The organism is Pseudomonas sp. S1_E05 (assembly GCF_056337105.1).
Genome location: NZ_JBFRHM010000001.1, coordinates 2,162,603 through 2,219,410, shown reverse-complemented (window position 1 = coordinate 2,219,410; position 56,808 = coordinate 2,162,603). Strand labels below are relative to the sequence as shown.

The window sequence follows — 56,808 nt, the reverse complement described above, 5'->3', positions numbered from 1 at the left end:
AGCCTCGGTGCTTGGATCGTGGCGGGCTGCGGGAAGTAGATCAGCGCACGCTGGAACACCAGCAGCGCGACACAGAGTGCCAAGTACAAACCCGCGAGGATGGCGACGAGAATTATCAGGGTGCGTGACATTCGGCTAACGTTAGTGCGTGGCATTGATTGCTCGGGGTTCTGAAATACGAATTGCCGGTACCTGTCCCTGCTCCTACAGGAATCGAGTGTAGTTGAACGTAGGGGCAAACCATGGACCACACGAATGGACTCACGCGCAGACGACTGCTCACGCTGACGGCCGGAGCCACGGCGGTGCTCACTCTCGATCCGACCTTCGCGATCACCGCGTCGTTCGAGGAAACTGGAGGCAAGAACATGCTGACCCGCGCCATTCCTTCCAGCAACGAACCCTTGCCGATGGTTGGCGTGGGCACCTATCGCGGTTTTGATGTGGCGCCTGCCGATCCCGCCTACAGACAGTTGCCTGGCGTGCTCAGTGCATTGTTCGAGAAAGGTGGCACGGTGATCGACAGCTCACCCATGTACGGCCGCGCCGAGCAGACCACGGGTGAACTGTTGTCGATTCATGAGCCGCGCTCGCCGGCCTTCCTGGCCACCAAGGTATGGACCCGGGGACGTGAGGAGGGCATCGCTCAGATGGAACAATCCTTCCGGCTACTGCAAACCGATCGCATCGACCTGATGCAAATCCACAACCTGCTGGACTGGAAAACCCACCTGCCGACCCTGCGCCAGTGGAAGGAAGAAGGGCGTATTCGCTACATCGGCATCACCCATTACACCGCTTCGGCTTACGACGAAGTTGAAGCTGTGCTCAAGGCCGAGGCGCTGGATTTTTTGCAGATCAACTACGCGCTGGACGACCGTGGAGTGGAAAAACGCATTCTGCCGCTGTGCCGGGAGCGCGGCGTTGCGGTGATCTGCAATCGGCCCTTTGGCGGCGGTAATCTGCTCGCACGTTTCAAGGGTAAACCGCTGCCGGGCTGGGCCGCCCAGGTCGGCGCCACCAGTTGGGCGCAACTGGCGCTGAAATACCTGCTGGCGCACTCGGCGGTGACCTGCGTGATTCCCGGCACCGGCAACCCGCGCTACATGGCCGACAACGCTGGCGCCGGCTTTGGCCCGATGCTGACCGGCGCGCAGCGCGAGCAGTTGATCGATATGGTGAGTTGAGCCCTGTGGGCGCGGGCTTGTCGAATCGTCGCACCGCCGCGATGGTCGTCAACGATAACGCGATAAGCCTGACGCCCCGCGACGGCCTTGAGTCCATCGCGAGCAAGCTCGCTCCTACAAGCGAGCCTGCTCGCGATGATTCCCGGTTAAACGAGATACCGCCGAAACCACGCCAACGTCCGATCCCAGGCCAGTTTTGCCGCCGCTTCGTCGTAGCGCGGGGTGGAGTCGTTGTGGAAGCCGTGGTTGGCGCCGGCGTAGATGTGCGCTTCGTAGGTCTTGTCCGCCGCTTTCAACGCCTGTTCATACGCCGGCGCACTGCGCCCCGGTCCTGGCCACCTGTGCATCCTGTTCGGCCTTGACGCCGGATACGCCGACCGCGCCTATCACCTGGCCGTCAACGACAACCGGCACGCCACCTTCCAGCGGGGTGAGCACAGGCGCCGACAGAAAGGCAAAGCGGCCGCCATTGACCATGTCTTCGAAACCCTTGGACTCGCGTCGGCCCAGCGCCGAGGTGCGGGCCTTTTCCGTGGCGATGTAGGCGCTGCTCGGCGTGGCGCCATCCAGGCGTTCCAGGGCCAGGGGATGACCGCCGTCATCGACGATCGCGATACTGACCGCCCATCCGTTGCTCTGGGCTTCATTGCGGGCGGCGGCGAGGATCTGGCTGACTTCGGCCTGTCCGAGGATGGCTTTGCTTTTCATCGTGATTCTCCATTGAACGGTGAGGGCAGGGCTGCGTCGACCAGTTCGATCCAATGCCGCACCGGCGTGCGGTTGGCGCCGTCCAGGTGCGACTGGCAGCCGATGTTGGCGGTGACAATCACGTCCGGCTGACCGCTTTCCAGGGCGTTGAGTTTGTTGTCGCGCAACTGCCGGGCCAGCACGGGTTGCGTGATTGAATAAGTGCCTGCCGAACCACAGCACAGGTGAGCATCCGGCACTTGTGTGAGGTTGAAACCCAGGCGCACCAGCGTCGCTTCCACCGCGCCGCCGAGCTTTTGCGCGTGCTGCAAGGTACAGGGACAATGGAAGGCCAAGCGCTGATCGCTGGAGACGCCGAGCGTTTCCAGCGGTTCGTCCCGCAGCACTTCCACCAGGTCGCGGGCCAGCGCGCTGATCTTTTTCGCCTTGGCCCCGTAGGCCGGGTCGTGTTCGAGCAGATGGCCGTAGTCCTTGATGAACGCGCCACAGCCACTGGCAGTTTGCACAATCGCCTCGGCGCCATTTTCGAGGTGCGGCCACCAGGCGTCGATGTTGTGCCGGGCGCGGTCCAGCCCCGCCTCCTGGGCGTCGAGGTGGTAATCCACTGCGCCGCAGCAGCCTGCCTCGCGGCAGGCAATGACGCTGATCCCCAGATTATCCAGCACGCGCGCGGTCGCCGCATTGGTGTTGGGCGACAGCCCCGGTTGCACGCAGCCCTCAAGTAACAGCACCTGTCGTGCGTGACGGTTGTGGGGTAGGGCCTTCATCGGCGCCGAACTGCGCGGCAATTTCGCCTGCAGCGTATCGGGCAACCAGGTCCGGAACACTTGGCCACTGCTGACCAGTCGCCTGAACAGCCCGGGATTGGGCACCACCCTGCGCAAGCCTTCACGCAACAACCGCTGGCCGAGCGGACGCGGCACAGCGGCATCCACCACCGCACGCCCAATGTCGAGCAAGTTGTGATAATCGACGCCGGAGGGGCAGGTGGTTTCGCAATTGCGGCACGACAGGCAACGGTCCAGATGCTCCTGGGTCTTGTGCGTGACTTCATGGCCTTCCAGCACTTGCTTGATCAGGTAGATACGCCCCCGTGGCCCATCGAGCTCGTCGCCGAGCAGTTGATAGGTCGGACAGGTGGCGTTACAGAACCCGCAATGCACGCAGGTGCGCAAGATGCTTTCGGCTTCGTCGGCGCGGGGCAGGCGGCGGGCGGTGTCGCTCAGGGTGGTCTGCATGGCTCAGAGTTCCGCGTACAGGCGTGCGGGGTTGAAGATGCCCCGTGGGTCCAGTTGCTGTTTGAGACGGCGGTGGTAGCGCAGAAGTGCCGCCGACAAAGGCTGGAAAGGACTGTCGATCAGGCCGTGGCTGTAGCAGGTGACGTGGCCGCCGACTTCTGCGACGACCTTGCGAATGAACTCCGCTTCGGCGTCCGACTTCAGCCAGCGCTGGGCGCCGCCCCAGTCGATCAATTGTCGGCCTGGAAGGGACAGTCGCGGCGTATTGTGCGGCACGGACAAACGCCACAACGGCTGAGTCTCGTCGAAGAAACGCAGCCGATGCTCATTCAGATCGGCCCAGAAAGCGGAGTCCAACCGTTCGCCGCCCAGGCGATCATGGGCTGCCGATACCGAACCTTCGCCGCCTTCAAGGCGCAGGTGCAGGCGCTGCCCGTCGTGGCAGGCAGCGCTGATGGGCAGCGGTTGCTGGCCCCATTCAGCCAGGCGCAACAAGGCGCGGTCGCTGTCCATTTCCAGGCTGATGCTCAGGGTTTGCCGAGGTTTGGGCAGGACCTTGAGCGACACTTCGGTGATCACCCCCAGGCTGCCGAAACTGCCGGCCATCAGGCGCGACAGGTCATAGCCGGCGACGTTTTTCATCACTTCGCCACCAAACCGCAGATGCTTGCCGTGCCCGGTGATCACCCGCGTACCGAGCACGAAATCGCGCACCGAACCGGCCCAGGGTCGCCGTGGCCCCGACAGCCCGCTGGCAATCATCCCGCCGACTGTGGCGTCGTCGCCAAAAGCAGGCGGTTCGCACGCGAGCATCTGCTGCGAGCCGTCCAGGATGTAGGTCAACTCGGACAGCGGTGTGCCGCAGCGGGCGGTGATCACTAATTCGGTCGGGTCATAGCTGACGACCCCGCGATGGGTGCGGGTGTCGAGCACTTCCCCGGGCACGATGCGACCCAGGAAGGCCTTGCTGTTGGAGCCCTGAATGCGCAGTGGCGTGGCGTTTTCCAGCGCCTGGTTGACTTGTTCCAGCAACGCGGCGCTGTCATCGAAAGCCTGTTCACGGTACATCAGAAACGCTCCAGCTCGGGAAAGGGCAACTGTCCGGCGTGCACATGCATGGCGCCAAACTCGGCGCAGCGGTGCAGGGTGGGAATGTTCTTGCCGGGATTGAGCAGGCCGCTGGGGTCGAACGCAGCTTTGACGCCATGGAACAGCGTCAACTCGTCGCTGTTGAACTGCGCGCACATCTGATTGATTTTCTCGCGGCCCACCCCGTGTTCACCGGTGATGCTGCCACCGACGCTCACGCACAACTCAAGGATCTTGCCGCCCAGGGCTTCTGCACGCTCCAGCTCACCCGGTTGATTGGCATCGAACAGGATCAGCGGGTGCATGTTGCCGTCGCCGGCATGGAAGACGTTGGCCACACGCAGGTCGTATTCGGCGGACAACGCCTCGATCGCCTGCAACACGCCTGGCAGTTCCCGACGCGGAATGGTGCCATCCATGCAGTAATAGTCGGGCGAGAGGCGACCCACCGCCGGGAAGGCGTTCTTGCGCCCGGCCCAGAAACGAACGCGTTCGGCCTCATCTTTGGCCTGGCGCACTTCGGTGGCGCCAGCCAACTCCAGCACCTTGCGCACACGGTCGCAATCGTCGTGGACATCGGCTTCGACGCCATCGAGTTCGCACAGTAAAATGGCCTCGGCGTCCACCGGGTAACCCGCGTGAATGAAGTCTTCGGCGGCCCGAATCGCCAGGTTGTCCATCATCTCCAGCCCACCCGGAATGATGCCGGCGGCGATGATGTCGGCCACGGCGCGGCCAGCCTTTTCCACGGAGTCGAACGCCGCCAGCAGCACCTTGGCGGTCTGCGGCTTGGGCAGCAGCTTGACCGTGACCTCGGTGATCACCCCGAGCATGCCTTCGGAACCGGTGAACAATGCCAGCAAGTCGAAACCCGGGGTGTCGAGGGCGTCAGAGCCCAGCGTCAGGTGCTCGCCTTCAACGGTAAGAATTTCGACCTTGAGCAGGTTGTGCACGGTCAGGCCGTATTTCAGGCAGTGCACGCCGCCGGCGTTTTCCGCGACGTTGCCGCCAATCGAACAGGCGATTTGCGAGGAGGGGTCCGGCGCGTAGTACAGGCCGAATGGTGCGGCCGCCTGGGAAATCGCCAGGTTGCGTACGCCCGGTTGCACCCGTGCGGTGCGCGCGGCAGGGTCGATATGCAGGATATGGTTGAAGCGCGCCATCACCAGGAGCACGCCTTTTTCCAGGGGCAGGGCACCGCCCGATAAACCCGTGCCGGCACCACGGGCGACCACCGGGACGCGCATCTCGTGGCACAGGCGCAGCACGCCTTGTACTTCATCGAGCTGGCGCGGTAGCACCACCAGCAGCGGCGTGGTGCGATAGGCCGAAAGGCCGTCGCACTCGTACGGCTTGAGCTCTTCCTGCTGATGCAACACCTGCAGCTTCGGCAGGCGGGTCTGCAGGGCCTGCAACAGGGCGGCCCTGTCGACGTCGGGCAGCGCGCCGTCGACGGCTTCATCATAGAGAATGTTCATGGCCGTTTTACTTTACTCCATTCAAATTGCCGCGAGGTCTCTGTAGGAGCGAGCACGTCGAGGCGTCGAACCGTCGCGATGGTAGTTCAGACGCCGCGGATATCCTGGCAGCCAGCGTCATCGTTGACGACCATCGCGAGCTTGCTCGCTCCTACAGGGGTTGAAGGCTCAATGCCCGCCCACCACCATCTGCGTGAACGGCGCCACATAAGCCTGCAACGTCACCAACCCACCCACCAGGATCGCCAGCACAATGGAATGGAAGAACACATAGCGCAGGATTTCCCCCTCATGGCCGTACCAGCGCGTGGCAGTGGACGCCACCACAATTGACTGGGCGTCGACCATCTTGCCCATGACCCCGCCGGAACTGTTGGCGGCGGCCATCAGCACCGGACTGAGATTCAGTTGCTCGGCAGTGACACGCTGCAAACCGCCGAACAGCACGTTGGACGCGGTGTCCGAGCCGGTCAGCGCCACCCCGAGCCAGCCCAGTAGCGTGCCGAACATGGGGTAGAAAATCCCCGTCGCCGCAAACGCCAGGCCCATGGTCGCATCCAGCCCGGAGTACCGCGTGAGGAAGCCCAGAGCGAGCATTGCCGCAATGGTGATCAACGAGTAGCGCACTACCCAGATTGTGCGCAGGTACTGACGGATCAGTTGCGGGATCGAATAGCCCATCAGCAATCCGCCAACGATGGCGGCCAGGAGAATTCCGCTGCCGGTGCTGGTGAACCAGGTGAACTTGTAGATGGCTTCTTCGGTTTTCGGTGTCGGCACCACCGGCGGCACTTTTTCGATCTGCTGGTGCAAAGTGGTGAAGGTGACGACCGGGGCGAAGATCGGGTTGGCTTCGCGCACGGGTTTGCCCTGTGGGTCGAGCTTGGCCGATTGAGTGACCGGATCGATGGCAGGGCGGGTATCGAACAGGTTCTTGAAGCCCTGGGTGCCCCAGGCGAACACGAATACCGTGAGGATGATCCACGGCATCCAGGCGCGCATCACCGCAGGTTTGGCGTCACTGGCGAAGGTCGCGGAAGGTTCAGGTTTCGCCGCGTGCTCCTCATCGATTTTCGAATTGTCCACGCGACCGGTCAGCGCCGCAGAAGTGTGCACGGTCGCCGGCTTCCAGACCTTGAGGAAGCCGGTCAGGCAGGCCATGGAAATCAGCGCGGCGATCACATCCACCAGCATCGGCCCGTGATAGTTGGACACGATGAATTGCGGCACGGCAAAACTGACCCCGGTCACCACGATGGCCGGCCAGATTTCCATCATCTTGCGCCAGCCGGCGAATGCCCAGATCAACCAGAACGGCACCAGAACCGAGAAAAACGGTAACTGACGACCGACCATCATCGACAGCTCCATCTCATCCAGGCCGGTGACCTTGGCCAAGGTAATGATCGGCGTGCCGAGGGCGCCGAACGCCACCGGTGCGGTGTTGGCGATCAACGCCAGGCCGGAGGCGGCCAGTGGCGAGAAGCCGAGGCCAATCAGAATCGCACCGGTTACCGCTACCGGCGTGCCGAACCCGGCCGCGCCTTCAAAGAACGCGCCGAAGCAGAACGCGATCAACAGCAATTGCAGCCGTCGGTCGTCGGTGATCCGGGCGAGCGAATCCTGCAGCACCTTGAACGAGCCGTTCTCGGTGGTCAGTCGATGCAGGAAAATGATATTCAGCACGATCCAGCCAATCGGCAGCAAGCCATTGGCCGCCCCGTACAGCGCTGCCGAACCCGCCATGTTGGCCGGCATGCCGAAGGCGAAGATGGCGATGACCAGTGCTGACGCGAGGGCGAGCAACGCCGCGATATGTGCTTTGATATGAAAGAAGGCAAGGGCCGCCAACATCACCACGACGGGTACGGCTGCCATGAGGGTTGAGATGACCGGGTTGCCGAACGGATCGTAAATTTGCTGCCAGACCATGTTCACCTCTGCTTTTTATTGTTGGGATTGCAGACCCCCAAAAGGGGCGGTGGCTTGTAGTATAGGTGGCATTGCGTCGCTGTCCTGTGCGCGGTAAATCGCGGATTACAGCGGTTTTTTCAAGATCAGTAGCACAGTTTTCGCGGAGGAACGCAGTGATGACCGAGCGCCATTTGCTTCACACCGAAACGCTGTCCAACGGTTGCAGCATCAAAGTCAAGACCGAAATCCTGCGCGACGGTTCACTGGGGATGTTCATCGGCGTCTACCGCCCCGATGGCGCGGCCATCGAGGAAAACGATCATCCCGCGGTGCACTTCCTCGACATGGAAGCGGCGATGGCGTGGGGGATCGAACAGGCCAAGGGCATCGGGAATGGCCAAAGAACCCTTTAAAACATTGCACGCCCCCTTGTAGGAGCAAGCTCGCTCCTACAGGTATGAAGGCAACTTCAGGCCTTGCTCGCCGCCAGATACGCCCCGAGCCGCTGCCCCATCTCTTCGCCCAACGCCTGCAAACCGCTCATCGGCCGCACCATCACTTCGAACTCGACAATCTTTCCCTGCTCGTCGAAGCGGATCATGTCGATGCCCTTGAGCGCCTTGCCGCCCACCGTGGCGCTGAACTCCAGCACCACATTCAACCCATCCGCCGTCACCAGTTCCCGGTGGTAGGCGAAATCCTGGAAGACCTTGCACACCGTGTTCAGGATCATCGAAACCACCGGCGCGCCAGGATAGGGCGAGTGCGCCATCGGCGAGCGGAACACCACCTCGGGCGCAAGCAGCGCCGGCAGGGCCTGCAAGTCACCCTGGCGGATCATCTCGTGCCATTGGCTCAACGATTGCGCGGCGTTGGGGTGCAGCTTCAGCTCGGACATCTTCAACTCCTGTTTTTGTTGTTCTGGCCGAAGACTGTAGCGCAACGCCTGCGAAGTCCTGCTTATGGGGATGTATTCAAGCGGTCGATGGTGGCCGCGTGGAGTTCACGATAGGCCGCCACCAACTGCTCCTGATTGAACGCAAGGTTGCGGCCGCTGGGGTTGGGCAGCACCCACACGGTTGCCTGCGCAAATGGCGTTGATTGTCTTCCCCATGCGACATCGCGCTGGCGGGACAGCGCGCAATACGCTGCTTTCCCGAGAAAGGCGATAAAACGTGGCGCATGCCGGGCGATCTTGCGCTCGAAGTCCACCGCTGCCGCCTGAAACTCCCCGATCGACAACTGATCCGCCCTGGCCGTTGGCCGCGCTACCACCGCCGTCAAACCGCACTGATATTGCAGAATCGTGCGGTCATCGTCCGGGCACAGCTGCTGCGGTGTGAATCCGGCCAAGTGCAACGTGCGCCAGAAGCGATTACTCCTGCCGCTGAAGTGATGCCCTTGGGCGGCGGCCTGCAGACCTGGATTGATCCCGCAGAAAACAACGGTCAGGTGATCGGCCAGGATGTCCTCAAGCGCCATGGCACATCACGTTGACCGCGTTGCGCGCCAGCTCGGTCAAATCCTCCCGGGATTTGCCGGCCCTCGCACGAATCGAAATGCTGTGCAGCAACGATGACGCCAGCACCGCCAGGGCGGCCGGGTCGGCACTTTCGGGCAGCTCGCCCTGTTCGATCGCTGAGCGCAGGCGCGTTTCCAGATCGGCATCCAGGCGGCTCAGACGATCCGACAGCACCTCACGTATCTCCGCGTCTTCCACCGCTTCAGTGGTCGCCGTGCCGATGGCGAAGCAGCCTCGAGGCTGGCCGTCACCGGAAAAATAAATCGACAGTTGCCCCTCGTAAAACTGCAGCAATGCCTGGCGCACCGTCAGTTCGGTGTCCGTCAGTGCCGCGTGCATGGCCGCCGCTGCCACTTCCCAATATTGCTCGAGTGCCTTGATGTAGAGCGCATGTTTGTCGCCAAACGCGGCATACAGGCTCGGTCGGTTCATGCCTGCTGCCGTGGCGATGCTGTCCAGGGACGCGCCGGAATAACCCGTGCTCCAGAAAACGCCCAGTGCCTGCTGCAAGGCTGTCTGCGGGTCATAGGCGCGAGGGCGGCCACGCCCTTTGCCTTCGGTCGGTTTATTTTGTGCCATGTCGTACAAAATCCTTGAGAAGGGGATCGATCTGTGGATATTCTTACACCATCGCACAAAATTAAGGAATCAGAAATTCCTTGGTTGCAGGTTTGTTGAAGCGCAGCTCGAACCGGGTGGCGCGACTACGAAACAGGTGCGGCGGGGTGATCCCCCGTTTTGCGCACGGTAAGGCTGTTTTGAGTGGGCATCCGCCCGATTTCCCGGTTAAAGGTGCATTCGATCATGACCAAGCAATTCGATATTCCAGCCACACAAAGCTATGCGCATCCCGAGCCGAACCCGAGCGATGCACCCGGCAGAAAACCTCTCAAGGAAAGCATTCGGCCACTGTTGATGGTCGGCGTTCCGGCGTTCTTCGCCGCGGTCGGCTATGCGCACTATTTGGCCGGCGAGCCCTTTGTTTCCACCGATAACGCCTACGCCCGAGTGGCGAAAGCGTCGGTCAATGCGCGGATCTCCGGGCAAGTGGTCGAAATCGCCGTCGAGGACAACCAGCTCGTGCGAAAGGGCCAGGTGCTGTTTCGCATCGACCCCAAGCCTTTGCAGATTGCGGTAGACCGCGCCGAAGCGCAGTTGAGCGTGGCACGCCTGCGCATCGACGGCCTCAAGGCCAGTTATCGCCAGCAACGGGCCGAATTGCAATCGGCCCGGGAGTCGGCGGAGTTCGATCAGAAAGAGTTCGCCCGCAAGAAGGCGTTGGTGGCTTCCGATTTTGTCTCGCGCGCGGTTTATGAGCGTGCCGACACGGACGTAAAAGTTGCACGCCAACGTATTGCCGCTGTCGAGCAACTGCTGGCCAACACCGTTGTCGCCTTGAACGGCAATCCCAACATCAATGCCGACAGCCATCCGAGTGTTCGCGAGGCGAGGGCGCAGCTCGACGAAGCGCAGTTGTACCTGTCGTACGCGACCGTGTACGCGCCCGCCGACGGTATCGTTGCCAAGGTGGACGATTTGCAGGTCGGCAATTACGTCAACAACGGTACACCGGCGTTCGCGCTGCTGTCCGATCGTGAAATCTGGATCGAGGCCAACTTCCGTGAAACCGACGTCACGCACATGCGTCCCGGTCAGGAAGCGACCATTCGCATCGACACCTATCCGGATCACCTGTTCAAAGCTCACGTCACCAGCATGAGCCCCGGCGCCGGTTCGGACTTCGCCTTGTTGCCCCCGGAGAATGCCACTGGCAACTGGGTGAAGGTGGTGCAGCGGGTGCCGGTGCGGCTGGAGCTGGATGAGGCGAGTCCGGCGCTGCCGCTGTATTCGGGCACCAGCGCCACGGTCAAGGTCGACACCGGTCATCGCACGCCCTGGTGGCATCCGCTCAAGGCGCTGTTGTCCGCCGGTGCCGAGTCATGAACGCCCGGGCGTTGAGGCTGGCCGCGTTGCTGGCGACCTACATGCAGTCGGCGAACCTGCCACTGCCGAACGCGATATTGCGGTTGATCCAGGGCAGCCTGTCGATGACCGACGATCAGGCTGGCTGGATCTTCACCGCGTATCTGGCGGCGAGCGCCATCACCATGCCCGTGGCGCAATGGTTGGCGGCGCGTTTCGGTTTGAAGCGCATGTACCTGTCGACGCTGGTGTTGTTCGCGCTGGGTTTGATTCTTGGCACGTTGGCAACGACGCCGTTGCAGTTCATCGGCGCGCGGATCATCCAGGGCCTGGCCAGCGGGGTGATCGCGCCGCTGTCGATGGCGATTGCCCTGGAGACCCTGGCGCCGGAAAAACGCATGAAGTTTGGCGCGACCTGGACCGCTGTCGTGCTGCTGGGCATCGCCAGCGGCCCGGGCATCGGCGGCTGGATCGGTGAGCATTTCGACTGGCGGTCGACGTTCTATATCAGCATTCCCCTGACGGCCTACCTCTTCATGGTGATGGCGCTGTGCCTGGAAGAGAAGAAAGCAGCCAAGGCACCAGCCTTCGATTTCTTCGGCTTTGGCACGTTCACACTGGCGTTGATCGGCCTGCAAATGGTCCTTGATCGTGGCGAACGCCTGGACTGGTTCGCCTCCACCGAGATCTGGGTGGAAGCGCTGGGCAGCGCGCTGGGCTTTTACCTGTTTGCCGTGCACCTGTTCACCCGCAAAGTGCATTTCCTCAACAAGCGCCTGTGCGCCGATCGCAACTTCGTGCTGTCGACGATCATCTTCTTCGCGGTCGGTTTTGTGCTGTTGTCGACCATGGCGCTGACGTCGCCGATGCTCGACGAGATTCTCGGCTACCCGCCGGACACCACCGGGGCGCTGACGATTCCCCGTGGTCTCGGCCTGGTGGGCGCGTTCCTGTTGATGGGGCGGGTGCCCGAACGCTTCGATCGCCGCTGGTTCATCGCGGGCGGAGTGGCCGTGGTGGTTTACGCGAATTGGCTGATGCTCGGCTATTCGCCATTGATGGACTGGTCGCCAGTGGCGGTGGCGGGCGCGATTCAGGGCATCGGTATTGGCATGCTGATGCCGGCGCTGGCCAAGGTTGCGTTCAGCACCCTCGATCCGGCGCTGCGCCCGGAGGGCACGGGCTTGTTCAACCTGTTGCGGGTGTACGGCAGCACCCTGGGAGTCGCGGTTGTACAGCTGTTCTTCTTCAACAACACCCAGGCGATGCACATGGCGCTGGCCAGTCAGGTCACGCCCTATCACGCCCTGGCATCGAGCTCTCTGCAAACGTTGGAAGGGCTGAATCACCTGATCACTCACCAGGCGGCTTTTATCGCGGTGATGGGTCAATTCAAGATTTTGCTGGTGGCGATGCTGGTGGTCAGTCCACTGGTTGCCTTTCTGCGCAAGCCGGTTGCGGCTCACTAGATTTTGTGGAGATTGCCCAATGAAATTCCCTGCACGCTTCACATCGAAGTTCATCAACACCTTTGGTGCCATGGCGGCGTTGGCGTTCCTGAGTGCCTGCACCGTTGGACCGGACTATCAAATGCAGCCGCCGAGCCAGTCGCAACATTATGACCGCCAGGCTGAGCAACGCCTTACCCGCGACGGTCATGCGCAGCAGCGTATTGGCCTGGGCCAGAGGATCAATGGCGACTGGTGGTCGGCGTTTCAATCGCCGAAGCTTGATCAGGTGGTGCGCCGTGCAATTGACGGCAACCTGGAATTGGTCGCGGCCGACGCCACCCTGCGGCAGGCCGCATCCTCTGTGGCCGCGGCGCAAGGCGCGTTGTATCCGCAAGTTGATCTGGGTGCACAGGCGGGGCGCCAACGGGTTCATAACGCGAAAGAACCGTCGATTTCCAATTTCTACGCCATCGGCCCACGGGTTGGTTTCGACCTCGATGTATTCGCAGGCAACCAGCGCCAGGTCGAACAGCAGCAGGCGTTCAGCGACTTACAGAAACATCGCTATGACGCCGCGTACCTGGCGCTGACTGGCAATGTTGCCAGCCAGGCGCTGCTGCTTGCATCGGCTAACGCGCAGATGCAGGCGGTGGAAAAGTTACTGGCCAATGACACCCGCAACCTCGCGCTTGTGCGCATGGCCCACGCCAACGGCAGCACCACGCAGATCGATGTTTCCCTGGCTGAAACCCGGCTCGCCCAGGACCGTACGCTGTTGCCACCCTTGGCGCAGCAGCGAGACGCGGCACGCCACGCGCTGGCAATTCTCACGGGCAAAGGGCCGGGTGACTGGATTGCTCCGGACTTTGACCTGGCCGAGTTTGTCTTGCCCGCCAATGTGCCTGTGAGCTTGCCTTCCGAGTTGGCCCATGACCGCCCGGACGTGTTGCAAGCCGAGGCACAGTTGCACATGGCCAGCGCTGCCATCGGTGTCGCGACCGCCAATCTGTATCCGCACGTCACGCTCTCGGCGTCATTGGCGCAAGCCGCTTCCGGCAACGGCGGCGCGGCGCTCTGGGGATTCGCGGCCGGGCTGGCCGGCCCGTTGTTCGATGGGGGCACGCTCGAGGCGCAGCGCCAGGAGGCGGTGGAGGGCTACAAGGCAACGCTCGCCGGCTACCAGCAGACCGTGATCAGTTCGTTTGGCCAGGTCGCTGACACGTTGCAGGCGATCAACCACGACGCCGAGGAAAACCGTGCGCAGGAAGAAGCGCTGCACGCTGCCCAAACCAGCTTGCAGTTGAATCAGCAAGCCTATGCCCAGGGGGAAAACAGCATTCTTCAGATACTCGAAACGGAGCGAGCCTATCAGCAGGCGTTGCTGGGCCAAATTCGCGCCAAGACTGCGCAGTACCTCGACACCGTGCAGTTGTACGTGGCGCTGGGTGGCAACGCCGTCGGTGCTTCCGAGCAACGGGTCGCCTCCGGCGAACATCACAATCTTTCGTATCAGTAACAAACAGTGGAGTAATCACATGTCTTATGAAGCGTTTCACGATGAACTTCGCGATACTCGGTTTCCTCTGGTCAACGGCTCAGGCCGGATGCCGGCCGTAGGGTTCGGCACGCTGTTCCGCGACCTGAGTGTCACCACCCAGGCCATCACCCACGCCCTGGCCGCCGGGTTTCGGCATTTCGATTGCGCCGAACGTTATCGCAATGAAGAGGCCGTCGGCGTTGCTTTCAAGCAGGCGCTCGACGGCGCAACGATTCGCCGCGAAGAACTGTTCATCACCACCAAGCTGTGGAACACCAACCACCGTCCCGAGCGGGTGCGAGCGGCGTTCGACGCCAGTTGTCGGCGTCTTCAGGTCGACTACATCGACTGCTACCTGATCCATACGCCATTTGCCTTTCAACCTGGGGACAACCAGGACCCGCGCGATGAGCAGGGCAACGTCATCTACGACGCCGGCGTGACCCTGATCGAAACATGGAGGGCGCTGGAGCAACTGGTGGACGAAGGGCGGTGCAAGGCGATCGGCCTGTCAGATATCACCCTGCCTGCGTTGCAAGACATTGTCGCCCAGGCGCGGATTAAACCCTCGGTGGTGCAAGTCGAGTCCCATCCCTATTTGCCGGAGTGGGAGTTGCTGGAGTTCTGCAAGGCGCATGGCATCATCGTCCTGGCGTTTGCTCCGCTGGGCCACGGCATGCAACCCAATGTCCTGGAGGATGAGGTCATCACTGGCATTGCCCGACACGTACGGAAAACCCCGGCACAAGTGGCGCTCGCCTGGGCGGTGCAGCGTGGCACGGCGTTTTTGACCACGTCGGCGACACCGAGCCATATTCGTGAGAACGTTGATCTGTCCACCTTGCCACAGCGGGCGATGCTGGAAATCAAGGAGGACATCACCACGCGGATACGCTTCAATTCGGTAGTGGAAACCGGCGTTCCGGGATTTATCCCACGCAAGCAATAATCGGAGGCGAGCAGGGCGGCCTTCTGAAGGTCGTCCTTTTTCATTCTCCCGCGAGGCAAGCGATGGACATTTTCCAGACCATGCGTTTTTTCGTTGCCGTCGCGCAAAGCGGCAGCTTCACGGCGGCGGCGCAGGTCCTCGACACCACCACGACCAACGTGTCCAAGGCAATCACCGGCCTGGAAGCCAGGCTGCAAACGCGCCTGATCAATCGGACTACCCGACGCCTGGCGTTGACCGAAGCCGGGGTCCGCTACCTGCAACGCTGTGAGGTTATTCTCGATCAGGTGCGCGAAGCCGATGACGAAGCCGGCACGGCGCATACCACGCCGATGGGCCGGCTGAAGATTCATGCGATGTCGGCCATCGGCAATCACTATGTGATCGATGCCATCGCTCAATACCGCGAGACACATCCGACGGTGATGTTCGACCTTGCCCTGACCAATCGCATACCCGATTTGCTGGAGGAAGGCTACGACATGTCGATCGTGCTGGCCCGGGACTTGCCCGATTCGGGCTTCGTTGCGCAACGGCTGGGAACGACCTACAGCATCCTCTGCGCCTCACCCGATTACCTGCGCAAACGGGGCTGTCCCCAATCGCCGCAAGCACTGGCGGGGCACGATTGTCTGAGGATCGTGAACACGGTCATGCCGGTGGACAGCTGGATGTTCGAAGGGCCCGAGGGCATGGAAACCGTGAACCTGGCGGACTCGCCTTTTCACGTCAATACCGCCGACGCGATGACGGTGGCCATCAGTCACGGGATGGGCATCGGGATTCAGCCGATTGCTTCTGCGGTCGCAGGCTTGAAGGCGGGAACGTTGGTGCGGGTATTACCGCAGTATCACTTCGAGGAGTTCAACCTGTACGCGATTTACCCGTCGCGCAAGTTCGTTGATGCGAAAATCAGAACCTGGGTGGAGTTTCTCAAGGGCTGCATGCCCCTGTTGCTGGCGGCGGATGAACAGGTTGTGGGTGCATCAGGTTAACGTCTTGCGGCAAGCGGCAGGCATGGAGTGTCGACCCTCCAGCATCCGCACGTTGATCAACCGGCCGAGCAGCCCGTGCCCATCACTTGATACTTCAGGATGTGGCGTTTGCCCTGCGAGTCCTCGTAGGTCATCTGCGCCGGGACGGGAGCACACTCGTTGGCGATTTCCGAGACGCTGATGACCTTCTGTATGTCGAGTTTCATACCGTAGTGGTAAGTCTCGGCCGAGGCCGGATGACCCTCAGTTTGAGTGGAATCATCAGCGGAAAATGCCGGCGCGGCAGCGGCGGCGAATGCAACCAACATCAATGCTTTGAACACGTTCATGGTCTTGACCCTCGATCGATTTCAGTGAATTTCCCAGGAGCGCTGTGCTCTGAAGCATTGGCTCTTGGGGTGAAATCGATGCTAGGGGGTTACCTCGTTTGCAAACAGCGCCCCGCTGGACAAACACTGTTGCCGAAATCAACAAGTATCCGCAGGGGGGCAGACCCCTACATTTTCATGAAGGGGTTCTGGCTGCCTGCAACAGCTCGGCAAAGTCGTCCTTATCAATGGGGCGGCTCATGAAGTAACCCTGCACTTCATGGCATTCATCCCTGCCGAGGATCTCCAGTTGCTCCTCGGTTTCCACGCCTTCAGCGGTCACCGTCAAGCCCATGGCCTTGCCCAGACCGATGATCGCCTGCACTACGGCCCGGTCATTGCTGCCGTTGCTCATCGACGCAATGAAGCGTTTGTCGATCTTGATGCCGTCGAAAGGGTAGGCGCGCAAGTAACCCAGGGACGAGTACCCGGTACCGAAGTCATCCATGTTCAGACGCACGCCCAGCTCCTTCAGCGCGACCATGGTCGCCAATGCGCCATCGGTGTCGTTGAGCATGACGTTTTCGGTGATCTCCAGTTCCAGGCGACTGGCCGGGAATCGGGTGGCGACCAGTACCTCGCGCACATCCTCGACCACATCACTGCGAGCGAATTGTGCCGGCGACAGGTTGACCGACAGCAACAATTCACTTGGCCAAGTCAGGGCGGTCTCACAGGCTTCGCGCAACACCCAGCGACCCAGCGGAACGATCAGGTCGGTCTGTTCGGCCAGCGAAATGAAGCGGTCCGGACCGAGCAGGCCTTCGGTCGGGTGCTGCCAGCGTACCAGCGCTTCCACCGAGACGATCTGCTTGCCGTCCACCTTGTACCTGGGTTGGTAATGCAATACCAACTCGTTGTTGCCGATGGCCTGGCGCAGATCGGTTTCCAATTGCCGACGCTGATGGATCTGCTCGCTCATGTGGGCTTCAAAGTAACTCCAGGTATTCTTGCCCTGCGCCTTGGATTGATACAGGGCGATGTCCGCGCAGCGCAGCAACTCGGCGGGCACATGACCCTGACGCCGGCTTAAAGCGATGCCCAGGCTGGCGCCGACATGCAGGGAGTGGTGTTCGTAGGGGATCGGCTCATGCAAGCTGGCCACCAGTCGGGCGCAGAACTTGTCGACCTCTGCGTGACTGTCCACGCCGTGCAACACCACGACAAATTCGTCGCCACCGAGCCTGGCCACGATGTCGTGGTCACGGGTGCACTCGCGCAGACGTACGCCGATTTCCTGTAAAACCGCGTCGCCGGCGGGGTGTCCCAATGAATCGTTGATGGGCTTGAAATTGTCCAGGTCGATCATCAATACGGTCAGCGGTGCAGCCTGGTCCTTAAGGTGCAGGGCTTCTTCAAGATAACGTGCGAGCTTATTGCGATTGGGCAGGCCGGTCAGCGCGTCGTGCAGGGACAGATGCTGAATCTGGGCATGCGCGGCGACTTCATCGGTGATATCGCTGGCGGTTCCCCGGTAGCCAATGACGGTATTGCGGTCAATGATCGGCCGTGCCGACACTCGGCAAAAACGCTGCTGTCCCAGATGATCCCGGTACAGGCAGCGCAGATCGCTGGTGTCGGTTTCTTCTTTCAATTTGCTCAACCACAAGCTCAGTGGGGTGGTGTCGCAGAACAGCAGCTTTTCGAGGTTTTGCCCCAGCCATTGTTCTCTGGGGAAGCCAGTCACCGCGCTGAATCGTTCGGAGAGGTAGGTGATCGACTGGCCGATGTCGACTTCCCAGATCCAGTCCGATGCCGCTTCAGCCACCGCGCGAAAGCGCTCTTCACTGGCTTCCAGCGCGTTATTGGCACTTTCCAATGCCCGATTGGAGGTCTGCAACTGCTCGTAGCTGGAGTCGACGTAATGTGATGAGCGCAGCGCATGTCGAAAGAAATAGGCGGTCAGCAACATCAGCACCACAAAGGCGCCACCCAATGGCGGGAGCAGAGACCACAGCAGATGGCGGCCGGGTCGCTCCAGTTCGGCGATCAGGCTGTACCCCGTGCTGTCCAATGGCACATTGGGCTGCTCGGGTGTGAGCGTCGTATCCTGGATCAGGTTCAGGTTGTGCAGCCCGTAGCTGCTGCCCATTTTGCGAAGTTTGGTCGGGGTCAACTGATCGACGAACACCAGGACCGAAGCGTCCATGCGATCGCCCAACGGCCGCTCGTCATTGGGGATCACCGCTGCGAATGTCACCAGCGCGGGCCAGCCTTCGAACAGCGTGAAAGTATTGATGGGTTTGCTCAGGTCCGGAAGGTTACGGATCTGTTCGATCAGCTTGTCCGCACTGGTGTGCAGGTACTCGGAGATCTGTGCGTTGACCCATTGCCCGCGCACTACCGCATATTGCGTGCCTTGGCGATTGATGACGAAAACGCCCTCATACCCATCGGTGGTGAATAACGTTTTGCCCATGTTTTGGTCAACGTAGGCCCAGTCGGTGTCGACGACCCCATTCAAGTGGTCGTAGGCCGTGGTCCAGTAGGCATAGCTGGTGATGTAGTTTTTGGATGTGGTGATTCTGTTTTCCAGTGCGCGCGCAGCGTAGAACCGCGTCTTGGCAATATCCTGCGCGTCGAGCTGGCGAGCGATGCTGAATAGCGCGCCGAAGGCCACGCAAACACCGGCCAGGAACAACAGGCCGATGGCGAGAGCGAGTTTCTGCGTGATGTTTTTTTGCCGGGTAGGCGCATGGGGAGTGGGTGCGGTGGGCGGCATCGTCCTCGTCCTTGATTCGTTGTCTCATCATCTAGAGGGGCGGTGAGCGTCGATGTTCCCTGAGAGTCAGCGAGAGCCGGCAACTCGCGTTTTTTGGCGTGTGATACAGCTTGAAGAATCGAATCGATCTAAAGATCGGCCTTCACGGCTGCGTGTATGGGCTAATCTTGCAGATGTAGGTGAAGACGCAGACTGATGCGCAAGCGGATGGCAAGGACACGTGGGGCGCGTCCCGAAGGGTACACGGTTAGAAAGATCTCCGCGCTGAGATCCAGCCCTTATGCCGTGTGAAGCACCTGAGCACATTGCCTGGTGTGAGAGGCCTGAGAAACCTTGTAAGCCGGAGACCAGCACCGGCCACCTACTTAAACCAAAGCCCGCCTTGTGCGGGCTTTGACGTTTTTGTGCGTACTTCCCAAGTGTATTCCTTCCCCTGTGGGAGCGGGCTTGCCCGCGATGGGGGCACTACAGTCAACCTCTTCATTGACTGATCAGCCGCCATCGCGGGCAAGCCCGCTCCCACAGTGATTCCATTACCAAGGACATCCTTTTTGGCCATATCGATCCCCTTTTGGCCGACCTCGCACTATGAAACCCCACACCCCGTCAGCAAGAATCGAAGCCACATCGCTGTCGCTGCACGTTCGCCAAACCACAACTAGAATCCTGTTTTCATTGCCTTGGGGCAATTTCAAGACCTGCCGTGTACAGAACATAAAAACCAACGCGACACACTTGGGGAATTCTTCATGGTCACGATGAAACGCATACTGGGCGCCACTGTTTGTGGGCTGACGCTACTGGCCAGCGCCGTGCAGGCCAAGGATCAGGAACTGCGGGTTTACAACTGGGCGGACTACATCCTGCCGTCGGTCCCCAAGGATTTCGCCCAGAAAACCGGGATCAAAGTGACCTGGGACACCTTCGACACCAACGAAGCGCTGGAAGCCAAGTTACTGACCGGCAACTCCGGCTACGACCTGGTGGTGCCATCCAACCAGTTCATCGAAACCCAGATCAAAGCGGGTGTCTTCCAGAAACTGGACAAGTCCAAGCTGCCGAACTGGTCCCACCAGGATCCGGCGTTGCTCGCGCTGCTGGACAAGAACGACCCGGGCAACCAGTACGGTGTGCCCTACATGTACGGCACCGTGCTGATCGGCTTCAACCCGGCCAAGGTCAAGGCGGCGCTGGGTGACAACGCGCCAGTGGATAGCTGGGACCTGGTGTTCAAGCCCGAATACATGGAAAAGCTGAAATCCTGCGGCGTGGCCATGCTCGATTCGCCGTCGGAGATCCTGCCGATTGCCTTGCAGTACCTGGGCCTGGACCCCAACAGCCAGAAGCCTGAAGACTACGAAAAAGCCAAGGAATTGCTGATGAAGGTGCGCCCGTACGTCACCTACTTCAACTCCGCCAAGTACATGACCGACATTGCCAACGGTGACATCTGCGTCGCCATCGGTTACTCCGGCAGCTTCTACCAGTTTGGCAACCGCGCCAAGGAAGCCGGCAACGGCGTGGTGGTCGACTGGCGGTTGCCGAAGAGTGGGGCGCCGATCTGGTTCGACACCTTCGCCATTCCGAAAAGTGCGAAGAACGTCGAAGAAGCCCACGCGTTTCTCAACAACCTGATGGACCCGAAAGTCATCGCGCCGATCAGCGATTTCCTTGGCTACCCCAACGCCAACAAGGATTCGCTGCCGCTGATCAACAAGGAAATCACCGGCAATCCGAACCTCACGCCGACACCTGAGGCGTTGAAAACCCTGTACGTCGTGCAGCCGCTACCGCAGAAAATGGAGCGGGTACGGACGCGGGTCTGGACCAGTATCAAGTCGGATAAATAACAAACAACCCACGCCGCCCCCTGTAGGAGCGAGCATGCTCGCTCCTACAGGTTCATGTCATATTTTCGCCAACGCCTGCGCCAGGTCGGCGCGTAAATCCTCCACATCCTCAACCCCCACCGACATCCGCACCAACCCATCGCCAATGCCCAATTGCGCACGCGTCTCGGCGGGGATGGTGGCGTGGGTCATGATGGCCGGGTGTTCGATCAGGCTCTCCACGCCGCCCAGGCTTTCGGCCAGGGCAAAGATCTGCACGTTTTCCAGGAAGCGCCGCGCGCCCGCCAGATCGGTGTTCAGGTCAATGGAAATCATTCCGCCAAAACCGCGCATCTGCCGTTTCGCCAGTTCATGCTGCGGGTGTGACGGCAGGCCAGGATAATAGACACGCGCCACCTGGGGCTGGCTTTCCAGCCATTGCGCCAGCTCCAGCGCATTGCTGCAATGACGCTCCATGCGCAGCGCCAGGGTCTTCACCCCGCGCAAGGTCAGGAACGCGTCGAACGGGCCCGAGATCGCGCCAATCGAGTTTTGCAGAAAGCCCAGGCGTTCGGCCAGTTCGGGGTTGTTGCCCACCACCGCAATGCCGCCGATCACATCGGAGTGGCCGTTGAGGTATTTGGTGGTCGAGTGCAGCACGATGTCGAAACCCAACTCCAGCGGGCGCTGGATCCACGGGCTGGCGAAGGTGTTGTCGGCCACGCAGATAATGCCGCGTGCGCGGCAGAGACGGGCGACGGCGGCGAGGTCGGTCAGGCTGAGCAGCGGATTGCTCGGCGTCTCGACCCAGACCATGCGTGTGTCGTCCTGCAACGCGGCCTCGAAGTTCGACAGGTTGGTCAGGTCGACGAAACTGAAACGGTGCCCGGCGCTGCGCTTGCGGACCTTGTCGAACAGACGGAAGGTGCCGCCATACAGGTCGTTGCCGGAAACGATGTGCGAGCCGGCGTCCAGAAGCTCCAGCACCGTGGAAATCGACGCCAGCCCGGAGGCGAAGGCGAAGGCCTGGGTGCCGCCCTCAAGGTCAGCAACGCAACGCTCCAGGGCAAAACGCGTCGGGTTGTGCGAGCGACCGTAATCGAAGCCCTTGTGCACGCCGGGGCTGTCTTGCAGGTAGGTGGAGTTGGCGTAGATGGGTGGCATCAATGCCCCGGTGGTCGGGTCTGGCGCTTGCCCGGCGTGGATCACCCGCGTGGCGAAGGCGCGTGGTGCTGCGTTCTCATCGTGTTGACTCATGCAAGGGATCTCCGCAAATGATTGAGCAGGTCGACGCGGGTGATCAGGCCATGAAAGCCTGCGGCGTCGGCGATGATCGCGACCAGGCCGCGATCGAGTTCCACCTGCAACTCGGCCAGGCTGGCGCTGGCGGGCAGGGTTTCCACTTTGTCGGTCATTGCGCTGGCCACGGTCAAGCGAAAGTGCGTGGGGTCCTCCCGCATGCCCAGCAAAATGTCGGATTCGTCGATCACCCCAACCAGTTTCCGACCGTCCGCCAGTACCGGCAACTGCGACACGTCCGCCAGGCGCATGCGCTGGAACGCGGTCAGCAGGGTGTCGTCGGGGCTGACGCTGACCACACGACCGTCCTCGAAACGCCGGGCGATCACGTCGCGCAAATCACCGTAGGGTTTGCGCTTGAGCAAGCCCTGGTCGTTCATCCATTGATCGTTGTAGACCTTGGAAAGATAACGGGTGCCCGTATCACAGACGAAGCTGACCACGCGTTTAGGCTCGGTTTGCGCGCGGCAGTAGCGTAACGCGGCGGCCAGCAGGGTGCCGGTGGACGAGCCGCCGAGAATGCCCTCGGCGCGCAAAAGTTGGCGGGCGTGATCGAAACTTTCCTCGTCGCTGATCGAGTAGGCGTGACGTACGCTGGAGAGGTCGGCGATCGAAGGTATGAAGTCCTCGCCGATGCCTTCCACCGCCCACGAACCGGGGGTGGGCATGGTGCCACTGCGGCTGTATTCGGCCATCACCGAACCCACGGGATCGGCCAGCACCATTTCCAGGTCCGGTTGTACCCGCTTGAAGAACCGGGTCAGCCCGGTCAACGTACCGGCAGAACCGACACCGACGACGATGGCATCGACGTCATGCTGGGTTTGCGCCCAGATTTCCGGTGCGGTGCTGCATTCATGCGCCAGCGGGTTGGCCGGATTGTTGAACTGGTCAGCGAAGAACGCGCCGGGAATGTCCAGGGCCAGCCGTGCGGCGACGTCCTGGTAATAATCGCGGTGGCCCTTGCCGACGTCGGAACGGGTGATGTGCACTTCGGCGCCCATGGCCTTGAGGTGTAGCACTTTCTCGGTGGACATCTTGTCCGGCACGACCAGGACCACTCGATAGCCTTTGGCACGACCGACCAGGGCCAGGCCCAATCCGGTGTTGCCGGCGGTGGCTTCGACGATGGTGCCGCCGGACTTCAACCGACCGTCGCGTTCTGCGGCGTCGATCATCGCCAAGCCGATACGGTCCTTGATCGAACCGCCGGGGTTCTGGGATTCGAGCTTGAGAAACAGCGTGCAGGGGCCGGTATCGAAGCGGCTGACACGCACCAGCGGCGTGTTGCCGATCAGTTCGAGGACGGCAGGGCGGGATTCAGTCGGCATGGGGTCAACTCCTTCGTGAACCAGGGCACTGCTTGGACCATAGGCCGCGAAGACGCCCCCCGCAACCTGGCATGGCCAACGGTCGCCCACCCGCACCGCCCCCTGTAGGAGCGAGCCTGCTCGCGATGCGGTGTGCCAGTCACCATTTGAATCGAATGACACTACGAATCGCGAGCAAGCTCGCTCCTACAGGAGAGTGCCAGCGCCAACAGGATCAACCCCAAAGCCACCCCATACGTCACCCGCATCCCATACCCAATCGCCTGCGGCGAGGCGCTGGCAACCTCGGCGGTCTGTGAGGCGAAGGCGAACACCGCGCCCATCACCGACGCTCCGGTGATCAGACCGAGGTTGCGTGACAGGCTGATCATGCCCGCGACGACGCCACGCCGGTCAGCCGTCACATCGCTCATGATCGTTGTATTGTTTGCGGTCTGGAACACGGCGTAGCCAAGGGTCAGCACCACCATCGGCACCACGTAACCCGCAATACCGACCGTCTGTGGCAACAGCGACAGCGCCAGGCAACCGAGCGCCATTGCCACCAATCCCGCCGTGGTCATGCGCTGGGCGCCGAACCGGTCGGCGACGCGCCCGGCTGGCAGTCCGGTAACCGCCGCCACGCAGGGGCCAACCGCCAACACCAATCCGGTCACCATCGGCTGCAACCCAAGACCATGGGCAAGATAGAACGGCCCGATGACCAGCGTCGTCATGATCACCGTCGCCACGAGCGTGCTCATCGCCAGGCCGCCGCTCAGCACCGGATTGCGAAACAGCGTCAGGCGAATCAGTGGCGAAGCCACCCGGGTCTGGGCGAATACAAACAAACCCAGGCCGACCGTTGCACCCAGCAGCAACGCCAGGTTCATGGCCGCAAAATGCCCCCGCCCCAAGGTTACCGCGAGCGCATAGGCGGCTAATGTCATGGCCAGCAGCGCCGTGCCGATCAGGTCGAAACCCTCGTGAACAGCCGTCGCGCGAGGGCGATCGGCGGGCAGGAAGCGATAGGCGAGAAACCAGCCCAGCGCGCCCAGGGGAACGCTGACCAGGAAGATCGCCTGCCAGCCAACCCCTTCGATCAGCAGCCCACCCAGTGATGGCCCTGTCGCGGTGCCAATCGCCGACATCGTCCCCAGCAGGCCCATCGCGCTGCCAGTTCTCTCCCTGGGCACCGTGGCGCCGACAAACGCCATTGTCAGCGCCATCATCGCCGCGGCGCCGAGACCTTGCACTGTCCTGGCCCCGATCAACCAGCCCAGCGTCGGCGCCAGGCTGCACAGGAGGGAGGCCAGGGAAAATACCGCAATGCCCGTGAGCAACAGGCGACGACGACCGACCAGGTCGCCCAGCCGGCCGGTGCTGACGATCAGCGTGGTGATGGCCAGCAGGTAGGCAAGCACCACCCACTGCACCTGCTGGAAGCTCGCATCGAACACCTGCGCCAATGTGGGCAGGCCGACGTTGGCAATGCTGGTGCCCAACGAAGACAGCAACATCGACAGCGAAAGACTGACCAATGCCCAGCGCACGGCGGGTGTTTGCGGTGCGCTGTCTGCGGTGGCGGTCGTCGACTTCATTGGGCGTCTCCTGATGGGCGATGAGTGCTATCGGAAATCTACGCCCGCGCCTAACATGGCGGAAGGCGCATGGTTTGCACTTTACTCGTGCATCCAGCGCCATCTCACTTTCAAGGGGCGAACGATGTCCACTCCCGATTTCAACTTGCTTGTGACGCTGAATGTGCTGCTGACCGAGGGCAGTGTGGCACGGGCGGCGAAACGCCTTCGGCTGAGCCCCTCGGCCATGAGCCGGGCGCTGGCCCGGCTGCGGGAAACCACCGGCGACCCATTGCTGGTGCGCGCCGGACGCGGTTTGGTGGCCACGCCGCGTGCCCAGGAGTTGCGCGAGCGGGTCGGTTTTCTGGTGCAGGAAGCCGAAGCGATGCTGCGCCCGGCGCAACAGCCGGACCTGAGCCAACTGGTGCGTACCTTCACCCTGCGCACCCGCGAAGGCTTTGTCGACAGTTTTGGCGCGGCGCTGATTGGCCGGATTGTCGAACAGGCGCCGGGCGTTCGTCTGCGTTTCGTCGGCAAGCCGGACAAGGACAGCATCGCGCTACGAGAGGGCAGTGTGGATCTGGAGACCGGCGTGGTGGGGGATTCTGCAAGCCCCGAGCTACGCACCCAGGGGTTGTTTCGTGACCGTTTTATTGGCGTGGTGCGCGCAGGGCATCCGCTCAGCAAGGGGGAGATAACGGCCCAGCGATTTGCTGCATGCGGCCACGTTGCAGTATCCCGGCGCGGTCTGGACAAGGGGTCGGTGGACGAAGCGCTGGCGCAATTGAACCTGCAACGGCACATCGTGACCTCGGTCGCAGGCTTTTCCACCGCGCTGGCGCTCGCTCGCACCACCGACTTGATCGCCACCATCCCGGCGCACTACACCGAAAGCCTGCGCACAGGCATGCACAGTTTCGAGCTGCCGATTTCGCTGCCGCCCTTTACAGTGGCGATGCTCTGGCATCCGCGCATGGACGCGGACCCTGTGCATCGCTGGTTGCGCGGCTGTGTGCGGGAGGTCTGCGGGCAGTAAACCCTGACGAACATCAGAAGGTGAACGAGCGCGACCCTTGCCTGGCCAGTTCGACATCCAGCAGATGTTCGGCCAGTACGTCGTTGAGGAAGCGAAACTGATCGTTGAGCCCGACCACTTCATTGCTGAAGTGATGGGTAGCGGCAGGCATCAGCAAGTCGTCGAATTGCTTGTTGAACACCAGCGAACGGGTTTTGCGTGAGACCACCTGTTGCGAGTAGTAGTTCTTGCCGAAGACTGGAAAGCTCACGGTGAGATTGACGATGTGGATCATTACGCGCACTCCTCGGTCAGGACGTACCACGCGAAAACACTCAGCGTGATGGCTGTCAGGGCCAGGCAGGTCAAAAGATGAATCAGCATGATGGGCCCCTCCAGTTGGGGTGTGTGTCGGGTTGAGTTCGATCCTACGCTGACGGTGGCGGGGCGGAAGGCATTCGTGGCGATTGTGAATATCGATGGGGGTGATGGTTGGGGTTTGGGCTGTTCTTGCCGGCCCCATCGCGGGCAAGCCCGCTCCCACAGGGATCTGGGTTGTTCACAAATCCATCATCCAATACAAAACACTGTGGGAGCGGGCTTGCCCGCGATGAGGCCCTCACATACACCCCAAAAACCCCAGAGCTATACTTCAACTCACCCCCTACCCACCGTGGACGCCGCGACCTTGAACCCGCGTTCGCTGTTCGTCGCCGTGCTGATCATCCTGGCCGGATGCGCCACGACTTCGCGCGCGCCACCGCCATCGCCGCCAGTGATCATTTCGCAAGGCACCTGGCAGCAAGTCGACCGGGACATTGTCGACGCCTCGCGTTCGGCGACCGAGCAGACCAAGATCTACAGCCGTGGCGCCATGGAGTACTGGCGAACCCGTGTCTATCAGTTGACCGAAGAGAACTTCATCCCCTGGTTCAGCAGCTACTGGACCCAGGAATGGCTGTCGATGAAGGTCAGTTGGTACACCATCAGCGCCCAGGGTGAGCAGGATGCCTCCGCCAGGCGCCTGGCCGACTATTTGCTTGAGGAATATCAGGAGCGTGTGCTCAACCCGGTCGCGGTTGAAATCGACCCTGACCAGATTCTTGCCCTGTCCACGGCGTTCTACGTCGACATCCTCCAGGAAGCACTGCAGAAAATCTCCCAGCGCTACGGCGTGCCCATGGCCCAGCTCAACGGGCGCCTGCAAAAAGTCCCGGCCATCGCCCTCGGCCCACCGCCCGCTCGGGACGCTTCGTTGTATCAAGTGGTGCACACCCAGCCGCTGAACACCTTGCCGGCGTACGCGGCGCTGATCGACAAGATCCACAAGGCCGGTGGCGACAAGGGCGTTGATAACACGAACACCGCGATGGCGCCGGTGGCCAGGCGCGCCAGCCAACGCATGGAAGCGGAAATGGCACCGCGTGGCGCGGCCAGTGCGGTGGCGGCGGCTGCCGGCAAGCTTGCCGGGGGGCTGATTACCGTGGGCGTAGCGGGGATTCGCGCGCTGATCCAGGCCAGCGACCGCCCCGACAGCGAAGCACTGATCCGAAGCAGCCTTGGCAACACCTTCGATAAGGCCTGGATAAAATTGGTGCAGAACCCGACGACAGGCGTGATGGCCGGGACGTTGTACATGGCAGGGCAGATCGAGGGCAATCTGGCAGGCAGTGCCGAAGTGCCGTCGGTCAGTTCGGGGGCGGCACTGTCGATTGGAGCCCGCCTGAAGCGACTAACCAGCAGTTCGACCCTCAACCCTACGCTGGAGAATGACCATGGCCTACGTTGATGGCTGCGTGATTGCAGTGCCCACCGTCAACCGCGTTAAATTCGAACAACATGCAAAAACCACCGCCGCGATCTTCAAGGAGAACGGCGCTCTGAGCATTGTCGAGTGTTGGGGCGAAGACGTGCCGGATGGCAAAGTGACGTCGTTTCCCCAGGCAGTGAAACTCAAGGCCGACGAAACCGTGGTGTTTGCGTGGATCGTCTGGCCGGACAAGGCGACCCGCGAGGCCGGCATGCAGAAAATGATGGCTGATCCGCGTATGCAGAATGACGTTAACCCGATGCCATTCGATGGTCAGCGGGTGATTTTCGGCGGCTTCGACATCCTCCTGCAGGCCTGACCGGGGGCAGGATCACTCCGGCGTCGGAGTGATCCTGCAACTCTTGCGGTTACGGATCTCGCTGTCGGTCGGGCGCACCCTGACAAATTCGAAACGCGGCTCACCTTCGCTATAGTGAACCAGCCAGCCCCATTCCAGCTCTGACTCCTTCTGTCCCGGTTGCGGTGGGTTGGCCCACCATGGCTCTTTGCTGATGATTTCTCGCATGGCCCTGTCCCGTTCATTCGGATGCTTGAACTATAACGTGCATGTCAGGAGGTGCCAGGCGTGAGCGACGAAACCCGCGAGCCGATGAAACGGCTGTTCTTTGCCTTGGGCTGCGCGCCCGAGCAGCGCAAGGCCATTGCCCGTTGGCGTGGCGAATTGCGGTTGCGTAACGGGAAACCGGTCCCGGCAGAGAATTTTCACCTGACTTTGTTGTTCCTGGGGGCGGTGGAAGTGGGGAAGATTGGCGAGATCTGCACTGCCGTGGGCAAGGTCCCGGCACCGGGCGTGTTGAGGGTGGCGCTGGATCGAGTCGATGTCTGGCGTCGTGCCGGGGCATTGGTGCTGGCGTGCGAACAGCCGCCGCCGGCGTTGTTGCGCCTGGCGTATGCGCTGGAACAGGCGATGTTGCCGTTCGGGTTGGAAGAGGCACCTAAAGAGTTCAGGCCGCACCTGACCTTGATGCGCGATTTTCGCGAACCGGTGCCTGAGTCGGCGACGCCGCCGGAGTTCTTCCTGCGGGCCGACCGGTTTGCCCTGTTCGAATCGCACAAGGGCCGTTATCGGGCGCTGGCTGAATGGCCCCTATAAAAAAAGGCGCCCGAGGAGGGCGCCCAAGCTCACCTTAACCGAGGAAGCCAGGTGAGGCCGTTCTGCAGATTGAGTGCAGCGGTGGTAAGGCGCTGCGTGAACGGAAAACATAGGGTCCTGCTGGGCTCATCGCGAGCAGGCTCGCTCCCACAGATATTGTGAGCGCCGCGAGACCCTGTAGGAGCGAGCTTGCTCGCGATAGCAATCTCAAATCGGCACTACGCCGTCGCAGGTGCGGCCTGTTTTGCGGCGGGTTGCCAGGCTTCGCTGGCGGTCTGGTCCATGGCTTCCTGGATCGCCCGCTTACGGGTGGCCTCGGCGCGGCGACCGAAATACCAGACCAGGAAGGTCACCAAAGACACCGCGAGCAGGATCAGGCTGGCCACGGCGTTGATCTCGGGCTTCACGCCCAGGCGCACCGCCGAGAACACTTCCATCGGCAGGGTGGTGGAGCCCGGGCCCGAGACGAAGCTGGCCAGCACCAGATCGTCCAGCGACAGGGCGAACGACATCATGCCGCCCGCCGCCAGGGAGGGCGCGATCATCGGAATGGTGATCAGGAAAAACACCTTGAAGGGTTTTGCCCCCAGGTCCATCGCCGCTTCTTCAATGGACAGGTCCAGCTCACGCAAGCGCGAGGACACCACCACCGCCACATAGGCGGCGCAGAACGTGGTGTGGGCGATCCAGATGGTGACGATGCCACGTTCCATTGGCCAGCCGATCAGTTGAGCCATGGCCACGAACAGCAGCAACAGCGACAGACCGGTGATCACTTCCGGCATCACCAGCGGCGCGGTGACCAGGCCACCGAACAGGGTGCGGCCCTTGAAGCGGGTGACGCGAGTCAGGACGAACGCCGCCAGTGTGCCCAGCGCCACGGCCGCCACCGCCGTGTAGCAGGCGATCTCCAGTGAGCGCAACACCGAGCCCATCAGTTGCGTGTTGTCGAGCAAACCGGTGTACCACTTCACCGACCAGCCGCCCCACACCGTCACCAGTTTCGAGGCGTTGAACGAGTAGATCACCAGGATCAACATCGGCAGGTAAATGAAGGCAAGCCCGAACACCAGCATGAACGTTGAAAAACGTGCGCGTTTCATCCCCGACCCTCCATCTCTTTGGCCTGGCTACGGTTGAACAACAGAATCGGTACGATCAGGATCAACAGCATCACCACCGCCAGGGCAGACGCCACCGGCCAGTCGCGGTTGTTGAAGAACTCCTGCCACAGCACGCGGCCGATCATCAGGGTTTCCGGGCCGCCCAGCAGTTCCGGAATCACAAACTCGCCCACCACCGGAATGAACACCAGCATGCAGCCGGCGATGATGCCGTTCTTGGCCAGTGGCACGGTGATCTTCCAGAAATTGTTGAAGTTGCTCGAGCCCAGGTCTGACGCGGCCTCCAGCAAACTGTGATCGTGCTTGACCAGGTTGGCGTAGAGCGGCAGGACCATGAACGGCAGGTAGGCGTAAACCACTCCGATATAAACGGCGGTGTTGGTATTGAGGATCTCGATCGGGTGGCTGGTCAGCCCGGTCCACATCAGGAACGCGTTGAGCAGGCCGTTGTTGCTCAGAATGCCCATCCACGCGTAGACACGTATCAGGATGGCGGTCCAGGTCGGCATCATGATCAACAGCAAGAGGACGTTTTGCGTGTCCTTGCTGGTTTTGGTGATCGCGTACGCCATCGGGAAACCGATCAACAGGCACATCAGCGTGCTGAGAAACGCCACTTTCAACGAGCCGAAGTAGGCCGAAATGTACAGTTCATCCTCGGTCAGCATCAGGTAGTTGCCGACGTTCATGAACAGTTGCAGCTTCTGTTCGGCGTAGGTGTAGATCTCGGAGTAGGGTGGGATGGCCAGCGCCGCTTCCGAGAAGCTGATCTTCATCACCAGGAAGAACGGCAACAGGAAAAACAGGCACAGCCACAAAAACGGAATGCCGATGACGATCTTGCGGCCGCTGGGCACAAAACGCATGAGTTGCTGGCGATGAGTACTCATGAGCGCAGTACCACGCCGCTGTCGTCTTCCCACCACACGTAGACCTGGTCGTCCCAGGTCGGTCGCGCGCCACGGCGTTCGGCGTTGGCCATGAACGACTGGACGATCTTGCCGCCTGGCAGCTCGACGTAGAACACCGAATGCCCGCCGAGGTAGGCGATGTCATGGACCTTGCCTGCCGACCAGTTGTAGCGGAAATCCGGCTGGGTGGTGCTGACCAACAGTTTTTCCGGGCGAATCGCGTAGGTGATCGACTTGTCTTCCACTGAAGTACTGACGCCGTGGCCGACGTAGATCTTCTGCTCCAGGTCCGGGCTGTGGATGATCGCGTGGCCTTCAAGGTCTTCCACCACGGTGCCGTCGAAGGCATTCACGTTGCCGATGAATTCACAGACCATGCGGCTGACCGGTGCTTCATAGATGTCCACCGGGCTGCCGATCTGGGCGATCCAGCCCAGGTGCATGATCGCGATGCGCTGGGCCATGGTCATGGCCTCTTCCTGGTCGTGGGTCACCATCACGCAGGTCACGCCGACGCGCTCGATGATTTCTACCAGTTCCAGCTGCATTTGCGAACGCAGCTTTTTGTCCAGAGCGCCCATCGGTTCGTCGAGCAGCAACAGCTTGGGGCGCTTGGCCAGGGAGCGGGCGAGGGCCACGCGCTGGCGCTGGCCGCCGGACAGTTGATGGGGTTTGCGCTTGGCGTATTGGGTCATGTGCACCAGGCGCAGCATCTCTTCCACACGGGCGTCGATCTCGCTGGCGGGCAAACGGTCCTGCTTGAGACCGAAGGCGATGTTCTGCGCGACCGTCATGTGCGGGAACAGGGCGTACGACTGGAACATCATGTTGATGGGCCGCTCGTACGGCGGCATGTCGGTGATGTCCACGCCGTCGAGCAGGATCCGTCCTTCGGTCGGGCGCTCGAACCCGGCGAGCATGCGCAGCAGGGTCGATTTGCCAGAACCCGAACCGCCGAGCAGGGCAAAGATTTCGCCCTGGTGAATCTCCAGGGAGACATCATCCACTGCGATGGTTTCGTCGAATTTCTTGGTGACGCGGTCGACTTTCACCAACACCTTTTTCGGTGATTGGTGACCTTCAAGGGCCTTCCTGTAAGTGCTGGAGGCGTTTGCCATGTGAAACTCCCAACAGGTCGTCGGGCCAACGCGGCCCGGCTTAATAGGTGATTGCAAACCCCAGCACCCCCTGTAGGAGCGAGCATGCTCGCGATGGATGTCCAGACACCGCGGGTATCCAGGCCGCCAGCGTTATCGTTGGCGACCATCGCGAGCATGCTCGCTCCTACAGGGGGCGGTGTTTCTCTCGGGTTTGCCTGGGTCGTACTTTTTGTTGTTGATGCGGTTTGTTATCGCCAGAAACCGGCGCGCAAAGGCACGCCCGTTCCTCACGGGGGCAGTAAAGGGTTTGGATACTTAGCGAGTCTTACGCAGCGCGGCCCGTCGCCGGCAGGCATCACCGAACGCCTGGAAAATGCTGAGGTAAGGCGGGTTCGACAGCACCTGCCATTCCGGATGCCATTGCACGCCGACGGCAAAGGTCGGGCTGTGGTCCACCGAAATCGCCTCGATCAAGCCATCTGGCGCAATCGCTTCAACCCGCAAGCCTGGCGCCAGACGGTCGATGCCCTGGCTGTGAATCGAATTGACCATGAACTCGGCTGGCAATTGCAGCTTTTCGAACACGCCACCGGGTTGCACCGTGACCGCATGCGCGGGGGCGTATTGCACCGCCAGCTCCGGGCTGTCGGCTTCGCGGTGATCGAGCATGCCAGGCAGTTCGTGCACCTTCTGGTGCAGGCTGCCGCCGAAGGCCACGTTCATTTCCTGGAAGCCTCGGCAGATGCCCAGTACCGGAACGCCGGCGGCAATCGCGGCACGCAGAAGAGGAAGGGTGGTGGCGTCCCGCGCCGGGTCGTGATCCGTGCCGGGGGCGCTGGCCGCGCCTTGATAGTGGTAGGGCTCCACGTTCGAGGGCGAGCCGGTCAACAGCAGACCGTCGAGATGGGTGAGCACTTCGGTGATTTCCGTCAGTTCACCCAGGGAAGGAATGACCACTGGCATCCCCAATGCGGCAACACTGACAGCACGCAGGTATTTGTCGCCGCTGATGTGGTAGGGGTGCAGGCCAATCTGTTTGACGCACGCAGTAACGCCGATCAATGGCTTGAATGCCATTTTTATCACCTCGAAGTTTGACACTTGAACGAGCTTTTCCGGAGCTTAGCCTTGTTGATTTTAATTGACAACTGCCATGTAAAAAATTCTAAACGCCGCACGTCGGATCCTCAGGATTTGCGCCGTGTTCCAGATCGATTTGATGTTTCTGTCCGCTGAAAAGCCCAGAAAATAAAGGGTGAAAGGGCGGGTGTTCGCTATTGACTTCACTTTGCCGTTCGGGTTGACTGGCTCGGCGAAAGTGCGGTGAACATAATAATTAACAGCTAATAGGTGCATCATGTCGGTCCCTCTGCGTGCCGTTCAACTCAACGAAGCAAACGCATTCCTTAAGAAATATCCTGAGGTTTTGTACGTCGACCTTCTGATTGCGGACATGAACGGTGTGGTGCGCGGCAAGCGCATCGAACGCACCAGTCTTCATAAGGTGTACGAAAAAGGCATCAACCTGCCGGCGTCGCTGTTTGCCCTGGATATCAATGGCTCCACGGTGGAAAGCACCGGCCTGGGCCTGGACATTGGTGACTCCGACCGGATCTGTTTTCCCATCCCCGGCACCCTCAGCATCGAGCCCTGGCAGAAGCGTCCGACCGCGCAACTGCTGATGACCATGCATGAACTGGAAGGCCAGCCATTCTTCGCCGACCCACGCGAAGTGCTGCGCCAGATCGTCAGCAAGTTCGACGACATGGGCCTGACCATCTGCGCCGCATTCGAGCTGGAGTTCTACCTGATCGACCAGGACAACGTGAACGGTCGTCCGCAGTCGCCACGCTCGCCGGTTTCGGGCAAGCGTCCGATGTCGACCCAGGTGTACCTGATCGACGACCTCGACGAATACGTCGATTGCCTGCAAGACATCCTCGAGGGCGCGAAAGAGCAGGGCATCCCCGCTGACGCCATCGTCAAGGAAAGCGCCCCGGCGCAATTCGAAGTGAACCTGCATCACGTCAACGACCCGATCAAGGCGTGCGACTACGCGGTATTGCTCAAGCGTCTGGTGAAGAACATCGCCTACGACCACGAGATGGACACCACTTTCATGGCCAAGCCGTACCCGGGCCAGGCGGGCAACGGCCTGCACGTGCACATTTCGATCCTCGACAAGGCCGGCAACAACATCTTCGCCAGCGAAGATCCGGAGCAGAACACCGCGCTGCGCCACGCCATCGGGGGTGTGTTGGAAACCCTGCCTGAGCAAATGGCGTTCCTGTGCCCGAACGTCAATTCGTACCGCCGTTTTGGTGCTCAATTCTATGTGCCGAACTCGCCGAGCTGGGGCATCGACAACCGTACCGTAGCGGTCCGTGTGCCGACCGGTTCTCCGGATGCCGTGCGCATCGAACACCGCGTGGCCGGTGCCGACGCCAACCCGTATTTGCTGATGGCGTCGGTGTTGGCCGGTATTCACCACGGCCTGACCAACCAGATCGAGCCGGGCGCCCCGGTGGAAGGCAACAGCTACGAGCAGAACGAGCAAAGCCTGCCGAACAACCTGCGCGACGCCCTGCGCGTGCTCGACGACAGCGAGGTGATGGCCAAGTACATCGACCCGCTGTACATCGATGTGTTTGTGGCGTGCAAGGAAAGCGAGCTGGCCGAGTTCGAAAACTCGATCTCCGACCTTGAGTACAACTGGTACTTGCATACGGTCTGAGCCCGCCCCGGCCCCTGTAGGAGCGAGCTTGCTCGCGATGAGGCCCTGTCAGCCAATATCCATGTCGCTGACACTCCGCCATCGCGAGCAAGCTCGCTCCTACAGAAAGGTACCCAACAAATTCTGTGTGAGTCCCCCATGACCATGACCCGCAACGACTGGGAACAACGCTTCCAGTCCCTGACCCTCGAAAGCCGCGCTTTCATCGACGGCGAATACCGCCCAGCCATCAGCGGTGCCACCTTCGAATGCACCAGCCCGGTCGACGGCCGTTTCCTGGCCAACGTCGCGAGCACCGACGAAGCCGATGCCAACGACGCTGTGGCCGTGGCTCGTCGCACGTTCGAATCCGGCGTCTGGGCCAACCTGGCCCCGGCAGAGCGCAAGCGCACGCTGATCCGCTTCGCCGACCTGATCCTCGCCCACCGCGAAGAGTTGGCCCTGCTCGAAACCCTCGACATGGGCAAGCCGATCAGCGACTCGATGAACGTCGATATCCCGGCGACCGCCAACGCGATTCGTTGGACTGCTGAAGCCATCGATAAAATCTACGACGAAGTCGCCCCTACGCCACCGGATCAACTCGGCCTGGTCACCCGCGAACCCGCCGGCGTGGTCGCGGCCATCGTGCCGTGGAACTTCCCGTTGATCATGGCGAGCTGGAAATTCGCGCCTGCGCTGGCGGCCGGTAACTCGTTCATCCTCAAGCCTTCGGAAAAGTCGCCGCTGACCGCGATTCGCATTGCCCAACTGGCGTTGGAGGCCGGCATTCCAAAGGGCGTGTTCAACGTTCTGCCCGGCTACGGCCACACCATCGGCAAGGCGCTGGCGCTGCACATGGATGTCGACGTGTTGGCGTTTACCGGTTCCACCGCCATCGCCAAGCAACTGATGATCTACGCCGGACAGAGCAATATGAAGCGCGTCTGGCTGGAGGCCGGCGGCAAGAGCCCGCACGTGGTGTTCGCCGACGCGCCGGACCTGCGCGTGGCGGCCCAGGCGGCCGCCAGCGGCATCGCCTTCAATCAGGGTGAAGTCTGCACCGCCGGTTCGCGCCTGCTGGTGGAACGTTCGATCCGTGATCAGTTCATCCCGCTGTTGGTGGAAGCGCTCAAAGCCTGGAAACCGGGCCATGCCCTGGATCCGGAAACCACGGTCGGCGCCCTGGTCGACCAGCGTCAATTGGACAATGTGCTGCGCTACATCGACACCGGCCGGCAGCAGGGCGCCGAGCTGATTGCCGGTGGCCAACGCACGTTGGAAGACACCGGCGGCCTGTACGTGGAGCCGGCGATTTTCGACGGCGTGACCAATGCCATGACCATCGCTCGCGAAGAAATCTTCGGCCCGGTGCTGTCGCTGATCACCTTCGATACCGTTGAAGAAGCGCTGGCCATTGCCAACGACAGCATCTTCGGCCTGGCCGCCGGTGTGTGGACCAGCAACCTGAGCAAGGCCCACACCTTCGCCCGTGGCTTGCGCGCTGGCAGCGTGTGGGTCAACCAATACGACGGCGGCGACATGACCGCACCGTTTGGCGGGTTCAAGCAGTCGGGTAACGGTCGTGACAAATCGCTGCACGCGTTCGACAAGTACACCGAGCTCAAGGCGACCTGGATCAAGCTCTGACACCTATAAGAAAAGCGAGGTCGCCGGCAGCTTCCGGCGGCCCTCGGAGAAAACCATGAAACAAGCCCACGTAAACAGCTACTACGCCGCCACCCGAAACTTCACCGGCGATTTCCCGGTGCTCGAGGAAGCGGTGGATTGCGATGTCTGCATCATCGGCGCCGGCTATACCGGTCTGTCCTCGGCGCTGTTCCTAGCCGAGGCTGGCTACAGCGTGACCGTGCTCGAAGCCGCCAAGGTCGGCTTTGGTGCCAGCGGTCGCAACGGCGGTCAACTGGTCAATTCCTACAGCCGCGACGTCGATGTCATCGAAGCGCGCTATGGCGACAAGACCGCTGAAGTGCTCGGCAGCATGATGTTCGAAGGCGCCGATATCATTCGTCAGCGCATACAGCACTACGACATCCAGTGCGACTACCGTCCGGGTGGCATTTTCGCCGCGCTGAACAACAAGCAGCTCAAGGGCCTCGCTGAGCAGAAAAGCAGCTGGGAGCGCTACGGCAACAGGAACCTGACGATGCTCAGCGCCGCCGATATCAAGCGCGAAGTGGGCTGCGACAACTACGTCGGTGGCCTGCTGGACATGCAGGGCGGCCACATTCACCCGCTTAACCTCGCCCTGGGCGAAGCGTCCGCCATCATTGGCCTGGGCGGCAGGATTTTCGAACAATCGGCGGCGGTGGACATTACCTACGGCGAGCCGATCACCGTTCGCACCGCCAAAGGTGCAGTAAAAGCCAAATACCTGCTGATCGCCGGCAACGCCTACCTGCCGCAGGGCCTGGACAACCGCGTCACCGCCAAAAGCATGCCGTGCGGATCGCAGATCGTCGTTACCGAGCCCTTGACCGAGCAGCAGGCGCGCAGCCTGATCACTCACAATTACTGCGTGGAAGACTGTAACTACCTGCTCGACTACTATCGCCTGACCGCCGATAACCGTCTGCTGTACGGTGGCGGTGTGGTCTACGGCGCCCGCGAGCCGGACGATATCGAGCAACTGATCCGCCCGAAAATCCTCAAGACCTTCCCGCAACTCAAGGACGTGAAGATCGACTACCGCTGGACCGGCAACTTCCTGCTGACCATGTCCCGCATGCCGCAATTCGGCCGTATCGAGAAAAACGCCTACTACATGCAGGGCTACAGCGGTCATGGCGTTACCTGCTCACACCTGGCCGGCAAACTGATCTCGGAAATGATCCGTGGCGACGCCGAACGCTTCAACGCCTTCGCCTCGCTGCCGCACATGCCGATGCTCGGCGGCCGCACCTTCCAGGCACCGCTGACGGCGATGGGCGCGGCGTACTATGCGTTGCGTGATCGTTTCGGTATTTGATTTTGTGGGAGCGGCGGTGCGACGATTCGACTTGCTCGCACCGCCGCTCCCACAGTGGATCTCCAGTGAATGAAGGATCCGGGGCTACCTGCAACCCACCACTCATCGAACCTGCTGGCCAACTCCCACAAACGTGATTTAATACCCGCCTTCACATTACCGGGACAGGGAAAGCGGCACTCTCGCGACCAAGCGTCGCCCGCCATCCACCCCCATAACCCTTAAGTTCTACTTGCATAAGGCTGTCATGGATACGGGCTCACGACTCAAACTGGTACGCGAAAGCTACAAACTCTCCCAACGCGAACTCGCTCGCCGCAGCGGCGTGACCAACGCCACCATTTCCCTGATCGAACAGAATCGCGTCAGCCCCTCGGTCAGTTCCCTGAAAAAACTGCTCGAAGGCATCCCCATGTCCCTGGCGGACTTCTTTACCTTCGACCAGCCCCCGCGCGAGCACCAATACGTGTTCCGCGCCAACGAACAACCGGACCTGGGCCGTCACGGTCTGCGCCTGCTGCTGATCGGCGCCTCCGTCCCCAGCCGCCAGATGCGCCTGCTGCGCGAGCAATACGCCCCGGGCGCCAGCTCTGGCGAGGAGCCCATCGTCCACGCCGAAGGCGAGGAGTGCGGCCTGGTCACGCGCGGCACTGTCGAGCTGACCGTAGACGGCCAGATCAGCGTGCTCAACGCCGGTGACGGCTACTACTTCCCGACCACCTTGCCGCACAAATTCCGCAACATCGGCCAGGACGAGGCGGAAATCATCAGCGCCAACACGCCGGCGAACTTCTGAACTGACGACCCTGGTCCAAGGAAGGGGGCGCTCATGAATGCGCGAACGTTTCGTTACTACCTCTGGGCCTGGCCGGCGGTATTTGTCACGTCGGCTTTTTACAGCGTGATGCTGGTTGGAGGGCTCAAGCTGTTCTTTGGCGTGGATGGCGTGTACCTGAACGTTGCAGGGTTTGGCTCCTACGCGGTCTTTTGTCTGCTGGGCTTGTTTTACTTCGTGCCGAGAATGAAAAAGGATGAGTTTGGCGAGAGCGCTCATGGTCAGTTCACAAGTGTCGCCGCTTCCAGGGTCGCGATTTTCGTGGGGGGCTGGATCGGCACGGTCTTGAGTGCCCCAGTGATTGACCACGTCGGATTGTTAAGCGCGATGCCGAGGTGGTTGGCGTTGAGTATGTTGTTCGCTGTGTTTGCCATTGCGGTAGCAATTTTCAGTCACTACCAGTGGAAGCCCGGCCAAAGGCGTTGACCGGCCCGGGTGAAGACGTTAACCGCTGATTCCATTTGCTCTGATGCTCCAGGAAAAGCCACGCGGCGCGATGTAGGGCATCCTCCTCCATAGGTCGGCGCTCCTGTTAGAGCGCGCGTGGCCTTCGACATAATCTGTAAGGTGAAACATCTCCTTAAAGGTCCACGAGGGGCAGGGTTGCCTGACGCTCGACGGTTGTTGGAATGTATGATAATTGTTGGCTGTACCTGCCAAGTCTGAGCCGGAGTCGAATATGTCTCGTAAGAGAGAAAAGCAACCCAGAACAGAAGCACAAATTATCGCTCAGGAATCCATGATTCCTTCGATTGCCGCGAAGGCATTTCGGGATGCTTACAACGTTGCACTCTCGAAAGGGGAGCCTGTTCTCGTGGTCCGCGAAGGCAATCTGGTCAGGGTTTCGGGTGCAGAGGCTGTGGTCATTCGCTCAGTAGAAACCTTTGGAACGATCAAGGCGGGTACGCGGTTGAAAGTCAAACGGCCCCTGCGTGAGGAGCTTGTTCCTCAGTTACAAGCTTGAGTACACCAAGGGTCAGAATTTTCGCTGGACCCAACGGTAGCGGAAAAAGCACGTTCAACGCGAAGGTGCCAGCTCATTTACTCGTCAATTACATTAATCCGGATGCCATCGAGTTAGGCATTCGTGAGACGGGTGTATTGGATTTCTCGCAGTTCCAGCTTCATTCCTATGCTGATAAAGTGATCCCCTTTCTTCATGCCAGTAGCTTTCTCGCAAGATTCCCTGAGTCCTTGATCAAGCTCGATGGTCTGCATGTTGAGGGCTGCCTGCTCGTATTCTCTTCTCGGCAGGTTGACTCGTACATCGCTTCTGTTCTTTCTGATTTTATTCGTGTGTCGCTTATTAAAGAGCGTGCTAGCTTCACGTTTGAAACAGTTATGTCAGATGTCAGCAAAATCGAGTTGCTGCAGCGAGCGCGATCAGCTGGCTACCGGGTGTATGTGTATTACGTTGCTACGGCGGATGCCGAAATCAATGTCGCTCGAGTCGCTTATCGTGCCTCGATAGGTGGCCATGATGTTCCTGCGGACAAAATCAGGTCGCGATATGAAAGGTCGCTGGATAATCTGGCTAGTGCCATCTTAGTGTCCAACAGAGCGTATATTTTCGATAACTCCCGTGATGGTGATTTCAGTTTTGCTCAGATCGCCGAGATAACGGAAGGTGAAAGTATAGATATCGTCTCCGATACCCAGCCTGCATGGTTCAAACGTTACGTGCTGGACAAGCTAACCTGATGCTGAACGATGTTTGCGCCAAATTTCTCACCCAACAAAAACCCGCGAATTCGCGGGTTTTGTGCGTCTGAAGCCAGGTTACGCGCATTTGGCGCTGGCAAGCCCACGAAGCTCAACCACACGAAACACATCGCTCACGTCCTGAAGCAAAATCCGGGCGATGTTGGCGACGGTGTTGATGTCGTGTTCGGCGTAATCGGGGAGGCTGGTGCAGCCCATCAGTTGCAGGTAGGGGAGGACGGCGCGGAGACGTTCGCTGATGCAACTATGGAGTTCGGTGAGTGGGGCGTCTTTGTCGATGACCAGTACTGGGTAGTCAGTAGCGAATTGGGTCATGGGGATGAAGCGGTGTGGGGGGCAATTCATTGTCATGATTCTTCTCTTATTAAAAAGTTACGAAGCCACCTTTCTGCTGCGATTCAGGCGGGTGGCAGCTATGTGTGGGTCGCAGTACCGGATAAGAGAAGAAACCGGCAGACCCGAAGGTCTCCCACACACAGCCGCCATAAAAACTCAACGGCGGCGAAGTTTGCCACAGTTGTTCTCTAGCGGTGCTTTCTCTTATCAGGGCTGCGAGACCCGATCGCTAACTGGATGTTGCGATAGATCGAATATAGGCCCCGGTTTTCACCCTCACAACTGCCCTGTAGGACACAAAAGCAAAACCTCGTGCAAGGCCGAATGCCACTGTTTACGTGGCTTTGAGTCTATTCCGGGGTTTACAGAGTGAAGTAGGAAATCGGCGGCAGGGAAGGGAGCGAGTTCGCTGTCGAACGGGGGCTAAAGCCCCCGTGACAATGGGTAAATTCCTACGTGTTTTGTAGGCGTCCGGATCACTGCCGGGTTTGCGGCGAATTCGGGTTGTGCTGGGTGTGTTTCGGGCCCGCCACCAGCCAGGCGAGCAGGCCGAAGAGGGGGACGAAGACGATGAAGACGATCCACAACAGTTTGTTGCTGGATTTGCCTTCGGCTTTGCGGACTTTGTTGATGGCCCAGATTTCCGCGATCACCAAAATGGCGGCGAGTACGATCCAGATGGTTTCGATGTGCATGGGTTGCCCTCCTGATGGTCTTTGCTTTAGGTGGGCTGGTGTGAGTGGGGTTCATTAAATTTTTGTGGGTGTGGGTTGGGCCCTGACCGTTGGAGTTTCATCGGCTGTCAGGGCCCTATCGCGAGCAAGCTCGCTCCTACAGGGGGGCGGTGTTGTTTAGAGGGTGGCGAGTTTGCCGGTGTCGAGGCGGCGTTTGTAGGCGCTGTCGCGGTTGGCGAGCCAGTAGTAAAGCGGCGAGGTGATGAGCAGGCCGACCAGCCAGGACAGGTCCGCGCCGTTGATGTGGGTGCTGATCGGGCCGACGTACAGCGGCGTGTTCATGAACGGGATCTGCACAACGATGCCGATGGCGTAGGCCAGCAGGGCTTGCGGGTTGTAGCGCCCGTAAATGCCGCCGTCGACCTTGAAGATCGAGTGGATGTCGTAGTTGCCTTTGTGGATGGCGTAGAAGTCGATCAGGTTGATCGCGGTCCACGGCACCAGCACCACGAGCAGCACCAGGACCATGTCGACGAAGTGGCCGATGAAGTTGGCCGAGGCGCCGACCGCGGCGAAGCAGCAGGCGGCGAGGATGATGATCGACAGTACCGCGCGGCTTTTTGCCGTGGGGATCCAGCGCCAGGCGAAGGTTTGTATCAGGGTGATCACCGACAGCACGGCGCCGTAGAGGTTGAGGGCGTTGTGGCTGATGACGCTGAGCAAGAACAGCACCAACATCAGTGGGCCGATGGAACCGGTGGCGAGTTTTACGGCGTCCATGGTGTCCATGCCTTCGGGGGTGGCGAGCACGGCGACCGCGCCGAAGATGAAGGACAGGCTGGAGCCGAGCACGGTCCCGAGATAAGTGGTCCAGAACGTCGCGGCGACGGGCACGTTGGCCGGCAGATAGCGCGAGTAGTCGGACACGTACGGCGCGAAGGCGATCTGCCACAGCGCAGCCAGCGAGACGGTGGCAAGCCAGCCGGAGATGTTGAAGCTGCCACGGGTGAGAAAGTCTGCAGTCTGCACGTGGGTGAAGATGTAGCCGAAGCCGAGCACGATGCCGGCGCCCAGCACCCAGGTGCCGATGCGGTTGAGTACATGGATGAAGCGGTAACCGATGATGCCGATGATCCCGGAACCCAGGGCGCCGATGACAATGCCGACCGGCACGGGCACGCTGTCGACCACCCCGTGCAGGGATTTGCCGGCCAGCACGATGTTGGAGGCGAAGAAGCCGATGTACATGATGCCGGCGATCAACACCACCAGCAGCGCGCCGAGCGAGCCGAACTGCGCCCGACTCTGGATCATTTGCGGGATGCCCATCTGCGGGCCCTGTGCCGAGTGCAGCGCCATCAGCACGCCGCCAACCAAATGGCCAACGAGAATCGCGACGATGCCCCACACCAGGTTCAGATGGAACATCTGCACGCCGAGGGCGCCGGTGACAATGGGCAGCGGGGCGATGTTGCCGCCGAACCAGAGGGTGAACAAGTCACGGGTCTTGCCGTGGCGATCTTCGGGCGGGACGTAGCCGATGGTGTGTTTCTCGATGAGCGGGGTGGAGGTTGCTGCTTCGGTAACCATGACGAACTCCAAGGCGATTTTGAGTACGTGGACGTACTTCGGTGTGCGCCGCGCGCAGGCGGTGCTTTTCTTGTTGGAGTCGATGATGTGGGGTGGTGGGGCAGAGATAAATTAGTAAGTTTGTGGGTATAAACATTAAAAAATGTGGGTCGGTTTTCGCCCGAAAAACGCCGCAAACCCCTGTAGGAGCGAGCTTGCTCGCGATGGCGGCGCATCAGTCATACTGAGTTCGACTGACACACTCTCATCGCGAGCAAGCTCGCTCCTACAGGGGGTAATGGGTGTTCTGAGATCGGCTATCCGCTAATCCATCGCACCATCCTCAAAAACATTTCATCACAGAGCGCAAGCTGTTCTACGCTGACGAACTCGTCCGGTTTGTGCCCCTGGTCCATGCTGCCGGGGCCGCAAACCACGGTGGGGATACCGGCGGCGTTGAACAGGCCGCCTTCGGTGCCGAAGGCTACGGTGCCGAAGTCTTGCGAGCCACAGAACGCCGCGATCAGCTCGGCCGCTTCGCTGTGTGCGTCGGTGGCCAGGCCCGGGTAGGCCGACAGCTCGCTGAAGCGGATTTCACTCTGTTCGCTCACCGCCCGCATTCGCGGCAGCACCTGTTGTTCGGCGTAGGTTTTGAGCGCCTGCGCTACTTCCTTCGGGTCCTGTGCGGGCAAGGCGCGGACCTCGAAGTCGAAGCGGCAATCGGCGGGGACGATGTTCAGTGCCTTGCCACCGGCAATCACTCCGGTCTGCACCGTGGAGAAGGGTGGGTCGAAGCGTGTGTCGTGCCGTTCCGGCGCCTTGAGACGCTGGCCGATCCGGCCCAGTTCTCCGATCAGCTCGGCGGCGTACTCGATAGCGTTGACTCCCTGCGGCGCATAGGCCGAATGGCAGGCATGCCCGTGGATGTCGCAACGCATCGCCAGTTTTCCCTTGTGCCCCAGCACCGGTTTCAGCTCGGTGGGTTCGCCGATGATGCACAGCAGCGGCTTGACCGGTCGCTGTTGCAGCTCGGCCAGCAACGAACGCACGCCAAGGCAGCCGACTTCTTCATCGTAGGACAGCGCGATGTGCGCTGGCCTGCGCAGCGTGGCGTTCACCAGCGCGGGCACCAGTGCCAGCACGCAGGCGATGTAGCCCTTCATGTCCGCCGTGCCGCGCCCGTAGAGCTTGCCGTCGAGCTCAGTCAGCTCGAACGGCGGTAGAGTCCAGGGCTGGCCGTCCACCGGCACCACGTCGGTGTGCCCGGACAGTACGATGCCCGGTACGTCCACCGGGCCGATGCTGGCGAACAGGTTGGCCTTGCTGCGTGATTCGTTGTAGATCAGTTCGCAGGTCACGTCGAAACCTGCCAGGTAGTCGCGTACGAACTCGATCAGTTGCAGGTTCGATTCGCGGCTGGTGGTGTCGAACGCCACCAGGGTTTGCAGCAGGTCGCGACTGGCGCTCATCGGTCGTCTCCGGCGACACCGTAGCCGGGGGAGCGATCCGGGGCGAGGGCACGGTCGATGTAGTCCTGCACTTGCGGTCGGTAGGCGTCCCAGAGTTTGCCCAGGACGCCGATCGGGTCTTCATCGGCCCAATCAACGCGCAGGTTGATGATCGGCCAGGTCAGGTCGCCGACCACCACCAGGGCCGCCGAATGCACGGGACCTGCTTCGCCACCGGCGGCGATGGCAGCTTGCATGGCGGCGAGCAAGCGGTCGGCGAGCTGGCCTTCGCCGTGTTCGAAGGCGCTGACCATGGCCTCGACAACCTGTGGATCTGCGAGCATGTTGCCGGCCGCGACGCATTGTTCACCCGACACGGCGTTGTGGTTGCCCAAGGTTTGCGCGCCGCTGAAATGCGCGGTCTGGCCGAGGTGGTCGATGGCGGTGATCTGCCGGTACTGACTGTAGCCGTTGCGCGTGAGTGCGTTGTCCAGCGCCTGGGCGGGGGCCAGGCCTTGCTCCAGCAGGGCAAGCACCTCGGGGCCCAGGGAGGGTAGGGTAATGTTCTGGGTGGACACGGCGCCGACACCTGGCAGCAGCCACGGGCAACGGGCGCCGACGGCGATGCTGGAGGAGCTGATGGCAATGCCGAACTGGCCGGTTTCAGGGCAGCGGGCGGTGATGGAGAAGGTCATGGGTGTGGCTCCTGGGGTTGCCTTGGCATGTGGGGTGACCTGGCTGGCCTCATCGCGAGCAAGCTCGCTCCTACAGGGGATTGGAGGAGCGGGCTTGCTCGCGATGGCCGCGACTCGGTCCTACTCGGGAATCACCGCGATCACATCAATCTCCATCAACCACTGCGGCTGCCCCAGCGCCGACACCACCAACCCCGTGGAGATCGGGAACACGCCTTTGAGCCATTTTCCAACTTCCTGGTACACCGGCTCGCGATAGCGCGGGTCGATCAGGTAGGTGGTGGTCTTGACGATGTGGCTCAGGTCGCTGCCGGCTTCTTCGAGCAGTTGCTTGACGTTGCGCATCGCCTGTTCGGCCTGGGCGCGCGGGTCGCCCAGGCCCACCAGCCGGCCCTCGAAATCGGTACCGACCTGGCCGCGCACATACACGGTGTTGCCGGCGCGCACCGCCTGGCACAAATCGTTGTCCAGGCTCTGGTTAGGGTAGGTTTCCTTGGTGTTGAACATGCGAATGCGGGTATGGGTTGGCGTGGCCATTTCAAGCTCCTGGACGATTAAGCGCTGACAGTTTTTTTAGCGGCGAGCGGGGCGACATCCGCCGCACGTTGCGCCGCATCGTGGTAGTCGAGATAAGAGCGCTGGATGGCGATGTGATCAGCCACGTACTTGGCGTCATGCCATACGCCCCAGATGAACGACGAGCCGCGCCGCGACTGCCACGGCAAACCGAGGAAATAAACGCCAGGTTCGGTCGATACGCCACGCTGATGCGCAGGCTTGCCCTTGTCGTCAAAGGCGTTCACGTTCATCCAGCTGTAGTCGGTGGCAAACCCTGTGGCCCAGATGATCGAAGTCACGCCGGCCTTGGCCAGGTCCAGTTGCAGGATCGGCTCGCTGACACAGGCAGGATCAGGGAAGGTGATGCGCGCCTCCGGTTCCGGCGGTAAGTCGAGACCGTTGCGTTCGATGTAGGCATCGGCGGCATTGAGCAGCGCCAGATAGTTCTCGTCACCCCGGGCCAGGTTCTCGGCCAGGTTCGCCTGGAACGTGGCGACGCCGCCGTCGAAGGACTGGGTCAGGCCGACCAGGGTCATGCCGCGATGCGCCAGTTCCCGGAAGTCCACCGTTCGTCCGCCATGGGCACCGCTCACCGCGATGGTAACGTGCTCGCGACCCGGTTTCATCGCCGCCTGGTCCCACTCGCCGAGCACGCCCAGCCACCAGCAGAAATCGCGGTTGCGGTAGGCCCGGGGTGGACGGTCATGGGCGCCCACCGAGAGATAAACCTGCTTGCCGGAGCGCTGCAATTCATCGGCGATCTGCACGCCCGACGAGCCGGCACCGACCACCAGCACCGCGCCGTCAGGCAATTGCCCCGGGTTTCGGTAGTCGGCGGAGTGGATTTGCAGGAAGGGCTGATCCTTCGGCGCAATTGGCGGGATGACCGGCCGCTGGAACGGGCCGGTGGCCGCCACCACGCGCAGGGCTTCGATCACGCCTTGCGAAGTTTCGACGGTGAAGCCTGGACGACCGACATTGCGCTCGACCTTCAGCACATCCACGCCGGTACGAATCGGTGCGTTGAATTTTTTCGCGTAGGCTTCGAAGTAGTCGGCGACCTGCTCCTTGGGGACGAACGCATCGGGGCTGAGGTTCGCAAACTCAAGGCCGGGGAAGCGGTCGTGCCAGGCGGGGCCGTTGGCCACCAGCGAATCCCAGCGCCCACTGCGCCAGCGCTCGGCAATACGATTGCGCTCCAGCACCAGGTGCGGCACGCCCAGTTTGCTCAAGTGTTCGCTCATGGCCACGCCAGCTTGACCTGCGCCGACGATCAACGTGTCTGTTGTTATTTTTTCGGTGGTCATCTCTGTACCCTTCAAGTTGGATTGAGGTCGCGAACGGCCTGCCATTTCTTGGGTTCAAGACTAGGGATGACCCCTGTATCGGTAAAATATTATTAAGCTGGCATTTGAGTATAAATAACTGATGCAGAGCGTTTGCGGGCATTGGGCTGTAGACTGCCCGCACCCTTTTCATCCGATACAAGAGAACCGTTCATGGCCAACCAAGACATCGCCTTCACCCCAGATCCTGACGTGGATTCCATCTCCAGCGACGTTGCCGGTTTTGGCGGCATCCTGGTGTCGACGCAGATCCCGACCCGCGCAGACGGCAGCCTGGAGCTGGGCGACATCACCCTGCAGAGCGAATGCACCTTGCAGGCACTGAAAGTGGCGCTGGAGCGCGCCGGCAGTTCCATGGACCGCGTGCTGCACCTGACCATCTACCTCACCGACATGGCCGACCGCGCCGCGTTCAACGAGGTGTACAAACGCTACTTCGCCAAGCCGTGGCCGGTGCGCGCCGCAGTCGGTGTCGCCGCCCTGGCGGTGGACGGCATGCGCGTGGAAGTGACGGCAATGGCGGCCAAGGCCTGACCGACGGCGGCACCCCCCCCCTGTAGGAGCGGGCTTGCCCGCGATGGTTTCAGCAACACCGCGGGGGTATCAGATACTCCGCGTTTTCGTTGGCAACCATCGCGAGCAAGCCCGCTCCCACAGTGTGGGGTGTGATCGTCAGATCACAGGTGATCCGCATCAATCACTGCCTTGGCAAACGCCTGCGGATCTTCCTGTGGCAGGTTGTGGCCGATCCCGCCGCTGATCAGGCGGAACTCGTACTTGCCGGTAAAGCGCTTGGCATAGTCCTCAGGCTTGGGATGCGGCGCGCCGTTGGCATCGCCTTCCAGGGTAATGGTCGGTACGCCGATGGAGGGGGCGGTAGCCAGTTTCAGCTCCAATGCCTCGTACTGGCTCTCACCCTGCACCAGGCCCAAACGCCAGCGGTAGTTGAACACGGTGATGTCGACGTGATCCGGGTTCTCCAGAGCCTTGGCACTGCGATCGAAGGTCGCGTCATCGAACGCCCATTTCGGCGAGGCCAGTTGCCAGATCAGCTTGGCGAAGTCATGGGTGTTTTTCTGGTAGCCGTCACGGCCACGCTCGGTGGCGAAGTAGAACTGGTACCACCATTGCAATTCAGCCTGGGGAGGCAGCGGGTTCTTGCCGGCGGCCTGATTGCCGATCAGGTATCCGCTGACTGACACCAGCGCCTTGACCCGCTCTGGCCACAGGGCCGAGACGATGTCGGCGGTACGCGCGCCCCAGTCGTAGCCACCGAGCACCGCCTGCTTGATCTTCAGCGCGTCCATGAAGTCAATGACGTCGCTGGCCAGCGCGGCCGGTTGGCCATTGCGCAGGGTGTCCTTCGACAGGAACTGCGTATCGCCATAACCGCGGGCATACGGCATCAGCACGCGATACCCCTTGGCGGCGAGGATCGGTGCGACGTCGTCATAGCTGTGAATGTCATACGGCCAGCCGTGCAGCAGGATCACCACCGGACCATTGGCCGGGCCGGTTTCGGCGTAGGCCACGTCCAGCAAACCTGCCTTGACATGCTTGAGCGGGCCGAAAGGCGAGGGCGCGGAATAGCTGACACCCTGGGTCGCCACTGGCTGGGCTGCGGTTTGAGCCTGGACCGCGCCCATCGCACCCAGCAGGGCGACCGCAAGGATCGATGGGCCGACCAGACGGCGGCGGGTTTTACCTGGATTGTTATTGTGCATTGCCATCTTCATGTGGATGTCTCCGTTGCGAGCCGTTGGCCAGTGGGTCTGGATGACCCCTTGAAACCTTGGGTTCATTTGATCGCGAAGACGTATCCGGGCTATGTCGAATCGTGCGCCGGGTGCAAACACATGTATCCAGGCAAGCGCCAGATACATTGGGATACAAGCAGACCGGTCGGCGGTCCTTGATGAAAGCGCAGGACTTCTGCCGCAAAAGCCGGATAATGGCGGCCAATTTGTTTTAGCTCGCTATTCTGGTAATCCCCTATGGAAATCAAGGTCAACTTTCTCGACAACCTGCGGCTTGAGGCCAAGTTCGACGACTTTACGGTGATCGCCGACCAACCGATTCGCTACAAGGGCGATGGTTCGGCGCCGGGTCCGTTCGATTACTTCCTGGCCTCGTCGGCGTTGTGCGCGGCTTACTTCGTGAAGTTGTACTGCGAGACCCGCCATATCCCGACCGACAACATTCGCCTGTCGCAGAACAACATTGTCGATCCGGAAAACCGCTACAACCAGATTTTCAAGATCCAGGTCGAACTGCCAGCAGACATCAGCGACAAGGACCGCCAAGGCATCCTGCGCTCCATCGACCGCTGCACGGTGAAGAAAGTCGTCCAGGCCGGCCCCGAATTCGTGATCGAAGAGGTGGAAAACCTCGACGCCGATGCCCAGGCGCTGCTGATGCCAACCTCGACGTCGGGGGAGGGCACCTACATCGCCGGCAAGGACCTGCCGCTGGAGCAGACCATCGCCAACATGTCCGCGATCCTCGCGGGCCTGGGCATGAAGATCGAGATCGCCTCGTGGCGCAACATCGTGCCCAACGTCTGGTCGCTGCACATCCGCGATGCGCAGTCGCCCATGTGCTTCACCAATGGCAAGGGCTCGACCAAGGAAAGCGCACTGGCTTCGGCGCTGGGCGAGTTCATTGAACGCCTGAACTGCAACTTCTTCTACAACGATCAGTTCTGGGGCGAAGAGATCGCCAACGCGCCATTCGTGCATTACCCGGACGAGCGCTGGTTCAAGCCGGGGCGCAAGGATGAACTGCCGACCGAAATCCTCGACGCCTATTGCCTGAAAATCTACAACCGTGATGGCGAGTTGCGGGGTTCGCATCTGTATGACACCAACTCCGGCAACGAAGAACGCGGCATCGTGTCCTTGCCGTTCGTGCGTCATTCCGATGGCGAGGTGGTGTACTTCCCATCCAACCTGATTGAAAACCTGTACCTGAGTAACGGCATGAGCGCCGGCAATACCTTGGCCGAAACCCAGGTGCAGTGCCTGTCGGAAATCTTTGAACGCGCGGTCAAGCGCGAAATCATCGAAGGCGAGTTCGCGCTGCCGGACGTACCGGCTGATGTATTGGCGAAGTACCCGAGCATTCTCGCCGGTATCCAGGGCCTGGAAGCCCAGGGCTTCCCGGTGCTGGTGAAGGATGCGTCGCTGGGCGGCGAGTTCCCGGTGATGTGCGTGACCCTGATGAACCCGCGCACCGGTGGCGTGTTTGCGTCTTTCGGCGCCCACCCAAGCATGGAAGTGGCGTTGGAGCGCAGCCTGACCGAGCTGCTGCAGGGCCGCAGCTTCGAAGGCCTCAACGACCTGCCGCAGCCGACCTTCGAAGGCCACGCGGTGACCGAGCCGAACAACTTCGTCGAGCACTTCATCGACTCCAGCGGCGTGGTGTCGTGGCGCTTCTTCAGTGCCAAGGCGGAATACGAATTCGTCGAGTGGGATTTCTCCGGCCACGGCGAAGATTCCAATGCCCAGGAGGCCGCGACCCTGTTCGGCATCCTGCAAAACATGGGCAAGGAATCGTACATGGCGGTGTACGAGCATCTGGGCGCCACCGCCTGCCGCATCCTGGTGCCGGACTACTCGGAGATCTACCCGGTCGACGACCTGATCTGGGACAACACCAACAAGGCGCTGTTCTTCCGCGAAGACATCCTCAACCTGCATCGCCTCGATGAGGCGCAGTTGCAGGACCTGGTCGAGCGCCTGGTGGAAAGCGAGCTGGACGACTACACCGACATCACCACCCTGATCGGCATCGAGTTCGACGACAACACCCCGTGGGGCCAGTTGACCATCCTCGAGCTCAAGGCGCTGATTTACCTGGCCCTGCAGCAGTACGAGGAAGCCAAGGAAGCGGTGGAAACCTTCCTGCAATACAACGACAACACCGTCGAGCGTGGCTTGTTCTATCAAGCGGTGAACGTGGTGCTGGAGATGGAACTGGATGAAGATCTGGAACTGGCCGACTACGAAGCCAACTTCCGCCGCATGTTCGGCGCCGAACGCACCGACGCCGCGATTGGTTCGGTCAACGGCAGCGTGCGCTTCTACGGACTGACACCCACCAGCATGAAACTCGAAGGCCTCGACCGGCACCTGCGCCTGATCGAAAGCTACAAAAAATTGCACGCCGCCCGATCCAACCCACCCCGCTAACCGCACCTTCTGTGGGAGCGGGCAAGCCCGCTCCCACAGAAGATCAAGATCAAAAGCGGGCGCGGGCTGCTCACGCCCGCATCGCGCGTTCGTGGGCCTCCTGCAACATGTGCAGCGTCACTTTGCGCACTTCCGCCTTGCTGACTTCAATGTGCGCTTTCAACAACCGGCAGGCCTCGTCGCTGCGATGCGCAAGGATCGCCCGGAGGATCGCGCCGTGCTCTTCATAGGTCAGGGCAATGCGCTGCGACTGGGTGAAATCGAGCCGCCGGATGATGCGGATCTTTTCGCTCAGTTGCGCGTGCACCCTGGCCATGGCGGCGTTACCCGCTGCCTCGACCAGTTGGCAGTGAAACCGCTCGTCCAGTCGTGACACCTCGCTGCCGTCCTGCAATCGGTCTTCGGCGGCGACCAGCCAGATGGCGCTGAGCGCTTGCAAGGCGTCCAGTGGATGATTCGCCGAGCGTGCGCAGAGGCGTTTCGCCGCTTCGGTTTCCAGCACGATGCGCAGCTCGTACAGGTCCTCGAAATGCTCGAAGTCGAACGGCCGTACCTGCCAGCCGCTGCGAAAATGCACGTCCAGATAACCTTCGCGCTCCAGCCGATAGAGAGCCAGGCGAACCGGGGTTCGACTGGCTTCCATGCGTTGGGCGATTTCGCCCTCCGAGAACCGACTGCCCGGCAATAGCCGGAAGGCGAAGATGTCATCCTTGAGCTGCTGGTAAACCCGTTCAGCCAGGCTGTCCGGGTTCGTCCGGTTTTTTTTCGAGGCACCGACCAATTGCATCAGGCAGCCGCCTCGCTTGGCGTCAGCAGGAGCAGGGCGTCGCCCGGCGTCACAGCCTTGCCCGGTTGGCAACGCACCGACTTGACCACGCCGGACACCGGCGCCGTCACTGACAACTCCATCTTCATCGCCTCGACCACCAGCAGCGTAGTACCCGCCTCGACATGCTGGCCGGGCTCCACCAGCACTTTCCATACGCTGCCGCACATGTCGGCGCTGACCAGATGGCCGTCGAGGTCGCCGTCGTCGTCCTGTGGATGGGGCGACGTCACGTCGACCACTGCTTCGTCATCACGCCACAGCGGCACCTCGGCATCGAAGGCCGCTTTCTGCCGCTCCTGGAACGCGGCGATGTCGGCCTGGTTGTCGACGAGGAAGCGCTGGTATTCGGCAAAGTCGAATTCGCTGTGTTCGATGCGGATCTGTGCGCGGCCTTCGCGGAACGATTCGCGGAACTCGTCCAGCTCGGCCTCGCTGACCGGGTAGAACCGCACCTGATCGAAGAAACGCAGCAGCCACGGCTCGCCATTTTCGAACTGGGCGTTTTTCACGTACTTGTTCCAGATCGGCAAGGTGCGCCCGACCAGTTGGTAGCCACCGGGCGAATCCATGCCGTAGATGCACATGTACATGCCACCAATGCCCACCGTGCCTTCGGCGGTGTAGGTGCGTGCCGGGTTGTATTTGGAGCTGAGCAGGCGATGGCGCGGGTCCAGCGGTACGGCGCATGGGGCGTCGAGGTAAACGTCGCCGAGGCCGAGGATCAGGTAGCTGGCGTCGAACAGAATGTCCTTCACTTCATTGCGATGGGCCAGGCCATTGATGCGCTGGAGGAAGTCGACGTTGTTCGGCAGCCACGGGGCTTCGGCGCGTACGGTCTCGCGGTAGCGGGTGACCGCGCCCAGGGTGGCGCTGTCCTCGAAGGCCATCGGCAGGTGAACGATACGGGTCGGTACTCTCAGCTCGGCAACGTCCCCGAGGCGCAACTCCAGCCCCAGCAAATGCTCGATCAACGCCTGCTGGTGCAACACGCGGCTGTTGTAGCGCAGTTGCAGCGAGCGCACGCCGGGTGCCAGTTCTTCCAGGCCGCGCAGTGGCTCGGCCTTGAGCATTTCCATCAACAGATGTACGCGCAGGCGCAGGGCCAGGTCGAGTACGTTGTCGCCGTATTCCATGAGGATGTAGGCGTCGCCGGCCTGGCGATAGACCACGCGCGGGCGGCTGCCTTCGGCCGGCAGTTCGGACAGCACAGTGGCCGATACCGTGTCTTGCGGTTCCAGCGTCGGCGCCGGCAGGGTCACGGCGCTGATGGCGGCCAGTGCTTCGAGGCTGCCCAACTGCGCTTGCTCCAGGCTTTGCGCCTGCTGGAAGCCGATGGGGTGGAAGCGCAGCTTGTCACCGGGTTTGACCTGGCCGACTTTCCACAGCTCGGCCTTGGCGATGGTCACCGGGCAGACGAAGCCGCCGAGGCTCGGGCCGTCCTTGGTGAGGATGACCGGAAAGTCGCCGGTGAAGTTAATGGCACCGATGGCGTATTCACAGTCGTGCACGTTGGACGGGTGCAGGCCGGCTTCGCCGCCATTGGCGCGGGTCCAGCTCGGCTTCGGCCCGGACAGGCGAACGCCCAGGCGGTTGGAGTTGTAGTGCACCTCCCATTCGGCGGCGAAGAACTCCTCGATTGCCTCGGGGGTGAAGAAGTCCGGTGCGCCGTGCGGGCCATAGAGCACGCCGATGTTCCAGGTCGTGCCGTAGCTCGGAATAAGGCTAGGGTGCACCGCTTGTGGCGAGGCCACCGGTGCCGGGGTGGTGCAGGCCGCCAGCTCGGGTTGCGAGATTGCCAGCATGTCGGCCGGGCGCAGGGTACGCCCGGCGTGACCGCCAAACTGGCCCAGGGCGAAGGTCGAGCGGCTGCCCAGGTATTGCGGTACGTCGAAGCCGTTGCGCACGGCCAGATAAGTGCGGCAACCACTTTGCGCTCGGCCGAGTTTGAGCACCTGGCCGGCCTTGACCTGAATCGGCTGCCAGTAGGCGACGGCTTCGCCTTCCAGCGTGGCGGGGCAGTCGGCGCCCGTCAGGGCGATCAGGGCGTCGGTGTGGAATCGCAGGGTCGGGCCTTGCAGCGTGAACTCAAGGCCCGCGGCATCGGTGTGGTTACCGACGATGCGGTTGGCCAGGCGGAAAGCAAAGTCGTCCATCGGCCCGGACGGCGGCACGCCGATGTCCCAGTGGCCGAGCCGCCCCGGATAGTCCTGGACGCTGGAGTAGGTGCCGGGTTCCAACACTTCGATGACGCTGGCCTTGAAGGTGAAGGTGTCGAGCAGTCGGGTCCACACCTGGCCTTCGGCGAAGCGAGCGTCGGCTACGACCTGGCGCAGGTAATCGAGGTTGCTGGCGATCCCGTGCAGGCGGGTTTCGCCCAGTGCGGTTCGCATCCTGGCGATGGCTTCTTCACGGGTGGCGCCGTGCACGATGAGCTTTGCAATCATCGGGTCGTAGAAGGCCGAGACTTCGCTACCGGTGCTGACCCAGCCATCCACGCGCACGTTTTCGGGGAAATGCACTTCGGTGAGCACGCCGGGGCTGGGCTGGAAGTTCTTCAACGGATCTTCCGCGTAGATGCGCACTTCGATGGCGGCGCCCTGCGGGGCACGCTCCAGCGCAGGCCAGTCCAGCGCATCACCGGCGGCTACGCGCAGCATGCACTCGATCAGGTCCAGGCCGGTGACCATTTCGGTGACGGGGTGTTCGACCTGGAGGCGGGTGTTCACTTCGAGGAAATAAAAGTCATCACGAGCAGCGTCGTAGATGAATTCCACGGTGCCAGCGCTGCGGTAGCTGACCGACTCACCGAGTTGCACGGCAGCGGCGTGCAAGCGCTCACGGGTGGCCTGAGGCAGGTTCGGCGCCGGGGTTTCCTCGACGACTTTCTGGTTACGCCGTTGCAGCGAGCAATCACGTTCACCGAGGGCGGCAACGCGGCCCTGACCATCACCAAAAATCTGCACTTCAACGTGGCGCGCCTGGTCGACGAAGCGTTCGAGAAACACCCCGGCGTCACTGAAAAACTGCTCACCCATACGTTTGACGCTGTCGTAGGCGCTGACCAGTGCGTCGGCATCGGCGCAGCGGGTCAGGCCGATACCACCGCCGCCGGCAGTGGTCTTGAGCATCACCGGGTAACCGATCCCTTCCGCGGCTTCGAGGGCTTGCGCAAGGCTTTGCAGCAGGCCCGTGCCCGGCGCCATCGGCACCTGGGCAACACCTGCCAGCTCACGGGCGCGGTGCTTGAGACCGAACTCGCGGATCTGCTCGCCAGTCGGGCCGACGAAGGCAATGCCGGCCGCCTCGCAGGCATCGGCGAATTCAGCACTTTCGGAGAGGAAGCCATAACCGGGGTAGATCGCCTGGGCACCGGTTTCCCTGGCGGCGTCGAGGATCTTGTCGATACGCAGGTAACTGTCGGCCGGCTTGTCGCCACCCAGGGCGATGGCCACGTCAGCGTCGCGTACATGTTGCGCATTGCGGTCGGCATCGGAGTAGACGGCGACACTCTTCACGCCGAGGCGCTTGAGGGTGCGGATGGCGCGGACAGCGATCTCGCCACGGTTGGCGATCAGTACGGTAGTGAACATAGGTGTGCCTCGTCCCTGGCTTCCATGGTCTGGAAGCGAAAATGCTGAGTAGGGCGGCCTGGGCCGCCGACGGATCTCGCGCTTTACGGCTTCGCCAGGCTGGCGATAAACGCGCGCCAGCCACCGAAGCCGGTGATGTCGCGGGCGCCTTCCAGGACGTACGGTTCGCAGATGAAGCCCTTGACCCAGCGACCGTCGGCCAGCTCCAGATTGCCGATGCCCAGCGGTGGCGGAATCTCCGCGACAAATTCACCGAAGCGCGCCTGCGGCACGTCCCACAGCTCGACGATGATTTCGGCGCCATCCGTGGCAACACGGGCCAGTCCAGGTTTTGGTGGCACGGTGCCGGGCAGGGCGTAGAGGCGGTAGTGGGCAGCGCTGGTGGTTTGCTCGACCAGTACAGCGTCGCGGGTCAGTAACTGGAAGTTCAGCGGCATGCCGGTGAGGTGCGCACCGACCACCGCCACCCGCACGCTGCCCGGCGCCTGGACGCTGGCACGCTGCGCGGGCAGGGCACGTTGGGTTGCGCCCAGCGGCAGGTTCAGGGCCTGCTGCCAGCGCTGGCCGAAAGCGGCGAGGGCATGGTCGTGCCAGGCCGGGGCGATCAGGGTGATGCCAGCCGGTAGACCATCGGCACGCAAACCCGCTGGCAGGGCCAGGGCCGAGAGGTCGGCGAGGTTGGTGAAGTTGGTGTAGGTGCCAAACTGGCTGTTGAACAGCACCGGTTCCACGGCCATTTCTGCCAGGGTGCGAATGGTCGGCGAGGTCGGCACCACCAGCGCGTCGAAACCGGCCAGTGCCTGGTCGATGGTCCTGCTCAGCTCGGCACGAATGTACTCGGCTTTGTAAGCGTCGCAGGCACTGTAGTTCTCGCCAGCGGCGACCACACCGCGCACCACCGGGTTGATGTGGGCGGGATCGACCCCTTCCACCGCCACGGTGCGCTCGGCGACCCAGGGGCCGTAGTAGAGCTGTTCAGCCAGTTCGCGAAACGGCGAGAAGTCGATCTCGACCAGTTCGGCACCCAGCTCGCGCAGTTTGCCCAGCGCCTGCTCGAAGACTGCCTGGTTCTGCTCGTCACCGAAAAACTCCGGCGCAGCGGGTACGGCCAGGCGCGGCTTGGCCGGCATACCGACCTTGG

51 protein-coding genes and 2 pseudogenes (2 of these 53 only partly in view) are annotated in these 56,808 nt (G+C 61.4%); 21 read left to right on the top strand and 32 right to left on the bottom strand.

Annotated features, from left to right (window positions below; genetic code table 11):
* A protein-coding gene (locus AB4N33_RS10215) for an alpha/beta hydrolase (protein WP_476457199.1) crosses the window boundary here: on the bottom strand, positions 1-155 show its 5' end (the start). It extends 628 nt beyond the left edge of the window; 155 of the gene's 783 nt are visible here — the first part of the coding sequence; the start codon lies at positions 153-155; the stop codon falls past the left edge of the window.
* Between the two features lie 87 nt (positions 156-242).
* On the opposite strand from AB4N33_RS10215, the gene AB4N33_RS10210 reads away from it, so the two are divergent.
* Complete coding sequence (locus tag AB4N33_RS10210) at positions 243-1,187, top strand: aldo/keto reductase (protein ID WP_460126233.1); 945 nt, start codon at positions 243-245, stop codon at positions 1,185-1,187.
* 146 nt (positions 1,188-1,333) lie between these two features.
* Here AB4N33_RS10210 and AB4N33_RS10205 read toward each other — a convergent pair.
* The 6 genes and pseudogenes from AB4N33_RS10205 to AB4N33_RS10180 all read right to left on the bottom strand — a co-directional run.
* Positions 1,334-1,501, bottom strand: a pseudogene (locus AB4N33_RS10205) (dienelactone hydrolase family protein); the annotation flags it as partial.
* Entirely contained in the window at positions 1,491-1,895 is a 405-nt protein-coding gene (locus tag AB4N33_RS10200; RefSeq protein WP_460126231.1) for a heme-binding protein, read from the bottom strand. The gene AB4N33_RS10200 and the pseudogene AB4N33_RS10205, both read right to left, overlap by 11 nt.
* Positions 1,892-3,133, bottom strand: coding sequence for a glycolate oxidase subunit GlcF (gene glcF / locus AB4N33_RS10195; protein WP_476457198.1), 1,242 nt, complete (start codon positions 3,131-3,133; stop codon positions 1,892-1,894). Before glcF ends, AB4N33_RS10200 begins: the two co-directional genes overlap by 4 nt.
* 3 nt (positions 3,134-3,136) lie before the next feature.
* On the bottom strand, positions 3,137-4,201 hold the full coding sequence (gene glcE, locus AB4N33_RS10190) for a glycolate oxidase subunit GlcE (RefSeq protein WP_460126227.1): 1,065 nt from the start codon (positions 4,199-4,201) through the stop codon (positions 3,137-3,139).
* Positions 4,201-5,700, bottom strand: coding sequence for a glycolate oxidase subunit GlcD (gene glcD / locus AB4N33_RS10185; RefSeq protein WP_476457197.1), 1,500 nt, complete (start codon positions 5,698-5,700; stop codon positions 4,201-4,203). The genes glcE and glcD overlap by 1 nt, the downstream gene beginning before the upstream one ends.
* A 168-nt stretch (positions 5,701-5,868) precedes the next feature.
* Positions 5,869-7,632, bottom strand: a complete 1,764-nt coding sequence (locus AB4N33_RS10180; protein WP_460142069.1) for an L-lactate permease — start codon at positions 7,630-7,632, stop codon at positions 5,869-5,871.
* A gap of 158 nt (positions 7,633-7,790) precedes the next feature.
* Here AB4N33_RS10180 and AB4N33_RS10175 point away from each other — a divergent pair, with 158 nt between their 5' ends.
* Positions 7,791-8,027, top strand: coding sequence for a hypothetical protein (locus tag AB4N33_RS10175; RefSeq protein WP_460126221.1), 237 nt, complete (start codon positions 7,791-7,793; stop codon positions 8,025-8,027).
* Positions 8,028-8,083: 56 nt separating this feature from the next.
* On the opposite strand, the gene AB4N33_RS10170 is transcribed toward AB4N33_RS10175, so the two are convergent.
* The 3 genes from AB4N33_RS10170 to AB4N33_RS10160 all read right to left on the bottom strand — a co-directional run bounded on the left by AB4N33_RS10170 (position 8,084) and on the right by AB4N33_RS10160 (position 9,715).
* Positions 8,084-8,512, bottom strand: a complete 429-nt coding sequence (locus AB4N33_RS10170; RefSeq protein ID WP_476457196.1) for a nuclear transport factor 2 family protein — start codon at positions 8,510-8,512, stop codon at positions 8,084-8,086.
* Between the two features lie 62 nt (positions 8,513-8,574).
* The gene (gene mug, locus AB4N33_RS10165) at positions 8,575-9,096 is read right to left on the bottom strand and encodes a G/U mismatch-specific DNA glycosylase (RefSeq protein ID WP_460126218.1); all 522 of its coding nucleotides are present in this window, start codon (positions 9,094-9,096) and stop codon (positions 8,575-8,577) included.
* Positions 9,086-9,715 (bottom strand): TetR/AcrR family transcriptional regulator, encoded by a 630-nt coding sequence (locus AB4N33_RS10160; protein ID WP_460126216.1) that lies wholly within the window; start codon positions 9,713-9,715, stop codon positions 9,086-9,088. Before AB4N33_RS10160 ends, mug begins: the two co-directional genes overlap by 11 nt.
* Positions 9,716-9,940: 225 nt before the next feature.
* On the opposite strand from AB4N33_RS10160, the gene AB4N33_RS10155 reads away from it, so the two are divergent.
* The 5 genes from AB4N33_RS10155 (at position 9,941) to AB4N33_RS10135 (ending at position 15,991) form a co-directional block, all read left to right on the top strand.
* Entirely contained in the window at positions 9,941-11,080 is a 1,140-nt protein-coding gene (locus AB4N33_RS10155; protein WP_476457195.1) for an HlyD family secretion protein, read from the top strand.
* Complete coding sequence (locus AB4N33_RS10150) at positions 11,077-12,528, top strand: DHA2 family efflux MFS transporter permease subunit (protein ID WP_476457194.1); 1,452 nt, start codon at positions 11,077-11,079, stop codon at positions 12,526-12,528. Before AB4N33_RS10155 ends, AB4N33_RS10150 begins: the two co-directional genes overlap by 4 nt.
* A 19-nt stretch (positions 12,529-12,547) precedes the next feature.
* Complete coding sequence (locus AB4N33_RS10145) at positions 12,548-14,026, top strand: efflux transporter outer membrane subunit (RefSeq protein ID WP_476457193.1); 1,479 nt, start codon at positions 12,548-12,550, stop codon at positions 14,024-14,026.
* A gap of 19 nt (positions 14,027-14,045) precedes the next feature.
* Positions 14,046-14,996, top strand: coding sequence for an aldo/keto reductase (locus tag AB4N33_RS10140; RefSeq protein WP_476457192.1), 951 nt, complete (start codon positions 14,046-14,048; stop codon positions 14,994-14,996).
* Between the two features lie 62 nt (positions 14,997-15,058).
* Positions 15,059-15,991: a LysR family transcriptional regulator gene (locus AB4N33_RS10135; RefSeq protein WP_460126206.1), complete on the top strand. Its 933-nt coding sequence runs from the start codon at positions 15,059-15,061 to the stop codon at positions 15,989-15,991.
* Between the two features lie 56 nt (positions 15,992-16,047).
* Here AB4N33_RS10135 and AB4N33_RS10130 read toward each other — a convergent pair whose 3' ends face one another.
* Positions 16,048-16,320, bottom strand: a complete 273-nt coding sequence (locus tag AB4N33_RS10130) for a DUF2790 domain-containing protein (RefSeq protein ID WP_476457191.1) — start codon at positions 16,318-16,320, stop codon at positions 16,048-16,050.
* 175 nt (positions 16,321-16,495) lie between these two features.
* Entirely contained in the window at positions 16,496-19,081 is a 2,586-nt protein-coding gene (locus tag AB4N33_RS10125; RefSeq protein ID WP_476457190.1) for a bifunctional diguanylate cyclase/phosphodiesterase, read from the bottom strand.
* A gap of 749 nt (positions 19,082-19,830) precedes the next feature.
* Here AB4N33_RS10125 and AB4N33_RS10120 point away from each other — a divergent pair.
* Positions 19,831-20,931 carry a polyamine ABC transporter substrate-binding protein gene (locus AB4N33_RS10120; protein ID WP_460126200.1) on the top strand — a complete coding sequence of 367 codons (1,101 nt, stop codon included), beginning with the start codon at positions 19,831-19,833 and terminating at the stop codon, positions 20,929-20,931.
* A gap of 57 nt (positions 20,932-20,988) precedes the next feature.
* Here AB4N33_RS10120 and AB4N33_RS10115 read toward each other — a convergent pair whose 3' ends face one another.
* The 3 genes from AB4N33_RS10115 to AB4N33_RS10105 all read right to left on the bottom strand — a co-directional run bounded on the left by AB4N33_RS10115 (position 20,989) and on the right by AB4N33_RS10105 (position 25,120).
* Positions 20,989-22,167: a cystathionine gamma-synthase gene (locus AB4N33_RS10115; protein WP_460142064.1), complete on the bottom strand. Its 1,179-nt coding sequence runs from the start codon at positions 22,165-22,167 to the stop codon at positions 20,989-20,991.
* Positions 22,164-23,540, bottom strand: a complete 1,377-nt coding sequence (locus AB4N33_RS10110) for a pyridoxal-phosphate dependent enzyme (protein WP_476457189.1) — start codon at positions 23,538-23,540, stop codon at positions 22,164-22,166. Before AB4N33_RS10110 ends, AB4N33_RS10115 begins: the two co-directional genes overlap by 4 nt.
* A 161-nt stretch (positions 23,541-23,701) precedes the next feature.
* Entirely contained in the window at positions 23,702-25,120 is a 1,419-nt protein-coding gene (locus AB4N33_RS10105) for an MFS transporter (protein ID WP_476457188.1), read from the bottom strand.
* A 124-nt stretch (positions 25,121-25,244) separates the two neighbouring features.
* On the opposite strand from AB4N33_RS10105, the gene AB4N33_RS10100 reads away from it, so the two are divergent.
* Positions 25,245-26,135 (top strand): LysR family transcriptional regulator, encoded by an 891-nt coding sequence (locus AB4N33_RS10100; protein WP_476457187.1) that lies wholly within the window; start codon positions 25,245-25,247, stop codon positions 26,133-26,135.
* A 13-nt stretch (positions 26,136-26,148) separates the two neighbouring features.
* Here AB4N33_RS10100 and AB4N33_RS10095 read toward each other — a convergent pair whose 3' ends face one another.
* On the bottom strand, positions 26,149-26,409 hold the full coding sequence (locus tag AB4N33_RS10095) for a hypothetical protein (RefSeq protein WP_460126190.1): 261 nt from the start codon (positions 26,407-26,409) through the stop codon (positions 26,149-26,151).
* A gap of 393 nt (positions 26,410-26,802) precedes the next feature.
* Here AB4N33_RS10095 and AB4N33_RS10090 point away from each other — a divergent pair.
* Positions 26,803-27,887: pseudogene (locus AB4N33_RS10090) on the top strand (hypothetical protein).
* Positions 27,888-27,889: 2 nt separating this feature from the next.
* On the top strand, positions 27,890-28,243 hold the full coding sequence (locus AB4N33_RS10085) for a DUF1428 domain-containing protein (RefSeq protein ID WP_476457186.1): 354 nt from the start codon (positions 27,890-27,892) through the stop codon (positions 28,241-28,243).
* 12 nt (positions 28,244-28,255) lie between these two features.
* Here the strand turns inward: AB4N33_RS10085 and AB4N33_RS10080 are convergent, their stop codons facing one another.
* On the bottom strand, positions 28,256-28,450 hold the full coding sequence (locus AB4N33_RS10080; RefSeq protein ID WP_460126184.1) for a hypothetical protein: 195 nt from the start codon (positions 28,448-28,450) through the stop codon (positions 28,256-28,258).
* A gap of 60 nt (positions 28,451-28,510) precedes the next feature.
* On the opposite strand from AB4N33_RS10080, the gene thpR reads away from it, so the two are divergent.
* On the top strand, positions 28,511-29,038 hold the full coding sequence (thpR, locus tag AB4N33_RS10075) for an RNA 2',3'-cyclic phosphodiesterase (RefSeq protein WP_476457185.1): 528 nt from the start codon (positions 28,511-28,513) through the stop codon (positions 29,036-29,038).
* A 218-nt stretch (positions 29,039-29,256) separates the two neighbouring features.
* Here thpR and AB4N33_RS10070 read toward each other — a convergent pair whose 3' ends face one another.
* The 4 genes from AB4N33_RS10070 to AB4N33_RS10055 form a co-directional block, all read right to left on the bottom strand.
* Entirely contained in the window at positions 29,257-30,141 is an 885-nt protein-coding gene (locus tag AB4N33_RS10070) for an ABC transporter permease subunit (RefSeq protein ID WP_476457184.1), read from the bottom strand.
* The gene (locus tag AB4N33_RS10065) at positions 30,138-31,019 is read right to left on the bottom strand and encodes an ABC transporter permease subunit (protein WP_460126738.1); all 882 of its coding nucleotides are present in this window, start codon (positions 31,017-31,019) and stop codon (positions 30,138-30,140) included. Before AB4N33_RS10065 ends, AB4N33_RS10070 begins: the two co-directional genes overlap by 4 nt.
* Positions 31,020-31,048: 29 nt before the next feature.
* Entirely contained in the window at positions 31,049-32,191 is a 1,143-nt protein-coding gene (potA, locus tag AB4N33_RS10060; RefSeq protein ID WP_460126178.1) for a polyamine ABC transporter ATP-binding protein, read from the bottom strand.
* Between the two features lie 297 nt (positions 32,192-32,488).
* Positions 32,489-33,250 carry a gamma-glutamyl-gamma-aminobutyrate hydrolase family protein gene (locus tag AB4N33_RS10055; RefSeq protein WP_460126176.1) on the bottom strand — a complete coding sequence of 254 codons (762 nt, stop codon included), beginning with the start codon at positions 33,248-33,250 and terminating at the stop codon, positions 32,489-32,491.
* Positions 33,251-33,530: 280 nt separating this feature from the next.
* Here AB4N33_RS10055 and AB4N33_RS10050 point away from each other — a divergent pair, with 280 nt between their 5' ends.
* The 7 genes from AB4N33_RS10050 to AB4N33_RS10020 all read left to right on the top strand — a co-directional run bounded on the left by AB4N33_RS10050 (position 33,531) and on the right by AB4N33_RS10020 (position 40,411).
* Complete coding sequence (locus AB4N33_RS10050) at positions 33,531-34,907, top strand: glutamine synthetase family protein (RefSeq protein ID WP_476457183.1); 1,377 nt, start codon at positions 33,531-33,533, stop codon at positions 34,905-34,907.
* Positions 34,908-35,045: 138 nt separating this feature from the next.
* The gene (locus tag AB4N33_RS10045; protein ID WP_476457182.1) at positions 35,046-36,536 is read left to right on the top strand and encodes an aldehyde dehydrogenase; all 1,491 of its coding nucleotides are present in this window, start codon (positions 35,046-35,048) and stop codon (positions 36,534-36,536) included.
* A 55-nt stretch (positions 36,537-36,591) separates the two neighbouring features.
* On the top strand, positions 36,592-37,875 hold the full coding sequence (locus AB4N33_RS10040; protein WP_476457181.1) for an NAD(P)/FAD-dependent oxidoreductase: 1,284 nt from the start codon (positions 36,592-36,594) through the stop codon (positions 37,873-37,875).
* 247 nt (positions 37,876-38,122) lie between these two features.
* Positions 38,123-38,671, top strand: coding sequence for a cupin domain-containing protein (locus AB4N33_RS10035; protein WP_427623468.1), 549 nt, complete (start codon positions 38,123-38,125; stop codon positions 38,669-38,671).
* Between the two features lie 33 nt (positions 38,672-38,704).
* On the top strand, positions 38,705-39,136 hold the full coding sequence (locus AB4N33_RS10030) for a hypothetical protein (RefSeq protein ID WP_476457180.1): 432 nt from the start codon (positions 38,705-38,707) through the stop codon (positions 39,134-39,136).
* 253 nt (positions 39,137-39,389) lie between these two features.
* On the top strand, positions 39,390-39,674 hold the full coding sequence (locus tag AB4N33_RS10025) for a hypothetical protein (protein ID WP_476457179.1): 285 nt from the start codon (positions 39,390-39,392) through the stop codon (positions 39,672-39,674).
* Entirely contained in the window at positions 39,671-40,411 is a 741-nt protein-coding gene (locus AB4N33_RS10020; RefSeq protein ID WP_476457178.1) for an ATPase, read from the top strand. The genes AB4N33_RS10025 and AB4N33_RS10020 overlap by 4 nt, the downstream gene beginning before the upstream one ends.
* A 78-nt stretch (positions 40,412-40,489) precedes the next feature.
* Here the strand turns inward: AB4N33_RS10020 and AB4N33_RS10015 are convergent, their stop codons facing one another.
* The 7 genes from AB4N33_RS10015 to AB4N33_RS09985 all read right to left on the bottom strand — a co-directional run bounded on the left by AB4N33_RS10015 (position 40,490) and on the right by AB4N33_RS09985 (position 47,064).
* On the bottom strand, positions 40,490-40,783 hold the full coding sequence (locus AB4N33_RS10015) for a fructose-bisphosphate aldolase (RefSeq protein ID WP_476457177.1): 294 nt from the start codon (positions 40,781-40,783) through the stop codon (positions 40,490-40,492).
* A gap of 461 nt (positions 40,784-41,244) precedes the next feature.
* The gene (locus AB4N33_RS10010; protein WP_460126160.1) at positions 41,245-41,463 is read right to left on the bottom strand and encodes a PLD nuclease N-terminal domain-containing protein; all 219 of its coding nucleotides are present in this window, start codon (positions 41,461-41,463) and stop codon (positions 41,245-41,247) included.
* Between the two features lie 156 nt (positions 41,464-41,619).
* On the bottom strand, positions 41,620-43,032 hold the full coding sequence (locus AB4N33_RS10005) for a purine-cytosine permease family protein (RefSeq protein WP_476457176.1): 1,413 nt from the start codon (positions 43,030-43,032) through the stop codon (positions 41,620-41,622).
* Between the two features lie 296 nt (positions 43,033-43,328).
* Complete coding sequence (gene argE, locus AB4N33_RS10000; protein WP_476457175.1) at positions 43,329-44,480, bottom strand: acetylornithine deacetylase; 1,152 nt, start codon at positions 44,478-44,480, stop codon at positions 43,329-43,331.
* Positions 44,477-45,154: a DUF1028 domain-containing protein gene (locus tag AB4N33_RS09995; protein ID WP_460126154.1), complete on the bottom strand. Its 678-nt coding sequence runs from the start codon at positions 45,152-45,154 to the stop codon at positions 44,477-44,479. The genes argE and AB4N33_RS09995 overlap by 4 nt, the downstream gene beginning before the upstream one ends.
* A 120-nt stretch (positions 45,155-45,274) precedes the next feature.
* On the bottom strand, positions 45,275-45,691 hold the full coding sequence (locus AB4N33_RS09990) for a RidA family protein (protein ID WP_368554268.1): 417 nt from the start codon (positions 45,689-45,691) through the stop codon (positions 45,275-45,277).
* A 17-nt stretch (positions 45,692-45,708) separates the two neighbouring features.
* A complete protein-coding gene (locus AB4N33_RS09985; protein WP_476457174.1) occupies positions 45,709-47,064 on the bottom strand; it encodes a flavin-containing monooxygenase in 1,356 nt (451 codons plus the stop codon).
* Between the two features lie 147 nt (positions 47,065-47,211).
* Here AB4N33_RS09985 and AB4N33_RS09980 point away from each other — a divergent pair, with 147 nt between their 5' ends.
* A complete protein-coding gene (locus AB4N33_RS09980) occupies positions 47,212-47,592 on the top strand; it encodes a RidA family protein (protein WP_476457173.1) in 381 nt (126 codons plus the stop codon).
* Positions 47,593-47,735: 143 nt separating this feature from the next.
* On the opposite strand, the gene AB4N33_RS09975 is transcribed toward AB4N33_RS09980, so the two are convergent.
* On the bottom strand, positions 47,736-48,794 hold the full coding sequence (locus AB4N33_RS09975; RefSeq protein WP_476457172.1) for an alpha/beta fold hydrolase: 1,059 nt from the start codon (positions 48,792-48,794) through the stop codon (positions 47,736-47,738).
* A gap of 258 nt (positions 48,795-49,052) precedes the next feature.
* On the opposite strand from AB4N33_RS09975, the gene AB4N33_RS09970 reads away from it, so the two are divergent.
* A complete protein-coding gene (locus AB4N33_RS09970; protein WP_476457171.1) occupies positions 49,053-51,248 on the top strand; it encodes an OsmC domain/YcaO domain-containing protein in 2,196 nt (731 codons plus the stop codon).
* Positions 51,249-51,318: 70 nt separating this feature from the next.
* Here AB4N33_RS09970 and AB4N33_RS09965 read toward each other — a convergent pair whose 3' ends face one another.
* From AB4N33_RS09965 to atzF, 3 genes are all read right to left on the bottom strand, one after another.
* Positions 51,319-52,035, bottom strand: a complete 717-nt coding sequence (locus tag AB4N33_RS09965) for a GntR family transcriptional regulator (protein ID WP_460126144.1) — start codon at positions 52,033-52,035, stop codon at positions 51,319-51,321.
* Positions 52,035-55,667 carry an urea carboxylase gene (gene uca / locus AB4N33_RS09960; protein ID WP_476457170.1) on the bottom strand — a complete coding sequence of 1,211 codons (3,633 nt, stop codon included), beginning with the start codon at positions 55,665-55,667 and terminating at the stop codon, positions 52,035-52,037. The genes AB4N33_RS09965 and uca overlap by 1 nt, the downstream gene beginning before the upstream one ends.
* Before the next feature lie 83 nt (positions 55,668-55,750).
* Positions 55,751-56,808, bottom strand: the 3' portion of a protein-coding gene (gene atzF / locus AB4N33_RS09955) for an allophanate hydrolase (RefSeq protein WP_476457169.1). The gene runs 742 nt beyond the window's last position; only the last 1,058 of its 1,800 coding nucleotides appear in the window; its start codon lies off the right edge, out of view — the gene reads right to left on this strand; the stop codon is at positions 55,751-55,753.

Coding starts and splice junctions, on each gene's coding strand:
- AB4N33_RS10035 (WP_427623468.1), top strand. CDS start 38,123: ATGGATACGGGCTCACGACTCAAACTGGTACGCGAAAGCTACAAACTC.
- AB4N33_RS10025 (WP_476457179.1), top strand. CDS start 39,390: ATGTCTCGTAAGAGAGAAAAGCAACCCAGAACAGAAGCACAAATTATC.
- AB4N33_RS10170 (WP_476457196.1), bottom strand. CDS start 8,512: ATGTCCGAGCTGAAGCTGCACCCCAACGCCGCGCAATCGTTGAGCCAA.
- AB4N33_RS10120 (WP_460126200.1), top strand. CDS start 19,831: ATGGTCACGATGAAACGCATACTGGGCGCCACTGTTTGTGGGCTGACG.
- AB4N33_RS10110 (WP_476457189.1), bottom strand. CDS start 23,540: ATGCCGACTGAATCCCGCCCTGCCGTCCTCGAACTGATCGGCAACACG.
- AB4N33_RS10160 (WP_460126216.1), bottom strand. CDS start 9,715: ATGGCACAAAATAAACCGACCGAAGGCAAAGGGCGTGGCCGCCCTCGC.
- AB4N33_RS10135 (WP_460126206.1), top strand. CDS start 15,059: ATGGACATTTTCCAGACCATGCGTTTTTTCGTTGCCGTCGCGCAAAGC.
- AB4N33_RS10050 (WP_476457183.1), top strand. CDS start 33,531: ATGTCGGTCCCTCTGCGTGCCGTTCAACTCAACGAAGCAAACGCATTC.
- mug (WP_460126218.1), bottom strand. CDS start 9,096: ATGGCGCTTGAGGACATCCTGGCCGATCACCTGACCGTTGTTTTCTGC.
- AB4N33_RS09970 (WP_476457171.1), top strand. CDS start 49,053: ATGGAAATCAAGGTCAACTTTCTCGACAACCTGCGGCTTGAGGCCAAG.
- AB4N33_RS09990 (WP_368554268.1), bottom strand. CDS start 45,691: ATGGCCACGCCAACCCATACCCGCATTCGCATGTTCAACACCAAGGAA.
- AB4N33_RS09980 (WP_476457173.1), top strand. CDS start 47,212: ATGGCCAACCAAGACATCGCCTTCACCCCAGATCCTGACGTGGATTCC.
- AB4N33_RS10210 (WP_460126233.1), top strand. CDS start 243: ATGGACCACACGAATGGACTCACGCGCAGACGACTGCTCACGCTGACG.
- AB4N33_RS10080 (WP_460126184.1), bottom strand. CDS start 28,450: ATGCGAGAAATCATCAGCAAAGAGCCATGGTGGGCCAACCCACCGCAA.
- AB4N33_RS10010 (WP_460126160.1), bottom strand. CDS start 41,463: ATGCACATCGAAACCATCTGGATCGTACTCGCCGCCATTTTGGTGATC.
- uca (WP_476457170.1), bottom strand. CDS start 55,667: ATGTTCACTACCGTACTGATCGCCAACCGTGGCGAGATCGCTGTCCGC.
- AB4N33_RS10030 (WP_476457180.1), top strand. CDS start 38,705: ATGAATGCGCGAACGTTTCGTTACTACCTCTGGGCCTGGCCGGCGGTA.
- AB4N33_RS09975 (WP_476457172.1), bottom strand. CDS start 48,794: ATGAAGATGGCAATGCACAATAACAATCCAGGTAAAACCCGCCGCCGT.
- AB4N33_RS10015 (WP_476457177.1), bottom strand. CDS start 40,783: ATGACAATGAATTGCCCCCCACACCGCTTCATCCCCATGACCCAATTC.
- AB4N33_RS10145 (WP_476457193.1), top strand. CDS start 12,548: ATGAAATTCCCTGCACGCTTCACATCGAAGTTCATCAACACCTTTGGT.
- AB4N33_RS10140 (WP_476457192.1), top strand. CDS start 14,046: ATGTCTTATGAAGCGTTTCACGATGAACTTCGCGATACTCGGTTTCCT.
- AB4N33_RS09985 (WP_476457174.1), bottom strand. CDS start 47,064: ATGGCAGGCCGTTCGCGACCTCAATCCAACTTGAAGGGTACAGAGATG.
- argE (WP_476457175.1), bottom strand. CDS start 44,480: ATGAGCGCCAGTCGCGACCTGCTGCAAACCCTGGTGGCGTTCGACACC.
- AB4N33_RS10125 (WP_476457190.1), bottom strand. CDS start 19,081: ATGCCGCCCACCGCACCCACTCCCCATGCGCCTACCCGGCAAAAAAAC.
- potA (WP_460126178.1), bottom strand. CDS start 32,191: ATGGCAAACGCCTCCAGCACTTACAGGAAGGCCCTTGAAGGTCACCAA.
- AB4N33_RS10055 (WP_460126176.1), bottom strand. CDS start 33,250: ATGGCATTCAAGCCATTGATCGGCGTTACTGCGTGCGTCAAACAGATT.
- AB4N33_RS10100 (WP_476457187.1), top strand. CDS start 25,245: ATGTCCACTCCCGATTTCAACTTGCTTGTGACGCTGAATGTGCTGCTG.
- AB4N33_RS10155 (WP_476457195.1), top strand. CDS start 9,941: ATGACCAAGCAATTCGATATTCCAGCCACACAAAGCTATGCGCATCCC.
- glcD (WP_476457197.1), bottom strand. CDS start 5,700: ATGAACATTCTCTATGATGAAGCCGTCGACGGCGCGCTGCCCGACGTC.
- AB4N33_RS10040 (WP_476457181.1), top strand. CDS start 36,592: ATGAAACAAGCCCACGTAAACAGCTACTACGCCGCCACCCGAAACTTC.
- AB4N33_RS10095 (WP_460126190.1), bottom strand. CDS start 26,409: ATGATCCACATCGTCAATCTCACCGTGAGCTTTCCAGTCTTCGGCAAG.
- AB4N33_RS10005 (WP_476457176.1), bottom strand. CDS start 43,032: ATGGTTACCGAAGCAGCAACCTCCACCCCGCTCATCGAGAAACACACC.
- AB4N33_RS10150 (WP_476457194.1), top strand. CDS start 11,077: ATGAACGCCCGGGCGTTGAGGCTGGCCGCGTTGCTGGCGACCTACATG.
- AB4N33_RS10045 (WP_476457182.1), top strand. CDS start 35,046: ATGACCATGACCCGCAACGACTGGGAACAACGCTTCCAGTCCCTGACC.
- AB4N33_RS09965 (WP_460126144.1), bottom strand. CDS start 52,035: ATGCAATTGGTCGGTGCCTCGAAAAAAAACCGGACGAACCCGGACAGC.
- glcE (WP_460126227.1), bottom strand. CDS start 4,201: ATGTACCGTGAACAGGCTTTCGATGACAGCGCCGCGTTGCTGGAACAA.
- AB4N33_RS10130 (WP_476457191.1), bottom strand. CDS start 16,320: ATGAACGTGTTCAAAGCATTGATGTTGGTTGCATTCGCCGCCGCTGCC.
- AB4N33_RS10070 (WP_476457184.1), bottom strand. CDS start 30,141: ATGAAACGCGCACGTTTTTCAACGTTCATGCTGGTGTTCGGGCTTGCC.
- AB4N33_RS10085 (WP_476457186.1), top strand. CDS start 27,890: ATGGCCTACGTTGATGGCTGCGTGATTGCAGTGCCCACCGTCAACCGC.
- glcF (WP_476457198.1), bottom strand. CDS start 3,133: ATGCAGACCACCCTGAGCGACACCGCCCGCCGCCTGCCCCGCGCCGAC.
- AB4N33_RS10200 (WP_460126231.1), bottom strand. CDS start 1,895: ATGAAAAGCAAAGCCATCCTCGGACAGGCCGAAGTCAGCCAGATCCTC.
- AB4N33_RS10175 (WP_460126221.1), top strand. CDS start 7,791: ATGACCGAGCGCCATTTGCTTCACACCGAAACGCTGTCCAACGGTTGC.
- AB4N33_RS10180 (WP_460142069.1), bottom strand. CDS start 7,632: ATGGTCTGGCAGCAAATTTACGATCCGTTCGGCAACCCGGTCATCTCA.
- AB4N33_RS10105 (WP_476457188.1), bottom strand. CDS start 25,120: ATGAAGTCGACGACCGCCACCGCAGACAGCGCACCGCAAACACCCGCC.
- AB4N33_RS10115 (WP_460142064.1), bottom strand. CDS start 22,167: ATGAGTCAACACGATGAGAACGCAGCACCACGCGCCTTCGCCACGCGG.
- AB4N33_RS09995 (WP_460126154.1), bottom strand. CDS start 45,154: ATGACCTTCTCCATCACCGCCCGCTGCCCTGAAACCGGCCAGTTCGGC.